At 50.6% G+C, this 57,671-nt stretch carries 52 protein-coding genes and 2 pseudogenes (1 of these 54 running past the window's edge); 25 read left to right on the top strand and 29 right to left on the bottom strand.

Features of this window, described 5'->3' with window-relative positions:
* The 11 genes from AB1611_21145 to AB1611_21095 all read left to right on the top strand — a co-directional run.
* Positions 1-598: the final stretch of a response regulator gene (locus tag AB1611_21145; GenBank protein ID MEW6382089.1), read on the top strand. Its footprint begins 1,697 nt before the window's first position; the window shows 598 of its 2,295 coding nt (coding positions 1,698-2,295); its start codon lies beyond the left edge, outside the window; the stop codon is at positions 596-598.
* 21 nt (positions 599-619) lie between these two features.
* Complete coding sequence (locus AB1611_21140; GenBank protein ID MEW6382088.1) at positions 620-4,330, top strand: response regulator; 3,711 nt, start codon at positions 620-622, stop codon at positions 4,328-4,330.
* Positions 4,331-4,365: 35 nt separating this feature from the next.
* Positions 4,366-5,280 (top strand): protein-glutamate O-methyltransferase CheR, encoded by a 915-nt coding sequence (locus tag AB1611_21135; GenBank protein ID MEW6382087.1) that lies wholly within the window; start codon positions 4,366-4,368, stop codon positions 5,278-5,280.
* Positions 5,246-6,625 (top strand): histidine kinase dimerization/phosphoacceptor domain -containing protein, encoded by a 1,380-nt coding sequence (locus AB1611_21130; GenBank protein ID MEW6382086.1) that lies wholly within the window; start codon positions 5,246-5,248, stop codon positions 6,623-6,625. Before AB1611_21135 ends, AB1611_21130 begins: the two co-directional genes overlap by 35 nt.
* Before the next feature lie 74 nt (positions 6,626-6,699).
* On the top strand, positions 6,700-7,050 hold the full coding sequence (locus AB1611_21125; protein MEW6382085.1) for a carboxymuconolactone decarboxylase family protein: 351 nt from the start codon (positions 6,700-6,702) through the stop codon (positions 7,048-7,050).
* Positions 7,051-7,065: 15 nt separating this feature from the next.
* Positions 7,066-7,578 (top strand): (Fe-S)-binding protein, encoded by a 513-nt coding sequence (locus AB1611_21120; GenBank protein ID MEW6382084.1) that lies wholly within the window; start codon positions 7,066-7,068, stop codon positions 7,576-7,578.
* Between the two features lie 133 nt (positions 7,579-7,711).
* Positions 7,712-8,224: a hypothetical protein gene (locus AB1611_21115; GenBank protein ID MEW6382083.1), complete on the top strand. Its 513-nt coding sequence runs from the start codon at positions 7,712-7,714 to the stop codon at positions 8,222-8,224.
* A 400-nt stretch (positions 8,225-8,624) separates the two neighbouring features.
* On the top strand, positions 8,625-11,426 hold the full coding sequence (locus AB1611_21110; GenBank protein MEW6382082.1) for a hypothetical protein: 2,802 nt from the start codon (positions 8,625-8,627) through the stop codon (positions 11,424-11,426).
* 52 nt (positions 11,427-11,478) lie between these two features.
* Positions 11,479-14,328 (top strand): hypothetical protein, encoded by a 2,850-nt coding sequence (locus AB1611_21105; GenBank protein ID MEW6382081.1) that lies wholly within the window; start codon positions 11,479-11,481, stop codon positions 14,326-14,328.
* Between the two features lie 99 nt (positions 14,329-14,427).
* The gene (locus tag AB1611_21100) at positions 14,428-14,874 is read left to right on the top strand and encodes a YbhB/YbcL family Raf kinase inhibitor-like protein (GenBank protein MEW6382080.1); all 447 of its coding nucleotides are present in this window, start codon (positions 14,428-14,430) and stop codon (positions 14,872-14,874) included.
* Positions 14,875-14,939: 65 nt separating this feature from the next.
* The gene (locus AB1611_21095) at positions 14,940-16,583 is read left to right on the top strand and encodes an ATP-binding protein (protein ID MEW6382079.1); all 1,644 of its coding nucleotides are present in this window, start codon (positions 14,940-14,942) and stop codon (positions 16,581-16,583) included.
* 50 nt (positions 16,584-16,633) lie between these two features.
* On the opposite strand, the gene AB1611_21090 is transcribed toward AB1611_21095, so the two are convergent.
* The 5 genes and pseudogenes from AB1611_21090 to AB1611_21070 form a co-directional block, all read right to left on the bottom strand.
* Entirely contained in the window at positions 16,634-16,846 is a 213-nt protein-coding gene (locus tag AB1611_21090) for a hypothetical protein (protein MEW6382078.1), read from the bottom strand.
* A 52-nt stretch (positions 16,847-16,898) separates the two neighbouring features.
* Entirely contained in the window at positions 16,899-17,018 is a 120-nt protein-coding gene (locus AB1611_21085; GenBank protein ID MEW6382077.1) for a HepT-like ribonuclease domain-containing protein, read from the bottom strand.
* Positions 17,019-17,218: 200 nt separating this feature from the next.
* Positions 17,219-17,281 (bottom strand): annotated as a pseudogene (locus AB1611_21080) (hypothetical protein).
* Positions 17,282-17,288: 7 nt separating this feature from the next.
* Complete coding sequence (locus AB1611_21075; GenBank protein MEW6382076.1) at positions 17,289-18,209, bottom strand: radical SAM protein; 921 nt, start codon at positions 18,207-18,209, stop codon at positions 17,289-17,291.
* A 132-nt stretch (positions 18,210-18,341) separates the two neighbouring features.
* Positions 18,342-18,548 carry a hypothetical protein gene (locus AB1611_21070; protein MEW6382075.1) on the bottom strand — a complete coding sequence of 69 codons (207 nt, stop codon included), beginning with the start codon at positions 18,546-18,548 and terminating at the stop codon, positions 18,342-18,344.
* 332 nt (positions 18,549-18,880) lie between these two features.
* Here AB1611_21070 and mtgA point away from each other — a divergent pair, with 332 nt between their 5' ends.
* A complete protein-coding gene (gene mtgA / locus AB1611_21065) occupies positions 18,881-19,630 on the top strand; it encodes a monofunctional biosynthetic peptidoglycan transglycosylase (protein ID MEW6382074.1) in 750 nt (249 codons plus the stop codon).
* A gap of 226 nt (positions 19,631-19,856) precedes the next feature.
* Here the strand turns inward: mtgA and AB1611_21060 are convergent, their stop codons facing one another.
* A complete protein-coding gene (locus AB1611_21060) occupies positions 19,857-20,261 on the bottom strand; it encodes a DUF4332 domain-containing protein (GenBank protein MEW6382073.1) in 405 nt (134 codons plus the stop codon).
* A 176-nt stretch (positions 20,262-20,437) separates the two neighbouring features.
* Positions 20,438-21,487, bottom strand: a complete 1,050-nt coding sequence (locus AB1611_21055; protein ID MEW6382072.1) for a hypothetical protein — start codon at positions 21,485-21,487, stop codon at positions 20,438-20,440.
* A gap of 478 nt (positions 21,488-21,965) precedes the next feature.
* Between AB1611_21055 and greA the strand changes: the two genes are divergently transcribed.
* Positions 21,966-22,442 carry a transcription elongation factor GreA gene (greA, locus tag AB1611_21050; GenBank protein ID MEW6382071.1) on the top strand — a complete coding sequence of 159 codons (477 nt, stop codon included), beginning with the start codon at positions 21,966-21,968 and terminating at the stop codon, positions 22,440-22,442.
* Here the strand turns inward: greA and AB1611_21045 are convergent.
* Positions 22,426-22,617: a hypothetical protein gene (locus tag AB1611_21045; protein ID MEW6382070.1), complete on the bottom strand. Its 192-nt coding sequence runs from the start codon at positions 22,615-22,617 to the stop codon at positions 22,426-22,428. The genes greA and AB1611_21045 overlap by 17 nt on opposite strands.
* A gap of 234 nt (positions 22,618-22,851) precedes the next feature.
* Here AB1611_21045 and AB1611_21040 point away from each other — a divergent pair, with 234 nt between their 5' ends.
* Together AB1611_21040 and AB1611_21035 are read left to right on the top strand one after the other, a co-directional pair.
* Complete coding sequence (locus tag AB1611_21040) at positions 22,852-23,964, top strand: AI-2E family transporter (protein ID MEW6382069.1); 1,113 nt, start codon at positions 22,852-22,854, stop codon at positions 23,962-23,964.
* Positions 23,965-24,162: 198 nt separating this feature from the next.
* Positions 24,163-25,683: an OmpA family protein gene (locus AB1611_21035; protein ID MEW6382068.1), complete on the top strand. Its 1,521-nt coding sequence runs from the start codon at positions 24,163-24,165 to the stop codon at positions 25,681-25,683.
* 282 nt (positions 25,684-25,965) lie between these two features.
* Here AB1611_21035 and AB1611_21030 read toward each other — a convergent pair whose 3' ends face one another.
* The 4 genes from AB1611_21030 to rpsT all read right to left on the bottom strand — a co-directional run bounded on the left by AB1611_21030 (position 25,966) and on the right by rpsT (position 29,860).
* The gene (locus tag AB1611_21030) at positions 25,966-26,490 is read right to left on the bottom strand and encodes a hypothetical protein (protein MEW6382067.1); all 525 of its coding nucleotides are present in this window, start codon (positions 26,488-26,490) and stop codon (positions 25,966-25,968) included.
* A 341-nt stretch (positions 26,491-26,831) separates the two neighbouring features.
* A complete protein-coding gene (locus tag AB1611_21025; GenBank protein MEW6382066.1) occupies positions 26,832-27,629 on the bottom strand; it encodes a PTS sugar transporter subunit IIA in 798 nt (265 codons plus the stop codon).
* Positions 27,630-28,133: 504 nt separating this feature from the next.
* Entirely contained in the window at positions 28,134-28,805 is a 672-nt protein-coding gene (locus tag AB1611_21020) for a hypothetical protein (GenBank protein MEW6382065.1), read from the bottom strand.
* Between the two features lie 779 nt (positions 28,806-29,584).
* Positions 29,585-29,860, bottom strand: coding sequence for a 30S ribosomal protein S20 (gene rpsT, locus AB1611_21015; GenBank protein ID MEW6382064.1), 276 nt, complete (start codon positions 29,858-29,860; stop codon positions 29,585-29,587).
* Positions 29,861-30,113: 253 nt separating this feature from the next.
* On the opposite strand from rpsT, the gene murJ reads away from it, so the two are divergent.
* Together murJ and AB1611_21005 are read left to right on the top strand one after the other, a co-directional pair.
* A complete protein-coding gene (gene murJ / locus AB1611_21010; protein ID MEW6382063.1) occupies positions 30,114-31,706 on the top strand; it encodes a murein biosynthesis integral membrane protein MurJ in 1,593 nt (530 codons plus the stop codon).
* Positions 31,707-32,182: 476 nt separating this feature from the next.
* Positions 32,183-32,503, top strand: coding sequence for a DUF3467 domain-containing protein (locus tag AB1611_21005; protein ID MEW6382062.1), 321 nt, complete (start codon positions 32,183-32,185; stop codon positions 32,501-32,503).
* Between the two features lie 49 nt (positions 32,504-32,552).
* On the opposite strand, the gene AB1611_21000 is transcribed toward AB1611_21005, so the two are convergent.
* Positions 32,553-32,957 carry a hypothetical protein gene (locus AB1611_21000; GenBank protein MEW6382061.1) on the bottom strand — a complete coding sequence of 135 codons (405 nt, stop codon included), beginning with the start codon at positions 32,955-32,957 and terminating at the stop codon, positions 32,553-32,555.
* Between the two features lie 495 nt (positions 32,958-33,452).
* Between AB1611_21000 and AB1611_20995 the strand changes: the two genes are divergently transcribed.
* Positions 33,453-34,112 carry an OmpA family protein gene (locus AB1611_20995; GenBank protein ID MEW6382060.1) on the top strand — a complete coding sequence of 220 codons (660 nt, stop codon included), beginning with the start codon at positions 33,453-33,455 and terminating at the stop codon, positions 34,110-34,112.
* A 177-nt stretch (positions 34,113-34,289) separates the two neighbouring features.
* On the opposite strand, the gene AB1611_20990 is transcribed toward AB1611_20995, so the two are convergent.
* Complete coding sequence (locus AB1611_20990) at positions 34,290-37,883, bottom strand: MopE-related protein (GenBank protein ID MEW6382059.1); 3,594 nt, start codon at positions 37,881-37,883, stop codon at positions 34,290-34,292.
* Positions 37,884-38,693: 810 nt separating this feature from the next.
* Between AB1611_20990 and AB1611_20985 the strand changes: the two genes are divergently transcribed.
* Complete coding sequence (locus tag AB1611_20985; protein ID MEW6382058.1) at positions 38,694-40,313, top strand: PQQ-binding-like beta-propeller repeat protein; 1,620 nt, start codon at positions 38,694-38,696, stop codon at positions 40,311-40,313.
* A 40-nt stretch (positions 40,314-40,353) separates the two neighbouring features.
* On the opposite strand, the gene AB1611_20980 is transcribed toward AB1611_20985, so the two are convergent.
* Genes AB1611_20980 through AB1611_20970 form a run of 3 tightly spaced genes read right to left on the bottom strand, consistent with a single transcriptional unit; the run spans position 40,354 to position 42,128 of the window.
* Positions 40,354-40,782, bottom strand: a complete 429-nt coding sequence (locus tag AB1611_20980) for a HEPN domain-containing protein (protein MEW6382057.1) — start codon at positions 40,780-40,782, stop codon at positions 40,354-40,356.
* Positions 40,769-41,122, bottom strand: a complete 354-nt coding sequence (locus AB1611_20975; protein ID MEW6382056.1) for a nucleotidyltransferase domain-containing protein — start codon at positions 41,120-41,122, stop codon at positions 40,769-40,771. Before AB1611_20975 ends, AB1611_20980 begins: the two co-directional genes overlap by 14 nt.
* Positions 41,103-42,128 (bottom strand): tetratricopeptide repeat protein, encoded by a 1,026-nt coding sequence (locus AB1611_20970; protein MEW6382055.1) that lies wholly within the window; start codon positions 42,126-42,128, stop codon positions 41,103-41,105. The genes AB1611_20975 and AB1611_20970 overlap by 20 nt, the downstream gene beginning before the upstream one ends.
* A gap of 187 nt (positions 42,129-42,315) precedes the next feature.
* Here AB1611_20970 and AB1611_20965 point away from each other — a divergent pair, with 187 nt between their 5' ends.
* The 6 genes from AB1611_20965 to AB1611_20940 all read left to right on the top strand — a co-directional run bounded on the left by AB1611_20965 (position 42,316) and on the right by AB1611_20940 (position 48,139).
* Positions 42,316-43,725: an FAD-dependent oxidoreductase gene (locus AB1611_20965; GenBank protein MEW6382054.1), complete on the top strand. Its 1,410-nt coding sequence runs from the start codon at positions 42,316-42,318 to the stop codon at positions 43,723-43,725.
* Positions 43,726-43,737: 12 nt separating this feature from the next.
* Entirely contained in the window at positions 43,738-44,478 is a 741-nt protein-coding gene (fabG, locus tag AB1611_20960; GenBank protein MEW6382053.1) for a 3-oxoacyl-ACP reductase FabG, read from the top strand.
* Positions 44,479-44,480: 2 nt separating this feature from the next.
* Positions 44,481-44,924 (top strand): 3-hydroxyacyl-ACP dehydratase FabZ, encoded by a 444-nt coding sequence (fabZ, locus tag AB1611_20955; protein ID MEW6382052.1) that lies wholly within the window; start codon positions 44,481-44,483, stop codon positions 44,922-44,924.
* Complete coding sequence (locus tag AB1611_20950) at positions 44,921-45,730, top strand: SDR family oxidoreductase (protein ID MEW6382051.1); 810 nt, start codon at positions 44,921-44,923, stop codon at positions 45,728-45,730. The genes fabZ and AB1611_20950 overlap by 4 nt, the downstream gene beginning before the upstream one ends.
* Before the next feature lie 38 nt (positions 45,731-45,768).
* Entirely contained in the window at positions 45,769-46,347 is a 579-nt protein-coding gene (locus tag AB1611_20945) for a 4'-phosphopantetheinyl transferase superfamily protein (protein MEW6382050.1), read from the top strand.
* Between the two features lie 238 nt (positions 46,348-46,585).
* Positions 46,586-48,139: a 2-isopropylmalate synthase gene (locus AB1611_20940; protein ID MEW6382049.1), complete on the top strand. Its 1,554-nt coding sequence runs from the start codon at positions 46,586-46,588 to the stop codon at positions 48,137-48,139.
* 95 nt (positions 48,140-48,234) lie between these two features.
* Here the strand turns inward: AB1611_20940 and AB1611_20935 are convergent, their stop codons facing one another.
* The 12 genes and pseudogenes from AB1611_20935 to AB1611_20880 form a co-directional block, all read right to left on the bottom strand.
* Positions 48,235-48,579, bottom strand: coding sequence for a DUF86 domain-containing protein (locus tag AB1611_20935; protein MEW6382048.1), 345 nt, complete (start codon positions 48,577-48,579; stop codon positions 48,235-48,237).
* Positions 48,566-48,874 (bottom strand): nucleotidyltransferase family protein, encoded by a 309-nt coding sequence (locus tag AB1611_20930; GenBank protein MEW6382047.1) that lies wholly within the window; start codon positions 48,872-48,874, stop codon positions 48,566-48,568. Before AB1611_20930 ends, AB1611_20935 begins: the two co-directional genes overlap by 14 nt.
* A 141-nt stretch (positions 48,875-49,015) precedes the next feature.
* The gene (locus AB1611_20925) at positions 49,016-50,491 is read right to left on the bottom strand and encodes an NADH-quinone oxidoreductase subunit N (GenBank protein MEW6382046.1); all 1,476 of its coding nucleotides are present in this window, start codon (positions 50,489-50,491) and stop codon (positions 49,016-49,018) included.
* A 65-nt stretch (positions 50,492-50,556) separates the two neighbouring features.
* Entirely contained in the window at positions 50,557-52,035 is a 1,479-nt protein-coding gene (locus AB1611_20920) for an NADH-quinone oxidoreductase subunit M (protein ID MEW6382045.1), read from the bottom strand.
* Between the two features lie 10 nt (positions 52,036-52,045).
* Entirely contained in the window at positions 52,046-52,357 is a 312-nt protein-coding gene (gene nuoK, locus AB1611_20915) for an NADH-quinone oxidoreductase subunit NuoK (GenBank protein MEW6382044.1), read from the bottom strand.
* Positions 52,351-52,872, bottom strand: coding sequence for an NADH-quinone oxidoreductase subunit J (locus AB1611_20910; protein ID MEW6382043.1), 522 nt, complete (start codon positions 52,870-52,872; stop codon positions 52,351-52,353). The genes nuoK and AB1611_20910 overlap by 7 nt, the downstream gene beginning before the upstream one ends.
* A 101-nt stretch (positions 52,873-52,973) precedes the next feature.
* Entirely contained in the window at positions 52,974-53,387 is a 414-nt protein-coding gene (locus tag AB1611_20905) for an NADH-quinone oxidoreductase subunit I (protein MEW6382042.1), read from the bottom strand.
* A gap of 164 nt (positions 53,388-53,551) precedes the next feature.
* Complete coding sequence (gene nuoH, locus AB1611_20900) at positions 53,552-54,526, bottom strand: NADH-quinone oxidoreductase subunit NuoH (protein ID MEW6382041.1); 975 nt, start codon at positions 54,524-54,526, stop codon at positions 53,552-53,554.
* A gap of 1 nt (position 54,527) precedes the next feature.
* On the bottom strand, positions 54,528-55,622 hold the full coding sequence (locus AB1611_20895) for an NADH-quinone oxidoreductase subunit D (protein MEW6382040.1): 1,095 nt from the start codon (positions 55,620-55,622) through the stop codon (positions 54,528-54,530).
* 30 nt (positions 55,623-55,652) lie between these two features.
* Positions 55,653-56,171: an NADH-quinone oxidoreductase subunit C gene (locus AB1611_20890; GenBank protein MEW6382039.1), complete on the bottom strand. Its 519-nt coding sequence runs from the start codon at positions 56,169-56,171 to the stop codon at positions 55,653-55,655.
* Positions 56,168-56,641: pseudogene (locus AB1611_20885) on the bottom strand (NADH-quinone oxidoreductase subunit B family protein). Before AB1611_20885 ends, AB1611_20890 begins: the two are co-directional and overlap by 4 nt.
* 98 nt (positions 56,642-56,739) lie before the next feature.
* Entirely contained in the window at positions 56,740-57,108 is a 369-nt protein-coding gene (locus AB1611_20880; protein MEW6382038.1) for an NADH-quinone oxidoreductase subunit A, read from the bottom strand.
* Positions 57,109-57,671 lie beyond the last annotated feature (563 nt).

Genomic DNA, 57,671 nt, shown 5'->3' with positions numbered 1-57,671 from the left:
AAGCGGTCTTGGGCTGGCTACTGTCTATTCGATTATCAGAAGACATGACGGACATATCGATGTGGTATCTCAATTGGGTGTCGGCACAACCTTTTCTCTCCATCTCCCGGCCGTGGAAGGGAAGAAGACGGCAGCCAGAAGAAATACCGTGGTGAGAGCGGTCCGTCCGGGGGAGGGAAGAGTCCTTGTCCTGGAGGATGAGGACCTGGTCCGAAATACCGTCGGGAAAATGCTTGCTTACCTCGGTTATGAAGCGGAGTTTGCCCTGGATGGTGCTCAGGCTGTCAGATTATTTCAGCAGGCCAGAGAATCAGGCCGGCCCTTTGTCGCCGTACTCGCAGATTTGATCATTCCAGGGGGCATGGGAGGACATGATGCCGTGAAGAAGCTGCATGAGCTTGACCCTGAAGTGAAAGCCATCGCCACCAGCGGTTATGCCAATGACCCTGTCCTTTCCGAATTCAGACAATACGGTTTCTGCGCAGCCATTGCCAAGCCGTATCTGATTGGAGAACTCAGCGATATTCTGGGTAAGGTAATTGGGGAAAGAAACCGTGAACATTGCGGCAAGAAATCGGAATTAAGCGATTTAAATTGAACCATAGGCAGGACGATACACGTGACATTCAGGAAAAAATTATTCGGCGGTTTTTCGGTAATTCTTATCATAATGGCTTTAGGGATATCGATCTCCATCTCCAAGATGGCAGATCTTACCAGCAAATTGAACACCATCGTGGATACTATGAGCCGAAGGGTGCAAGTGGTTAATACCCTCAGCCATACCCTCCTTGATATCCACCAGATGGAGAAAAGTTTCGTTCTTTCCAGGACACAGGAAGAGAGGCGGAAATATGCAGACATGATTGACCGGAGTGTCCAAAAATTAAACAGCTCCACGGCGGAGCTGTACAACATGGTGGGTAATATTTCCCAGGAGAAGCTGAACAGGTTCAATTCCTTATGGGAGCAATACCTGGTTATTATCAAGAAAACCAGGCATCTGGTAAGTTCAGACAATGATCCCGCGGAGGTCGAGGCTTCCACGCACATGGGGCATCAACTGGTCGATGATGCTGAGAAAGTTTTAGCCGAGCTGATGGACAGAAGCTATCAGAAATTCAGGGCGCAGAAGATGGAAACTGACCTGGATTATCAGATGACCCGCAACCTCCTGATCGGCTTTTTGATTATGGCTATTGCTGCCGGGATGCTGGTCGCGGCCTTTACTACACGGGGTATTATCACCCGCACCCGGGATATTTCGGAAAAAGCCGGGAAGATCGCTTCCGGTCATCTTTTTTCCGATGGGGAGATGAAAGGTGGAGGTGATGAACTGGAACCTGTTTATCTCTCCCTGAAGGAGATATCCAGAAGCTTTGGGAATATTACCCGGCAGGCCCAGGATATCGCCAGGGATGATCTTTCCACAACCATTGAGCTTCGCAGCGAGGTCGATGAGCTTGGCCTGGCTCTGCAGGAGATGACCGAGTCACTGCGCAGGGCCAGGGAGGAAAACAGAAAACAGGCCTGGCTGCGGGCCGGGCAGAATGAGCTGAACGAGAAAATGCGCGGTGAGCAGAGTTTGAGCAGCCTCGCCTGCAACATCATTACCTTTCTGGCTAATTATCTGGGTGCTCAGATCGGGGCCTTATACACCCTTGACGAAGACAGGGGAGACCTCCTGATGCTGTCCGGCAGTTACGCGTTTCACTGGTCCCGGGAGCTCAGGAAAACTATCAGGATCGGTGAGGGTCTGGCCGGGCAGGCAGCCCTTGAGAAAGTAATAATTCCGGTGACCAATGTTCCCCGGGATTATCCCCGCATAAGTTCAGCCATCGGTGATTCACTTCCCCGTCATATTCTGGTCATCCCCTTCCTTTCCGGAGGAATGCTGAAGGGGGTGGCGGAGCTTGGTTCCTTCCATGAGTTTTCCGGCACCAGCAGGGAATTCCTCGAACTCGTCAGGGAGAGTGTTGCCATTGCCATTCATTCTGCCCAATCGCGGGAGAAAATCCAGGCGCTTCTCGAAGAAAGCCAGCGCCAGGCGGAAGAGCTCCAGGTTCAGCAGAAAGAGCTCCAGACAGCTAACGAGGAGTTGGAGGAGCAGACCCAGGCACTCAAAGAGAGTGAGGAAAACCTGAAAAATCAGCAGGAAGAGCTCCAGGCCGCCAATGAGGAACTGGAGGAGAAGGCTGAATCTCTGGAGCGGCAAAGGTCCGAAATCGAACGAAAGAATGCCGAACTGGAAGCGGCCAGAAGAGACCTCGAAGAGAAAGCCCAGGAACTGATCATGGCCAATAAGTACAAATCCGAATTCCTGGCCAATATGTCCCATGAATTGCGGACACCGCTGAACAGCCTGCTTATCCTGGCTCAGAGCCTTGCCAATAACAGGGATGGCAATCTGACGGACCATCAGGTTGAATCGCTCAGGATTATTTATACCAGCGGAACAGCGCTGCTCGAGCTGATCAATGATATCCTCGACCTTTCCAAGATCGAAGCAGGCCGGATGGATATCAATTTTGAGGAGCTCGTGATCCATGACCTTGCCGAAGAGTTGAGATCCGCTTTTCAGCATGTGGCAGAGGGCAAAGGTCTGGCCTTGAAGATCAGTGTTGACCAGAGTGCGCCGCAGCTCATCCTGACCGACCGGAAGCGGGCCGCACAGATCGTCAGGAACCTGATTTCCAATGCGATCAAGTTCACCGACCAGGGAGAGGTGACTCTTTCAATCAGACGGCCGGACAGCGGGGAAAGCCTTGTCGGGTGCGGGTTTACTCCTGAAAACACGGTGGCTTTTTCTGTCACTGATACCGGCATTGGAATCCCCCCTGAAAAGCAGAGGATAATTTTCGAGTCCTTCCAACAGGCGGAAGGAGGAACAGCGAGGAAATACGGCGGCACGGGACTTGGCCTTTCCATTTCCCGGAACCTGGCCCATCTCCTCGGCGGAGATATCCATCTGAGCAGTACACCTGGTCAGGGCTCGACCTTTACTCTTTACCTTCCTGTCAGTATCAAAGAAACCGGAAAAGCCGCGGCAGAGCCGGCAGCGTCCCAGCCGGAAAGAGTTTTGATAAGTCAGCATTCCGGAATCAGGGCGGCAGAGATTCCAGCCATCCAGGACGATAGAAATAACCTTCAGCCGGATGACCGGGCTATTTTGATAATTGAAGATGACCAGAGCTTTAGCCGGATACTGATGGATCAATGCCATGAAAAGGGATTCAAGTGCCTTTTCTCAACCAGTGGTGAAGGAGGGCTTGAGCTGGCCCAAAAGTACCAGCCGAAGGCTATTATTCTGGATATCCTCCTGCCGGGTATGGATGGCTGGCAGGTGATGGAGGCTCTCAAAAGGCAGATCGCAACCCGCCATATTCCCGTTCACGTCATGTCAGTTGAAGAGAAGACCATTTATGCCTTCCAGAAAGGTGCCATCGGCTTCCTGACCAAACCAGTAAGTGCCGGGCAGTTGATCGGGGCACTCACCAGTATCGAGGAAACGGTTGCCAAACAGATTAAGGACCTGCTGGTCGTGGAAGACGATCCGGTCTCGAGAAAGAGCATTGTCAGGCTCATTGGCAATGGCGATGTTCAGGTCACCGAAGTCGGCAGCGGAGCTGAGGCCATTCAGGCTGTCAAATGCCGGAGCTACGATTGCATGGTCCTGGATCTGGGTCTGCCGGACATGTCGGGATTTCAGGTGCTGCAAGCCCTGGAAAAGGAAAAGGACATTGTCATTCCACCGGTCATTATCTATACCGGCAGGGACCTGACCAGGGAAGAGGATATGGAGCTGCGCAGGTATGCTGAATCGATCATTGTCAAAGGGGTGAAATCGGAAGAGCGGCTGCTTGACGAGACCGCTCTTTTCCTGCACCGGGTCATCAGCAATCTGCCAAAAAACAAGCAGGAGATGATCACCACCCTCTATGATCAGGATGTTATGCTGAAGGACAAGAGGATCCTGCTGGTCGACGATGATATGAAAAATGCCTTTGCCCTGGCCGGGGCTCTTCGGGAGAGAGGAATGAAGGTGCTCAAGGCAGAGGATGGACAAAAGGCCCTGCATATTCTGAGGAAAAACCCTGATATCGACCTTGTTCTCATGGATGTCATGATGCCGGTCATGGATGGTTATGAAACTATCCGGAAAATCAGAGCGCAGCAAAAATTCTGGAACCTGCCGGTCATCGCCCTGACGGCCAAGGCCATGAGGGAAGACAGAGAAAAGTGCCTGGCAGCCGGAGCCAACGACTACCTCTCAAAACCGATCGACCTGGACCGCCTGATTTCCATGATGCGCGTCTGGCTGTACCGATGAAAAAACAAGTGGAGAGCTCGGGAGAAGAGAAAGGGATGGAAAAGAGCAGTCACGAAGACATAGAAATTCATCTTCTGCTGGAGGCTGTATTTCAGCGCTATGGATATGATTTCCGGCATTATGCGCGGGCTTCCATAAAGAGGAGGGTCAGGCAGCTTCTGGTGAAATCGGGCTGCACAAGCATACTGGAAATGATTCCGGGCGTGTTATACGATGAATCGTTTTTCCCCTTGCTTATCCAGGCCTTTTCCATTACCGTAACGGAGATGTTCCGTGATCCGGCTGTTTATCTGGCTATCAGAAAAGAGGTTGTCCCTTTTTTGAAGACCTATCCGTTTATCAAGGTCTGGCATGCCGGCTGTGCTACCGGAGAAGAGGTATACTCCCTGGCTATTTTATTGCACGAGGAAGGACTTTACCCGCGTGCGACCATCTATGCCACTGACCTCAACGATGCAGCTCTCAAAATTGCAAAGGAAGGTATTTATCCTGTCGAGCAGATCAGGCAGAGTACATCCAATTATCAACAGGCCGGCGGGACCGGATCGTTTGCCGAGTATTACTATGCCCAATATAATTCAGTCATTATGGATAAGTCTCTGAAGAAAAACATTGTTTTTGCCGGTCACAATCTGGCTACGGACAGCGTTTTCGGCGAGATGCATCTGATTTTCTGTAGAAATGTGCTTATCTACTTCGACAGGGAGCTCCAGAATCGTGTACTCACTTTGCTCAGAGACAGTCTTATTCATGGAGGGTTTCTCTGCCTTGGTATTAAGGAAGACCTTCGGTTTTCCGGTGTCGCCGGGAATTTTTCCGCAGTCGGAAGTAACGAGAGGATATACCGGAAAAACCCTGACAGCACGGTGACCCCGCCGGGAGACCTTCCTGGAGGGAGAACGATGGAAAATAATCATGACGGAAAAGCCAAAGATTCTCATTGTAGATGACAAACCGGAGAACCTCTTTGCACTCGATGAAAGCCTGCAAGAGCTCGAAGCAGAGATCATCACGGCCACCAATGGTAACGATGCCCTGAAACTGGTACTCAACCATGATTTTGCCCTGGCTCTTCTCGATGTCCAGATGCCGGTCATGAACGGTTATGAGCTGGCGGAACTGATGCGGAGTGATGAAAGGGCACAGCAGATACCGATTATCTTTTTTTCAGCCATTCACTCTGATGATTACCATCTCTTCAAGGGATATAATTCCGGAGCCGTGGATTTTCTGGTCAAACCATATCATCCCTCGATACTCTTGAACAAATGCAGGGTATTTATCAAACTCTATACGCAAAAACGGGAAATAGAAATGGCAAAGCAGTACATTGACAATATCCTTGCTTCGATCCACGAAGTCCTGATCGTGACCAGTCCTAATGGTTTTATCGAGAAAGTCAACCATGCTACGGATACCCTGCTGGGCTACCGGGAGAATGAGCTGATCGGGAGGCCCCTGGAAGTCATTTTTCAGGAAACGGCAGAGAGCGGCTCATCCCATACGGAGCAGACCCTGATTGCCAGCGATGGACGAAAGGTCCCCGCCCTTCTTTCCTGCTCCACCTTGCGGGATGAGCAGGGAAAAGTGCAGGGTATGGTTTATGTGGCCACTGATATCGGTGACCGCAAGCGGGCCGAGGAGCAGATCAAAGCCTCTCTGGCCGAGAAGGAACTGCTCCTGCGCGAGCTTTACCACAGAACCAAGAACAACATGCAGGTCATTGCCTCCCTGCTTGCCCTCCAGGCTTCATATACCAAAGATGAGCAGGTGCTGAAGATATTCCGGGAGACCGAGAACCGGATCAAGTCAATGGCTCTGGTCCATAAACACCTCTATCAATCCAGGAATCTGGCCGGGGTTGATCTCAAAAACTATTTTGCGGATGTCATCAGCAGTCTGGTGAAGAGTTACCAGGGAACGTGCAGTAAAATATCGCTGATACTCATGGCTGATGAGGGACTTTTTGCCTCTCTCGATGCTGCTGTCCCCTGTGGTCTGGCCGTAAGTGAAATAATCACCAATGCCTTGCAGCATGCATTTCCGGACAATCGGGAAGGGGCCATCAGAGTCAGTCTGCACAGAGGAAATAAAGACGAAATTGATATCAGGGTTGCCGATAATGGAATTGGGATGCCGGAGGGTTTCGACTTCAGGAACACCAAATCGCTGGGGCTGCAAATCGTTGTCAATCTTGTGGAAAACCAGCTTCAGGGGAAAGTGGACATGATCCTGAATGAGGGGGTCGAATTTCAAATCCGGTTCAATGATCCCTATCACCCCAAGAGGGTATGAGATCAGACTTTGCACCTAATTTAACTCGAGGTCGTTGAAGCAGTCACCCATATTACCCATGAGGAGAAAATATAATGGGATCGAAAATGGAACCGTCTTTTAACAAGATTCAAGAACAACTCCCTGAGATAATGAAAGCTTTTAATCAATTACGACAGGCAGCCAGCCAGGAAGGGGCTCTGAGCGCCAGGGTCAAGCATATCATATTTATTGCCGTAGCCGTTGCCCTCCGGTGTGAACCCTGCATCCGGGTTCATATCAGGAAGGCAGTCGAGATGGGAATATCACGCAAAGAGATCCTGGAAGCGGTTGGGATTGCCATTGTTATGGCTGGCGGCCCTGCGGTTGCCTATTCTTCGACGGTCATTGAAGTACTGGATGAAATGAATGCCTCAGTGGATACAATTACCACGATGGACACTTAACCGGGAGGTAATCCAATGTCTGAACAATTAATTCAGAATTTCACCATGAAGTTATCCACACCTGACTGCTCTCCGCAGGCTGACTGGTACCGCGCGATTGTGCATCTGCATGAGGACATCGCTGAGGTGCTCCCATACCTTCATGCTGTACTGAAAGGTTCCGAGTACGATCATGGTGCAAAGATACTGTTATGGCCGTGCTGTGATAATAGTAAAAGATACGCATTTAGGCCACAGGAGGTTGTCGTTGCACCTGTCGAGAACAGGGAAGAAGCTCAAATGCTGGTCGATGCTATCGTTAACACCATTAACGATGTTTGGGCGCGAAGGAACGAGATAGAGCCGGATTTCGAGGGGAAAAAGCCGCCTCCAAAGGTACTGGATATCTATAAGCTCTTACCCGGCACAAATTGCAGGGAATGCGGTATGACCTGCATGTCGTTTGCTGCTGCCGTGCGCAGCGGCTCGATAAAGGTATCAGTGTGTCCATATTTGCCGGAACAGGATTATCAAAAGTTAGTATCATGAAGCACCAGGGGCAAAGAAGGTAAGAGGAAGACGGCTGGTCCCCAGGTATTGCCGAAAGTCATCCTCACTGAAGCCGATAAAGAAAGTATTACCGGAGACATACCCATATACACACTGAATATCGCAAAAGAATATGATGAAAACCCGCAAAGGCCCGTCCCCCCTTTTCTTTAACGGACTGTTTCTCGTAATCGCCGGAGTCGGTATGGCGGGGCTGTCCCTCACAGGTCTGCCCGGCTCATGGTGGCTCTCACTGATCTGGATGGTTTGGGTATTGGCCAATTATCTTTTCCTGGTCCGAATCAGGGTCTGCCGCTATTGCTCTTTCTATGGCCACAGGTGTCCAATGGGGTGGGGAAAGGCAGTGCCCCGGCTCGTCACCCGTGGATGCCCGGATAAATTTGCCAGCCGGAAATGGCCCCTGGTCTATTTCTTCTCATTTGCTCTCCTTCCGCAGCTTCTGATAGCTGTCTCCCTGATCCGTACCTGGAATCTTCTTCTGGCATGCCTGGCAGTCCTGTTCGGTCTCCTGGGCTTTCTCCTTTTTGGGTTGGCCAGAACCTTCTGCTGTCCTTCATGCAGCATGGAGCCCTCATGCTTCCTGAGCAGGCTCACCCCCTGCCGGGGTTCCCGGACTATTGATTAATTCACCCCTTCTTACCTGCCAAAAAACCTAGAAAATAATCTAATATTACTGAAAATTAGCTTTAAAATAAAGTAAATAATACTGATTTATTATGCCTGACAAGTAATAACTTGCGATAAGATTAGCCGATTTTTAAGAGGTTAGAGGGAGAGGGACTCCACCTATCTTAAGGTAAATATTTTGCTAAAAACTGATGTATGGAATTAGTGAAAAACTATGCAAAGTTGCCTTATATTGCGAACGGTCGAGCTTTTGGATTTTTTTGTCATTTCGAGAGAAGCGGGGAATCTTGAAAGCAGAATTTCTCGTGGCCCTGCTCTCCAGAAGGAAATTTTTTCAGACAGGCAGAGAAAAATTCCATTAATCCATTCGCAACAGAGAATTACGGGAGAACCTCACCATGTATTTCAGCACCTTGAAAAGGAGAAGTCTCATTTTCATTACCATGCTTCTTACCATGTTTCTTGCCCTGATGCAGGGCAACTTAATTCCTCCGGCCAGGGCACTGGGAGGGAGGAGAAAGGTTCAGGCAGGAGGAATGACAGGACCTTCCGGTGAAAAACTCCAGGGGCTTCCCCGGTTGCCCGCAGGTATTCGAAAGAAGAGGAACTCCGGTCAGGCAAAGGATAAGGAGCCGGACCATAATCCATCCCTGACCCGTGATGACCAGGGGAATGCCTATCTGGTCTGGGAGCATGGCAACGAGATTTTCTGGGCGATCAATCAGGGGGGGAACTGGACCAGAACCGGCAAGATGCCGGGCGAAGGGGGGAATCGCCCGGTGGTTATCTTCGTTCCGCCCCGCCTTTTCTGTGCCTGGGAGTCCTTCACCACTCCCAAGAAAATTATGGGCTCAACAGGCACACTTACGGAAGATGGAGAAATAAGCTGGAGCGAGCCGCAGGCCCTCACCGGAGACAGCAATGATGACTATGGAATCTCCCTGACGATGGACAGCGGCAACAACCCTTTGATGCTCTGGCTGCAGCGGGCGTCCTTAGAGGATGATGCTGACCTTTATTATCAGATTATTACCTCGAACGGTCTTCCTCTCGTCAATGGAAATCAGGAAATATCCTCAGAATACCAGGAGATGATATCCTCATCTCCCGGTCCCTCCGGTTCCGGGGCCGGAGATCGGGCACCGACGACAGCGCCGGTCGCCGCAGAGCAAGAGCAGGGCACAGCGGCAGCTCCAGCCGATAATGGCCGGGCAGCGCCTTCACCTTCAGCCGATGATGGAGCTTTAGACCCGCCATCGAATTGGGTAGGCCAGGCCCCGCCCGCAATCTCCCTGACCGGGCCTCTTGGCCCTTTTTTCAATTCACCCTGTATATCGATTGTTCTCACCCAGTTCAATATCAACCTTCCCGTTGTCACACCCATATGCGGAGAAACGGTTGGGGTGAGAATATCTAATATTCTCTGCGGCACGTCAGGCATTACACCCTGTGATTCATCTCCTGTTCTGACTCCGGCGGTCAGCGACGAACTGGTGACTGAGCTGACGCTCGGTCCTCATCTTTCTCTGGGCTTTACTCTCTTCGATCTCGGCCAGGCAGCGATAAGCACTAATGCAAGCACTAATGCAAGCCCTGCTCAAGGCCGCTGTTCGGCTGTTCAGCAAACAGTATGCTCCTATGGTGGAAGTGATTCCTTTCTCTGGCTTTCTTCCCCCTTCCCTCTGGTTGTTTGCGGCGACCAGATTGGCATAACCAGAGTAGGTGCAGCAGGTGCGGTCGGTATAAGCTATTCCTCTGTCAGATCCCCTAATAATCCTGAAACCCCTCGTGCATTCGTGACCCAGATTGCCGCAGGCATGGGTCCCCAGGCTAATTTCAGTGCTTTTCAGGATAAATTCCAGGGTTTTGTGATCGTTGGAGGCGGGTATTCATTTACCCACACCCTTTCAGCCCAGGGCTGTTCCTTTACCAGTGGTCCCGCCATCGCCGTGAGAGGAGCACTCAGATTCGGCGGCGATTGGGCAGCTCTGCTGTATAGATTCAGCAGAACCTACACTCCGGGGCAATGGCGTGATCCCAATGCCTCATCCTGCCAGAAGAGGAGACCCTGGTGGGCGGATCTCAATTCCTTCTATTTCAAGAGAATAAGCCCCTGGCTCTATCGCGTTGTCTACGGAGGATACAAGTCCGATCCCTCCCGGGAAACAGCGGGCTTAAGCGACCCGAATTTCCTGAATAACCAGGAAAATCTCAGTCCATCCCCCAAGCCTCTGATGGTGGAGTCGGGGAAAGACAGGTTGCGCAAAACCATAACCCGCATCATGTCCGATGGGAATGCTCTGGTGGATGAGGTGCTGGATATGGTCAAGGAACCTCTGATCGGAACAGGTGGTGTGTATGAGGGGAAAACCGTGCTGGGCGATATCTCATCTGATATTTACAACGACGGACTTGCGGCTGTAGCCAGAAGCCGGTCCGGAGAAATCATGGCGGTCTGGGCCAAAGCCCTGGAAGTCTCAAGCCTTGGCAGCAAAATTTATGCCGCCACCTATACCGGCGGGAGCTGGAGCAGTCCGGTTGAAGTGACCCCGGAGATTGACTTTCATCAACATCCGGCCCTGGTCTTTGACTCCCGCGGCACCCCTCTGGCTGTCTGGTCCAGCTCTTCCAATGACGGTCTCGATTATGAGCGGTCTTCGGTCGAAGCGATCTTTCAGGCCTTTGGCAAATCCGGCCTTCTCTATTCTCAGCGGATAGATGGCCAGTGGACACTGCCGAAGCCTCTGGCCAAACTTCCCGGCACCAGCGAGCAGGTCGCTCTTGCTGCCGGTTCCGATGGGGAAATAACGGCTGTGTGGATCAACCGGTCAGACAAAGGCTCTTGTGTCTGCGGCTCGCTGTGGAACGGCAGCCAATGGTCTGAGCCCAGGGTTATTTCGCGGGCGGCTCTGGCCGAATCACCCGCCGTTATCTATACGGCCCGCAAGCCTTCCGCTGTCTGGGCACAGGATATGGACGGCAGGGCGGTGACAGCCAATGACTGGAGAATCTGCACTGCCAGTTGGGATGGCACATCCTGGCATTCCCGGCAATTGTCGATTGGCGAAGAATCACCTGCTGAGGAAGAAAAAGAACAGACGATCCTTCCCGGGCGGCAAAAAGATATTTTTCCGTCCGGAAGGAGATTAAAAGACCGTGCGGGAAGAAGGAGGAGTACGGCCGCCGCCTTGCGCAATTAAGAATCTCGGTACTGAGAAAGGTCTGGGAAGTAATAATAAGGAGAAAGACATCATGTGTTTTTACAACTTGAAGAGAAAAAGCCTCATTTTCATTGTCATGCTCCTTGCCCTGGTGCAGGGCAACTCAATTCCGGCAGGGGTGCTGGGAGGGAGAAGACGGCTTCAGGGAGGAGAAGGGAAAAACAGGGGGCTGGAAGGACTTTCCGCTGAAAGGCTGCAAGGGCTTCCGCGATTACCGGGAGGTATTCGAAGGAAAAAGGAATCCGGTCAGGAAAAGGAGATTGAGCCGGATCATAATCCGTCGCTGGCCCATGATGATCAGGGGAATGCTTATCTGGTCTGGGAGCGTGGCAATGAGCTTTTCTGGGCGGTTAACCAGGGGGGAACCTGGACCAGGACCGGAAAAATGCCTGGTGAAGGGGGAAACCGCCCTATAGTTGTCATTATTCCGCAGGCCGGAAAGAGTACTGCAACATCCACCGGCCAGGACCCATCCTCCGACCAGAATGCATCAGGAGATCAGAGCGAACCGGCAAGTCTTTTCTGTGCCTGGGAGTCCTTCACCGCTCCCAAGAAAATCATGGGCTCGAAGGGCACGCTTACGGGAGATGGAGGAATAAGCTGGAGCGAGCCGCAGGCACTCACCGGAGACAGCCATGATGACTATGGCATCGCTCTGACCCTGGACAGCGGCAACCATCCTCTGATGCTCTGGCTGCAGCGGGCATCTTTGGAGGATGATGCGGATCTCTATTATCAGGTAATTACCGCAAGCGGTCTGCCTCTCGATGGAGAGCAGGTTATAGCTTCAGTTCCCTCCGGTACCGAGACCGGAGATCAGGCCCCATTGCCGGCACCAGTCACCGCGGACCAGGGTCAGAGCACACCGGCAGCTCCAGCCGCCGATGGCCGGGCAGCGCCTTCGCCTTCAGCCGATGGGGTCCAGGATCCGCCTTCGAATTGGGTGGGCCAGGTCCCGCCCCCGATTTCCCTGACCGGGCCTATCCCTCCATTTCTCAATTCAGTCTGCGTATCAATCATTCTGACCAGGCTCGATATCAGTATCCCAAGCTGCATACCCTTTATCGGGGACACGGCTGAGTTGGAGATAGCTTACTTTCTCTGCGGTAATTCAGGCATTACCCCCCGCGATCCTTCTCCTTTCCTGACTCCGGCAGTTGTCAACGAACTGGTGGCCGTACTGGATCTCGGTCCTCATCTTTCTCTGGGCTTTGATGTATTCAATCTCGGCGAGGTGGCGATACCTACTTCTGCCAGCCCTGCCGGGGGTTGCCGTTTTCCTGTCGAGGAAACGCTTGCGACTGTTGGAGGAAGTACATCCTTTTTATATCTTTCCAATCCTATCCCGCTGAATTTGTGCGGCCAGCAGGTTGGCACAACCAGAGTGGGAGTGGCTGGCGCTGCCGGTATATCATTCTCCTATGCCAGATTTCCGAATAATCCTGAGACTCCGCGCGAGTTCGATACTCAGATTGTCATCGGCATGGGTCCCCAGGATAATTTCAGCTCTTTATCGGAAAAATTTCAGGGGTTTGTTCTTCTGGCAGGGGCGTATGTATTCACTCATACTATTTCAAATCAAGGGTATTCGGTTTCCCGGGAACCTGTCATTGTGTTGAACGGGGCGCTCAGATTCGGCGGGGATTGGGCAGCTCTGCTCTACAGATTCAACATGGATTGGTCTGTCAGGGAACTGGCGGGCAGATGGCGAAATCCCGATGCCTCCGCCGGAAAAAAAGGATGCTGGAGAACCCCGTGGTGGGCCGACCCCAATTCTCCCTATTTTCAGAGAATAAGCCCCTGGTTCAATCCCGCTGTCTATTGGGGAGAAGAGCCCGCTCCTTCCGAGCAGACAGCAGGATTGCTCGATCCTAATTTCTCCAAAAACCAGGGTAATCTCAGTCTCTCCCCCAAGCCCCTGATGGTGCAGTCGAGGAAAGACAGGCTGCGTAAAACCATGACCCGCGTCATGGCGGACAGCAATATCCTGGTGGATGAGGTCCTGGAGCTGGTTAAGGAACCTCTGATCGGAACCGGTGGCGTGTACGAGGGAAAGGCCGTGCTGGGGGATATCTCAGGCGATATCTACAATGATGGACTTCCATCCGTAGCCAGAAGCAAGTCCGGAGAAATCCTGGCGGTCTGGGCTAAAGCCCTGCCTGCCTCAAGTCTTGGCACCAGGATCTATGCCGCCACCTATACCGGCGAGGGCTGGAGCAGTCCGGTCGAAGTGACCCCGGAGATTGACTTTCATCAACATCCGGCCCTGGTCTTTGACTCCCGCGGCACCCCTCTGGCTGTCTGGTCAAGCTCCTCCAATGACGATCTGGATTACGAGCGGTCTTCGGTCGAAGCGATCTTTCAGGCCTTTGGCATATCGAACCTTCTGTATTCTCAGCGGATAGATGGCAGGTGGACCCTGCCGAAACCGCTGGCCAAACTCCCCGGCACTAATGAGCAGGTCGCTCTTGCCGCCGGTCCCAATGGGGAAATAGCGGCTGTCTGGGTCAACCAGTCAGGTAAAGACTCTTGTGTCTATGGCTCGCTGTGGAACGGCAGCCAATGGTCTGAGCCCAGGGTCATTTCCCGGCCATCTCTGGCTGAATCACCCGCTGTTGCTTATACAACAGCCCACAAGCCTTTCGCTGTCTGGGCACAGGATAAGGACGGCAAGGCAGAGACAGCCGATGACTGGGGTATTTACACTGCCAGTTGGGATGGCACATCCTGGCATGCCCGGCAGATGTCGATTGCTCAGGAACCATCCGGAGAGACGAAAGACGATGCCCAGGAAGAAAACCCCGCTGGTCTGAAGAAAATCCGCAGCCTGCCTGCTGTCCCTTCCGGAAGAAGGAGAAAAACCGGAAGGAGGAGAGGGTAGCATGCAGTAAAAATTGTATATACTGACGATAAGTCTACAGGTATTTTTCCCATTATTCAAACAAGCCGTAATGTGGTTGTCGATGGCAAGGAGAAAAAAATGAAATTGCTGAGCAAGAGCTTTCAACATCAACAGAGGATACCTGCCACCTATACCTGTGATGGCCAGAACGTTTCTCCTCACCTTTCCTGGTCCGATGCGCCGGCGGAAACCGCAAGCTTTGCGCTTGCCATGACCGATCCTGATGCGCCGGGAGGGAATTTTATTCACTGGCTGGTATACGATATCCCCAGGAACGCTTCTGAAATCCCTGATGGCGGGCCGCTGCCTGCGGGAGCGAAGGAAGTCGCCAACGATTTCGGGAGAAGAAGCTATGGCGGGCCCTGTCCGCCTTCAGGGACCCACCGCTATTTCTTTACTCTCTACGCCCTGAAGTCCAAGGAGCTCAGGGATATCACCAGGATGAATTTTCAGAAGGAAGTCCAGAAGAACACCCTGGCTACAGCGGAACTGATCGGTTTGTATTCCCGTGACGGAAAGCGGTAGACATCGCTCAACAGCCTGGAATACTTGAAGGACCTTGTAAGGATGCTAATAAGGGATTACCCTGTATGGTCTGGAACATGAAAAACATCACCGATGAGCGGCGGACAGACTCTTCTGCGCTGTATTACCAGGATGCCCCGCCGCAAAGGCAGAAAGCCCGCATCTTCCCTGCTCCTCTTGCATCCCTGCTGGAAGGGATGCAGGATACTATTCTGGTGATAAACCCGGAAACAGGGTTGATCGAGTATGCGAATCGGGCCGCACTCGAGATGTTCGACTGTCAGCTCGAAGACCTGATCGATCATACTCCTGATATTTTCGGCTCTTCGGAAACCGGGTTGAAATTCCCCGATGAGATCATTCGCGCCTCTCTCAAAGAGAATGGATGGGAGGGCGAAGTCAGAGGCGTGAGAAAGAGCGGAGGATCGTTTTTCTCATGGCTTCGAACCTTCATTCTCAGGGATGGGACGGGACTGCCCTGGATGCTGGTCATGGTCCAGGCCGGCCTTGCAGCCGACAGGAATCCTGACGGGCACCACCTGCCGGTGCCAGGCCAGTCTGTCGCCCCAGCTCAGCCCTCCGCCCCCGGCCAGCTCTCTGCCATCGAGCAGCGGGCACGGGAAACCGCGCATGAATTTAATAACCTTGCTTCGATCCTCTATGGATATATCGATTTTATGCTCCTGGAGCGAAGGCTTTCCCCGGAGCTTGAAAAAGACCTGAAAACCATCCAGAGCATCAGTCAGAAGGCCACCTGTCTGGCCCGGCAGTTTTTAAACCTTGCCAGGCCGCAGCAGGCAAAAAAGATCATCACCGAATTAGCCCCCCTGATCCAGGAAAGCCTCCAGATAGTTTCCCCGCAGCTCACGAGGCAGGGTATCCGGACGGAAGTCATGCATCATCAGCCCGCAACTCTTCTGCTCGATCCGGCCCAGATCAGTCAGGTGCTGATAAACCTTTATATCAATGCCCAGCATGCCATGGCCGGGACATCACGGAAGGTATTGCGCATCGAAACCGGTCAGGATGAGGGTCTTGCCCTGGTGAAAGTATCGGATACCGGCTGCGGAATCCCGGACGAGAACCAGACCAGAATTTTTCAGCCTTTTTTTACCACCAAAGGCCACAACACCGGCCAGGGGATATCCGGCAGCGGCCTTGGCCTTGCGGTAGCCAGAAGGATCATCGAAGATCACGGCGGGTCAATCAAAGTGCACAGCAGGGCAGGGGAGGGGACGACCATTACCATTTCCCTGCCGCTTGCAGCCCCCGATCCCGGCCGTGCCGTGCCGTTTTCCCCGGTGCAGGCCCCCAAAACCGTTAACTTCCGGGGAAAGATGATTCTGATCGTTGATGATGAATTCAGCCTCAGGCAGCTTATCAAAAAAGCCCTCGAGCTTCGCGGAGCCAGAGTGGATGCTGTGGAATCGGGAAGGGAGGGGCTTGCGATGATCCGGAAAAAGAATTACGATCTGATACTGCTCGATCTCAGATTGAAGGACATGCAGGGAGAAAGCCTCCTTGAAACAATTAATTCCACTCCCCAACCAGCCAGGCCAGGGAAAATAGTGATGAGCGGCATCGCAGGAGAGTTGAATCAGCAATCGCTGAACAGCCTGGGCGTTTCTACCATACTCTGCAAGCCCTTTGAATTGGATGAGCTGTACACCAAAGTCTCTGCCGCTTTGAGTAAAGACAGTGGTCAGTGATCAGTGATCAGTTTCCGATGTATTTGATGAGCTGGCACTTTTTGAGGTAATCAGTCGTTGGATACTTTGACGTACAGGGCATTTTGCCGGGCGTTTTCCGTATCCAGAAGGAAATTGACAAACTGGTATGCCAGTTCCCTGTTTTTCCGCCTGCTCAGGAATGACCAGAAAATCGATCCATAAGGTTGCGCCCTCCCGGGGCAGAGGAAAACCAATCTGAGGATTATCGGCCATGATCTGGAGCGCATCTCCGTTGTAGGCATGCCCAAGTCACAGATGGTGCCATCCTGGACTTCGTTCTTATAAGCAATGGAATTACATCTCCTTCAAGATATTGCTTATCAGCGGCTTAATCTTCGGGATAACATCCTTTATCGTGTTCCAGACAAGCTCATATTTGATGCCAAAATAAAAATGAATAAGTCTGTCTCTCATCCCTTGCCATTTCTCTCCAGGGGATAGCTCTTTTTAACGCTTTCCGGAACATTTTCAAGGAGTGCGGCGGCTGTGATCGCCGGCATCAGACGAATAATTCTGCAAGATCGTGTTGACCGCCCTTTTATTCGGCGGGAAAGTGGTAACATCCTGATCCCCGATATAGATCCTGCCCGAAGTGGGGAATCAAGCCCGGCCACCATACGCAGGATGGTTGTTTTCCCGCTCCCGCTGGGCCCCAGAATTGTAGTGGCAATTGTCAAAAGATGTTTACGATCGAGAATCGAATCTGTGGATTCCTTCAGCCCTGGCCTCGTTCAGGGCTTGCCGGTATTCCATTCGGGTAAGGCGGCGGTTGAGGGGAGGATAGTCACCGGCTTCACCGCAGGGGTAATATTGGTCCATGATATTCACGTAGGTATCGGGCGATATCTCCTGAGCCAGGAAGCGCATGATATCACGGGTGCCGGAAAGTCCTTCCGGCAGGACAAGATGTCGAACCAGAAGCCCTCTTTGAGCAAGACCACGGGCATCCACGACCAGATTACCCACCTGGCGATGCATCTCTCTGATAGCGGCCCTGGCCGCTTCCGGATACCCTGGAGCTTTCGATAACCGTTGGGCCACCTCTTCATCCCAATATTTGAAATCAGGCATATAGATATCGAATACCCCGTCGAGGAGTTTGAGGGTTTCAACAGAATCGTATCCTCCGGTGTTGTAAACCAGAGGAACCGAAAGCCCCATCTCAATTGCCCTGGGAAGGGCCTCGAGAATCTGGGTGACAAAATGGGTTGGCGTGACAAAGTTAATATTATGACATCCCATGCCCTGCAGGTGGACCATTATCTGAGCGAATGCCTCAATCGATATCTCCTTGCCCTCCCTGAGATGGCTGATGTCCCAGTTCTGGCAGAAAATGCAGGAGAGATTGCAGGAAGTAAGAAAGATTGTCCCTGAGCCATGCTGCCCGACCAGCGGAGCCTCCTCTCCAAAATGCGGGCTGAAGCTTGAGACCACCGGAAGCCTTCCCACACGACACACCCCCCGCTCACCGTTCATCCGGTTCACCGTGCAGTTTCTGGGACATAAACGGCATTTCGCCAATATGCGCTCTGCCTTTTCGATGCGGCGGTGCAGCTCGCCGCTTGTGTATGTTTTTATGTATGATGCAGTGTTAACAGTGTTCATAAGTGCTATTATACTATAGATTGAACTTATTGAAAATACGAACTTAGTACACTGCACATCAGATCCGCGGCCAGTTAGGCTCGACAAAGAGATCGCGTGCGGTATTTGGTGGGGCAAAAAAGCAGCCCCACCCTACATGTACTTATCTATTGTGTGAGAGATGTCAATCCACGGCCAGTTATCATCCACTGCGGCGTTAGCCGCTTTGGATTGCGGTGGCACGACACCGCTTTCCTTCTCGTGGAGTGAGGATGAGCAGATGACTGTTTTCCTTGCGGATGGCTCAATATATCCGCTTTTGAGAATAGCCGGGCTTAACTCAGTACCATTGGCCCCCATAGGGGAGAGGTTGGGGGGATAGTTATTGCCACCATCCTCATTGATAAAAGAAACAGGGGAAACATCCGTGATTCGTCTGATTTTCTTGATTCGATAGATCGGTCATGGTATTCTGATTAGTGATTCTTTGAAGAGTGATCCATTAGTGATCCATTATGGAATGATTCCTTGTAGTACCCTCACTGGCGGTAATTCTTCTGTGGAGTATTCTGGCTGTAGTTCTTCGGCATCGGGAATGGGTACTTCTTCATCGGGAATGCGTACTTTCGCGCGGCAGCCTGTTTTTGCCGGGTAATCGGGGTTGGGAAGGTTAGAAAGGTCGGAGGGGTGAGGTGAAAAAGGCGATTGGTGTCAAAAAGGGCAGACGGTTCTTTTGGCGGCTGGCTTTTGCGGTCACTCTTACTATTATCGCAGCGGTCTTCTATCTCCTGTTCTTTCCCAATGTTTCAAGGCTGGTCAAAGAGAATCCCCAAAAGACAGCTTTTATGGTTTATCGGGAACGGGAATGGGAAGACAAGGGCAAAAGTTATAAGATCCGTCAGCGATGGGTGCCTCTTTCCCGGATATCGCCGCACCTTGTCAGGGCAGTCGTTATCGCCGAAGACGATAAGTTCTGGAGGCATGAGGGATTTGATTATGAGGCCATTCAGGAGGCCATAGAAAAGGATCTCAAGGCCGGAAAGTTCAAGCTTGGCGGAAGCACCATCAGCCAGCAACTGGCCAAGAACTTATACCTTTCCCCTGCCAAGAATCCCTTCAGAAAGATCAGGGAGGCGATTATCACCTGGCGGATGGAAAAAACCCTGAGCAAGAGGCGGATATTGGAACTTTACCTGAACGTTATCGAGTGGGGGGAGGGAGTATTCGGTGCTGAAGCCGCCGCACGACACTACTATGGAAAGCCGGCCTCCCTGCTTACTTCCCGCGAAGCGGCCAGACTGGCCGCGGTCCTGCCGAATCCGAGAAGGTTCAACCCGAAAGGGAACCACCGGTATGTTGTCAGGCGGTCAAACCGTATTTACCGCATTCTGGCCAGAAGGGAAAAGCAAAAGCAGGCTCTTGGCATCACAGGTCACAGGTAGGGGATTGCGGGTTTGACCTCCAGCCGGAAATCTCAAACCCGCAATGTGGAGTTTCATTCCCCAACCTTCCATCTCCAACCTTCATAATTCACAATCTGGAACCCGTGATCCGTAACAGCGTTGCTTTCTGCCGAGTCTGCCAGCCACCTTCAGCCCCTCGGTGTTCCGTACGTGAAAGAAGATATGGTCAAGAGGGCGATACCCCAAACCCTGTCAAATAACCCTGTCAGGTAATTTTGGCTTCAAGTTTTTTCGCCTGCTCTATCCATCGCTGAACCACGTGGGGTGAAGGATTTATCTTGGACAGCCGCTTTTTCAGATTCATGTCATGGAGCCTCTGGGAAAGATCGGTTGCGTCCTGATCTCGAAGCTCCACAGTTGTTTTTATTCCTGTAGCTTCGAGCAATTGGCTTGTCTGCCTTCCGATTCCCCGGATCCGGAATAGATCTGCCGTACTGGTCCACTTGAGCAAAGTATCGGCATCGATCCCTATTTTACCGGCCAGTTCATCCCGTTCTTCCCGGCGCCCGGCCATATTCAGCAAATCATCGGTGGTGTCTATTCCCACCTGATGCAACTTTTCAGAGTAGGATGGACCAATCCCCTCGATTTCGTCAATCCTGTTTGCCATGATCCTTTCTCCTTATCATGATATTCATCCAACAAAGAACTTAATTTTATCCATCCTCTTTTCGGTTATTTTATAAATTATAATTTCAATTCATGATGATAATATAATAAGGAATGGGGAATAAAAGATGATGCCTGCCTCTTCCAGGCGGGAAAAAGAAGCAGGTAATCTCCCAGTTAAAAGGAAATGCCGGATTTGACAAACCACCCCTGGCGAAGGAGTCTTACTTCGTCGAGATTCGCCTTTCCTTTTTCGCCGGAGTAATAATAGGTAGTATCGGTGCCACGATCGGCAGCCAGCCGCAGGTACTGCCAGCCCAGTTCTAAACCGATAAGCGGCCAGGGGTGGTAAACGACCGAGAGCTCGGCACTCAATCCATATCCATAAGCCTTATGGTGAAAGCTGGGATTTTGGGCGAAATCTTCATTGAGGTTCCATATTCCCGTGCCAAGATAATAGGCAAGCAGGGGGGTAATCTTTCCTCCGATTTCGAGAGAATGGCACAGCGGAAGAGGGGCTTTGGTGAGCTTCCAGGTTGATTTTACGCCGAGCTTGATTGCATTCCAGGAGAAGTCGTAATGCGAGTTCAGCAACCCGGAGGGCTTTTCCTGATCGGCTGTCTGCGGCTCCTGCGAGCTTTCCTCCCTGGTGTCAGCTTGTGAAGTAACGATGGGTTTCCCGGAGAACATGCGCAGGCTGTCCTGGTAATGCTGCACTCCCACTATCCCCTGCCATTGCCAGAACGGGTGAGACTTTTTCTGCTTTTGACCGGATGGAAGCGGTGATTGGCCGGCAAGGATTATCCTGCCCTCCAGACTCCAGAGCTCAACCCTTCCATCCACGGGATTTCTCGATTCTGAAGACCGGATATTATTCTCATAATCAGTGTCCTGCGACCGTCCGTTGGTAATCGGAGCCACGGCAAAGAGAAGATTCAACCCGAAGAGAGGATCGTGATGGAGGATATCGACTTCAAGAGAAAGGAGGTCAGCGTCAAGATTATGGTATTTGAGTCTGGATGTGCAATGGCCTGATGCCCCGCTAAAGGATGTCTGCCAGGACGCATCAGCCCTGGTTGGCCACCAGCCTGTCCGGATGCGAACGTCGTCTTTCCATCTCCAGGAACTGACCTGGCTTATTCCCTGGCTGGGACTGGCAAGAGTCAAAAATCCTGCCAGAAGTATCAGGATAAGATTCGTGGGCGGCGGTTTGCGGATGATTTTCATTTAAAAATCCTTTATCCATCCTTACAATAAAGAGAAATACAGAGCTGTCCCGTTACTGTAAGGAGGGAATTCATATGCTCCTTTACATATCTTTAATACATCGCTAATACATCGCTGGTTTATTTGGATAGGCAAGTTTTATCTGTAATTCAGACCCTGGTAGTATGATAATGGTTAAACATTATCAGAGTTCACCTTTCCCCCCTGCGGTTTTCCAATCACTGATCGCTGGCATCTGAGCACATCTTTATCGGCAGGTTGAGAGAAAATAAGCTCACTCTGGTTGCTTCGATACCTTTGGGCACGTATTAAGGTATGGAAGGAGGACCTCCCCCGCAGGGCCAACTTTTTTTACAAGCCCTCTTGATTTTTTGGGATGGTAATACTATGATAAAAATTTTTGGGGTGATTATTGACCATTCCCATTTGGTAACCTTGGGAGAAGGTTGATTTTAACGCAACTATTGGAGGACAACTGATGAGTGATAAAGAGTATATGCTCCAGAAGGACTACGACCGATTGATGCAGGAACTGGAAAGGCTCAAGAAAAAGGAACGGCCCGAAGTCATATTAAGAATTGCCGAGGCCAGAGCGTTTGGAGACCTCTCGGAAAATGCGGAATACGATGCCGCCCGTGAGCATCAATCATTCATCGAGGGAAGAATCCTTCAACTGGAGGACCGCCTGGCCAGGGCCATTGTTATCAATCCGGATAACCTGCCCAAGGACAAGATCGTCTTTGGCAGCCGGGTCTTATTGTATGACCTGGATGAAGATCGGGATGTGGAATATACCCTGATGGGGAAAGATGCTGATTTCAGCAGAAAAGAAATATCGGTTTATTCCCCCATCGGCAGAGGATTGCTGGGCAAACGGGAAGGCGATATAGTCGAAATCAAAGTTCCCTCCCGTACCCTGCGCTACGAAGTGCAGCGGATTAACCCGGAAGATTGAGTAATCCGGTGGATCGATCGGTATATAATGGTTGGTCCATTGCCCGATTGAGGGATATCTGTCGTGGATATTTTCCCTGAATGCCGATATGGTATACTTCATGGACTGCCGATGCCATCCGGTATTCGTATCCGGTAAAAACCGTATGGTAACCGGCATGATTGATCAGGGACAAACGGTCGGATCAGGGACGGCAGAATGAGCTGCGGAAAGAAGACCAGCCTTGTGGCCTATTGGTATTGAGCATTGTTCCAGCCTGCACGTTGGCGGCCTTTCGCATTTCTTCGGCTCAAAAGGATCAGGCGAGCGGCTATAGGGTGAAAGTCATTGTCGGCCCATTACACATATACAGGACAGACACAACCTGCTGCAAGTCAGCACACAGCAGCACAGCAGCCTTATCGAGGTCATGAAAAACGAAAAAAAACCGCCGGATCGAAAGCCCATCCAATGGTTTCTTCTTTTCATGCTTGCAGGAAGTCTGCTCCTGACATGCTCCATAGCCAGAGTCTACCTCCATCCCCTGATATTGGCCATACTTCTGGCCTCAATATTTTATCCGGTCCATGAGCGGATAACCAAAATTTTCCGGGGGAGAAGGAATCTGTCTGCCCTTGCCTCCTGCCTGCTGGTCATCCTGCTGATCGTGCTTCCCCTGTTGCTTTTGCTCTTTGGCATGGTCAGTCAGGGAGTGCGTTCGGTAAACGCTGTCCGTGGGTGGCTTGAGCAGGGAAACCTGCAAAACATTCTTCAATCCGGGTACATGATGCACCTTCGCCGTCTGGGGAGCCGATACCTGACCTTTTTAAACCTGGAAGTCGGCCGCCTCCAGGAGTGGGGGATCAGAGGCAGCCAGTATATCGGGCAGTTTCTGCTGACCAGAGGTGGAGAACTGGTCTCTGACTTTGGTTCCCTCGTTATCCAGTTCGGGATCATGATTTTTATCCTTTTCTACCTGCTGCGGGATGGGAAAAAGTGGCTGGATCGCTTCCTTCATCTCATCCCTCTGACCAGGAATCAGGAAGTCATTTTAATCGACCGGCTCAAGGCCATAGCCCGCTCAGCCCTGGTCGGGACAGTGCTGACCGCTCTGGCTCAAGGGATTGTGGGCGGTGTCGGCCTGTGGATAGTCGGCATCCCTCCTCTGTTCTGGGGAAGCCTGATAGCTGCAGCCTCTCTTATTCCTCTGGTGGGAACCGGCCTGGTCTGGGTGCCAGCGGTTTCTTATCTTTTCATTATCCAAAGACCCGGACGGGCGATCTTTCTGGCTGTCTACAGCATCGCCATCCTGGGTACTATCGACAACTTCCTGCGCCCCTATCTGATGCATAAGCAAAAGGGCATTGCCCTCTCCCCATTGCTGGTTTTTCTGGCCATCTTTGGTGGAATCCGCACCTTTGGCCTGCCAGGTGTTCTCTATGGACCATTGATTTTTGGCCTGCTGTCCTCCCTTTTGCATCTCTACGAAGTTGAGTTCTCCTCCCTGCTCGATCATGAGGATAAATCTCCTTCCAGCCGGTGATAAAAGAAGTCATCAGCTCGAATTTGCCAGTTTTCAATTTTACTGACCACTTTTTAACGGCAAATCTACACATAAAATTAATACGTTTATTGCAAGAATAATACATTTCCTCCTGACCTACCGATAGATGATTAGAATCACAAGGGAGAAGAATAGACGCATATAACTGGTTGAAGATATAAAATGGGGGAATTAAAAATGGAAAGACAGAGTTTTCGAGTTATGCAATACCTGAGCATTGGAATTCTCCTCATCATGTCCTTTGCCTGTACAAGGCTGCCGGCCAGGACAGAGCTTGGGGAGCCGAAAAGTGAGCTTTTTTATCCAGCCAAGAGCATGCTGGATCAGGCTGCTTCAGAGCGGGCTGATGAGTTTGCTCCCGAAATATACCGGAAAGCGACAAAAGAATACTTTACAGCGGAAGACAAATTTGAAAAGGGAAAATCCAAGACCGATATCCAGAAGCATTTACAGGAGTCGGAAAAACTGGCCAGAAAAGCCATTGATACCGCACAATCCATGCAGAGCAACTTTCCGGACATGATCGCCAGCCGGGACAAGGCCATTGCCGCCCAGGCGCATAAAATGGATCTGACTGCTTATAAAAAGGCGGATAAATCCTTTTTAGATGCAGCCTCTCAGGTGGAAAAGGGGAAGATGGGCAATGCCCGCGAGAAAGCCCAGGAGGCCACCGGCAACTATCGTCTGGCCGAGCTTCAGGCCATTCAGCACAAGGTGGTCGGAGGATTGGATAAACAGATCAGGGAAATTGAAAAAGAGGGTGCTCATAAGTGGGCTCCGGAGACTTACAAGTCAGCCGTCAAATATCGTGATGAGGCCATGCAGTCCCTGGCCCAGGACCGCTATAATGAGCAACTGGCCATGCAGAAGGTGAATGAAGGCGAGTACCAGGCCCGCAAAGCCAGATTCCTGGCCCAGAAGGTTAAGGACTTCAGGGGAGACAGAGCCAATTATGAGAAGCTCTTCCTGCAAAGGGAGGCTGATCTCAACAAGATTGCCTCCAGCCTGGGAGTGAAGCCTGAATTTGACAAAGGCTTTTCGGTAGCGGTTGCCGAAATCGATCAGGCCATCAATGAGTTAAAGCAGCAGGAAGAGGCGTATAATCAGACACTCAGCTCCAAGGAGCAGGCGCTGGCAAGGGCCCAGCAGCAAATCAAGGAGGCCGAGCAGGCCAGGCTTCAGGCTGAGGCCAGGATCAGAGAGGCGGAAGAGTCCAAAAAGAGAATTTCTACCGAGCTCGAGCTCACCGGAGCCGCACTCGAGGCAAGAAGGGCAGCGGAAGAAAAGGTGAAAGCGCTCCAAAAGATATTTCCACCCCAGCAGCAGGCTGAAGTCAAGCTGGACCCGTCAAACAATATCACCATTGTACTTCGCAGTATCAATTTCGACAGCGGACGGTCCAGCTTGAAGCCGGAGCATTACCAGACCCTGGCCAGCGTCAAACAGGCTGCAGATATGTTTCCCGATCGGAAGATGATCATTTCCGGTCACACTGACTTTACCGGCAGCAGCGACTTTAATAGAAAGCTATCCCAGGAAAGAGCCAGGTCGGTGATGGAATACCTGAGATCGCTGGGTGTGGACGCCAACCGGATGGAGGCCATTGGCGCTGGTGAAACAAAGCCGATTGCCTCCAATGTTACGGCTGAGGGAAGAAGAATGAACCGTCGGATTGAAGTAACCATTCTGGCCCCGTAATTACTATGGATGGTTAGTTGTTGTTATAATTAAGGATGATCGATTGGCCGGCCGGCCCAGGTAAACACAGGGGGGAAAAGGAAAGGGGCCTGATCCCCCCTGTGTGGCGTTGTTGCCAGGTTCAACATTTTACGGATAAGTTATACTATAAACGGCTTGGAACTGAACTTTTTCAGAGGAGCCAGGAGTCAGGAGTCAGAATTCAGAAGAAGGTATTGGCTCCTGGCTCCTGGCTCCTGAGCAAAAAGTTCAATATTCACCCGTTCGCAGTATAACCTTCCATCAGGTTACGATAATAGAAGGTGTGGTTGCTGGAGCTGTTGGTGTAACTGCTGGTGTGGTGACTGTGGCCGGGGGGGTTCCGAAAGTCGTGGTGATGCTCGTTGTTCCCCAGTTTCCCAGCAGGCCGCTGAGACCAGCGAGAGCGCCCAAGCCCAGTAAGCCCGGCATGCCTCCCAGCAGGCCGCCATAAAGGCCCATACCATAGAGGCCGAGGCCCAGGGGATCTCCAAGGCCGTAGAGGCCCATACCGTAAAGGCCGCCATAGAGGCCCAGTCCATAGAGGCCCAGTCCGTAGAGGCCCAGTCCGTAGAGCCCGCCATAGAGGCCCATGCCGTAAAGGCCGCCATAGAGGCCCAGTCCATAGAGGCCCAGTCCGTAGAGCCCGCCATAATATCCCAGGCCGCCATAAAGGCCATACAGGCCGCCAAGGCCATAGTAGGCTTCCGAGGTCTTCGGAGTTGCAGTGGAAAAGATAAGGCAAGCTAAGAGGGCAATAAAAATACCGAGAATTTTTTTGGACGTCATGATCTTACTCCTCATATAACCAGGCATTAGTAAATAATGAGAAAAAGATATGGCAAAAACAGAACGATGCGTGTTTTTCTGCTTTGCCCACCACCTCCTTCCGGACAGAAATACCCCTTGCCGGTAAACATGAGGTTTACCGGCAAGGGGAGTGTTAGCCATGTCTGAAGGTCGTGATTTTTGCAAAAATCACGACTGCACACCAGGAGGAAGAACCAGCCTGCTTCACGAGGGAGCCATCTCCAGGAGTAATCCTGGAAGGAAAACAGCGGCGGAGCTTAACAACAGTCAATAGTCAATTTATCGATAACGAGAGCTCGAAACCATACTACTGGCCAGGATCAATCGACAATGTACCTCCCGCACTTCGGACACACGAAAATATCATTACTGTTATGTACCGTAGCCGCGAGTGAAGTGGACAATTTAATCATGCAGCCCTGGCATACTCCATCTTTAATTTTAAAAACTCCGGCCCCGAATTTCTCGGTCAGCCGATCGAATCGGGCTACAATCGACTGGTCCAATTCTTCCCGGATAAGCTTGATCTCTCTTTCAATTTGAGACCTTTCCACTCCGGGGCCGATACCTTTCAGCAGATTCATCAGTGTCTGGAGCTTCCAGAGCAGTTTGGCCCCCTGGATATTAGCGTGATCAGGGGAAATCTGCAATTCGACCTGCGAAAAAATCTGGGCTACCTGCTCATAGGACTGGACTTCGAGGAGTTTTTCTTTCATTCCGGGATTTCCCAGCAGGAATCTGGCCAGACCGCCAAACAGGTGATTAAAGAGGCCGGGGACATTCGGTTTCCAGATAATCAAGAGAATAACATGGACCGGTTTATCATCGATTGCATTAAAATCAATGCCGTCTCTGGCTATTCCGAGGCAGATAATCGGTCCGTCCTGTGTTTTTATCCTGGCATGCGGGAAAGCAAAACCATTCCCTACCCCTGTTGACGACAGGGACTCTCTGTCCAGTATCCTTTCCAAAACATCTTTGTTCCCTTCAAAGTCATGGAACTGATAAACACAGTCAACCATTTCTTTTAAGGCGGATGTCTTCTCCCTACCCCGGAGATTGAAAATTACCATCTTAGGATCGATCAGCTCAGATAATTTAGTATGATTTAAGAACAATTGCCCGGCATTCAAATCGTTTACCTCACCTTATGTTAAGTTACTCATAGAATCGTTTCTATTAAACTCAAGGTTTATATTGAACCCTTTCATGGATTAACGGATAAAAAGATACAGGCAAGTTTTGAAAGATATTGAGTTTTCGGTCGAAGATTAGCTGTATGGTATGTTCTTTGAATATTGACATACAACACTGCCATATAAGCCATAAAGATGGGTTCAAAAGCTTTCCAGGATGTTTAAGCTGTTTTCTATTCTATTAATGAATTACAGTTTAAATCTCTACTCCTTCACAATATATCACGAAACAGGGTGAATGAGCAAATTTTTTAGGAAAAAATGTGAGAAAACAGTCACCTTGGGTTTGAGAGCTATGGGAATGGGTTCCTCTGGAAAAGCCGGGGGGAAAGGAGGAGGGGAACTATTAAAATAATCAGGGGGATACCCTGGTATGGATATCCCCCCTGCGCTCTGCAAATGGAGAACATTAAGGCAGATAGCCGCTTAGAAAATTACGCTTCCCGGAGCACCGGTCGAAGTTGTCGCAGGAGTGAACAGACTCGGGAAAAGCTGATTATAGAGGCCAGCCACGCCAAGCAGTGGAGCAATCTGCATAAAGGGTATCTGGTAATTTACGCCGGTACCCGTCTCGACTGTGTAGTACAGGTTGTTGATTCCAAAAGGACTGCCATAGCCGTACATGCTTCCATAGAGACCACCATAGAGACCACCATAGAGGCCACCATACAGGCCATATCCACCATACAGGCTGCTGCCATATAATCCATAAAGGCCACCGTACAGGCTGCCGCCGTACAGTCCGTAGATGCCATAACCGCCATAGAGGCTGCCGAGGCCATAATAGCCGCCATAGAGGCCACTGCCGTACAGTCCGTAGCTGCCATAGCCACCGTAGAGGCTGCCGAGGCCATAATAGCCGCTATACAGACCGCTGCCATAGAGTCCATAAGCTCCATAGAGACTGCTGCCATACAGGCCATATCCGCCGTACAGACCGCTGCCATATAAGCTGCCGTAAAGGAGCTGCTGATCTTCTCTCACAATCTCGGTGTTACTTTCTTCCTGGGCCTTAACTCCGGGCACTGCAACTAACGACCCGATAACAAACAGAGTAATGACAGCCGTGGCAGCTTTCAATAACCAATTCTTTCTCATGATCTCTCTCCTTACATGTAATAACAATTAGATTTTTGTGAATTTCGATAAGATAACTGAATTCTCACAGAGCTTAAAGACCAAACGTTACTGCAATCACCTCCTTCTGATTACCCTCGTCAAGCTCAGATTGTATATTCTCTTTTTAGCTGCTCGGGTGGCTGAACCTGGAGGCCGAAAGGCTGTACGCGATCCCCTGGTTGAGTCTAACCGGCCGCGGATTTGCCATGTCGTGTACCAAACCTTCGTGAGGCTGACAGCAGAGAGCCCCTCTGACAGTTGTATTATCTCCTTTCCAGTCTCAATACCTGTCCTCTCTACCTGAGTAGGTACTTTTCTCCCTGTAGCTGAAAAGCGTATAAATCAGGCAAGAACATCGCGCCGCTGAATTAAGAAGCTTATCTTCCCCATGATTCCGGATTCCCTCATCTTGCGGGGTCTGGCGGCGGGCATAAAAAGACACCTCTATCCCTATGAAAAAATAGGAATAAGCCTATTATATATTTACCTGGATAAGATTATATGGAATAATTTTTAGGAGGGAAATCGCCCTCTTCAATAAGACCACCCATCCTGAGCATCATCGGCGGATGGTCTCATTGGTATTCAGGCCTTCTTGGTCCCCCAACTCCCATAATTAAATCTCGTTGCGCGTCTTCCCGAAAATTTTCAGGCAGCTTTCAGCTTCGAGAGAATAAAACTCACCTCTGATCTTTTTTATCCGGGCTCTGCTGATTGCCCAGTCTTTTGGGTTTCATCGGCGAGTTTTACTCGCAGATTTAACTTTTAGACGGAGCCAGGGCATTAATCTTACGCATAAGTTGGGATTTTTTTCTGGCTGCATTATTTTTGTGAATAATATTTTTTGCAACCGCCCGGTCAATGGCAGAGATTGCTTCTTGTAACGTAGCTTGTGCCTGGCTGACATTGTTATCAGCAACTGAGGTTAAAACCTTTTTAATGGTAGTACGTAAATTAGACCGTCGGCTGCGGTTTCTTAAAGCTCTGATTTTATCCTGTCGTGTTCTTTTTTTTACTGATAGATGCTCTGCCATTTTTTACTCCTTGTATGAATAAGATTAATTAAGGGTTTATTTCCCAAGGGAAATTAGGTACAATAGGTTTTCATTCTTCTGACTGATGCAGCATTTTCCCCCTGCAATCACAATCAGAGAAACCAGAGGAGAATCCAGAATACAAAGTTATTATTATACCAGCAATTTTGTCGCATCACAACCACTTTTTCGCTCAAACTTGCTAACTTACTGACCGATAGCTGGCGCAAATCAGTAACAAATACGAAAGGTAATGTCTAACTACGTGGCAACGTCAGGAGAGCAATCCCAGGTTACCCATAAAAATCTGATTGTCTCAGCAGGAATCATCAGCGGAGCTACCTTCTGCAGCCGTATCCTTGGATTCCTGAGAGATATGGTTATGGCCAATATGTTTGGAGCGGAAATGGTCACCGATGCCTTCCTGGTTGCCTTTCGCTTCCCGGACCTCCTTCGCCGCCTTATGGGGGAGGGGGCTTTAAGCTCTTCCTTTATTCCTGTTTTTACCGAATACCTTCATAGGAAAGGGCAGCCGGAGAGCTGGAATCTGGCCAACAAGGTGATCAGCCTGGTATTAATCGCCCTGACAATCATAGTAGCCCTCTCCCTCCTGTTCGCTCCCTGGATCGTCATGATTTGTGCTCCGGCATACCGGAAATCTCCCCGGCAGTTTTACCTGACCACGCTCCTGACCAGGGTGCTTTTTCCCTATATTTTTTTTATTGGCCTCGGCTCCCTCGCTATGGGTATTCTGAATTCTTTTAACCACTTTCTGATACCAGCCCTCTCCCCTGCGATTCTCAACATAGCTATCATCAGCAGTGCCTATTTCATCGCTCCCGGACTGAGGCAGCCGATTGTCGGTCTGGCCATCGGAGTGTTACTGGGGGGGATGCTCCAGCTTTTCTTTGAATTGCCCATTCTTATCCATAAGGGGATGAGATTCCGGTTTACCGTGGATCTTCAGCATGAGGGACTGCGCCGGATCGGCATCCTGATGTTGCCCTCCACTGTCGGATTGGCGGTAGCAGAGATCAACAGCATGGTCGATACCCTGTGCGCGACTTTCCTGCCGGAAGGAAGTGTATCCTATCTTTACTACAGCAACCGCCTGATTCAATTCCCTCTCGGATTGTTTGGTATAGCTATCGGTACGGCTATTCTGCCGACTTTGTCGGGGCAGGCAGCCCGTGGAGAGATACATGCCGTGAAGGGAACATTTTCCTTTGGCCTGCGCCTGGTAATGTTCATCACGCTTCCGGCAACTTTTGGCCTGATTATTTGCCGCCGGATGATCATCAGTGTTCTGTTTCAACGGGGAGCTTTCACGAGTGGGGCAGCTCAGGCCACAGCTACGGCTCTTCTCATGTATGCGGTTGGCCTTTTTGCCTATGCAGCGGTAAAGGTTATTGTCCCGGTGTTTTACTCCTTCCAGGATACAAAAGCGCCGGTCAAGGCTGCCGTTATCAGTTTGATCTTTAATATTTTTTTAAATATCATCCTGATGTGGCCGCTCAAGCACGGAGGATTGGCTCTGTCCACCTCCCTGTCTTCAATCCTGCATTTGCTGCTGCTCTTTTACTACCTCAGGAAAAAAATGGGACCGCTGGGCGGGCGGAAATTGCTTTTTTCGTGCCTCAAGATAACTGCAGCCAGCATCCTGACCGGAGCAGGTATCTGGGTCATGGTCTGGCAGAGCAACTTCACCGCCCTGTCCCGCACCTCCTGCACCCTTGCCCTGATGATTATCATTTTTGCCGGTATCCTCCTTTATGCCGGTATTTCGTATCTTATGGGAAGCCCTGAGATAGCTTTTCTGGTTGATGCTTTTTGGAAGAAAAGCTAGCCTGGGGATAAAAGTCAGCTCAGGCAACTTGCCGATGGTTCCCCATCTTCTCATATTCGTTCCTCTGCCTTCCCGGGTATTTTATAATGAAATCTTACCATAACCGCGTGAAGTAAGCAAATCCTGGAAGTCCAGCCAGATGTTCTTCATGAAATATCTCCTGGATTGAAAAAGATGGCCAGCCAGGTACAAATAAGATTTTATCATTTGTTCGGATTGTGCTATAAGGTATATGCAAAGATGGGGAGAGTTACTGACTCTCCATTAAACCTACTCTCTACCGGACACTTTTGAGGTAACAACCGTGAATGAACGCGAATGAACGCGAACTGAACAAAGAGGACTCGATAATGAAGGCAAATCAAAAGAATTTATTAGCGTCTATTCGTGTGCATTCGCGGTTGATTACAGGAATTGAAAAAAAAGTGTCCGGTAGCGAATAAACCTAATACCTTTAACAAGGAGAAATGTGAGAAATGAATCAGGAAGAGAGTGTCAAATCCAAGAATCAGCCGCGAATTTCCCTGAGCATCAGCGAGGAAATTGAAAGAGGCCTTTATGTAAACCAGGCCATTATCGTCCATTCTCAGAAGGAATTTATCATTGACCTGGGATTTTTAGCTCCTCCGGGAAATAAAATCAAAGTTCAGACCCGGGTTATCACGAACCCCATTGATGCCAAAATCATCTACCTGTCTTTAAAAGAAAATATTGAAAAGTATGAGCAGAGATTCGGCACGATTCCGGTTCAGGTTCAGAAATTACCCTCTGGGGAAGGGCCGCTTCCTATTCATTAACCATGGACATAGATCAGGAAACAGAAAAAAAGGAAATGCACAGAGGGACTTACGGCGTCTGCCTGGGCTTTCTGGACTCGAATATCCTGACGATTACGTAGGCAATAAGTGCAAAGGCAAAAAATACGAGCAACATCCAGGCAATCCCCTGGAGTGTTTCGATCACGGTCCGGTAAACCTCCAGAATCCACCGGTCGGTAGTCAGCTCGACGATTCTCGGGTTCTTGGCATATTGAGGCGGAGTGATATACTTTTCAAGCTCCCAGATCCGTACTCCGCTGGAGATACCAACAACGTAAATGGCAAATTTTAAATATTTCAGCCAGGCTCCTCTGATTTCCTCAGCAATGATCCGCCTCAGGATGTTGTCCACAGGCCCGGTAAACATCCTGGCAACGATAAACGAAACAAGGAGGGCGATAAAAAATGTAACTGCCAATAAGGTAACAAACATTGCGTTTTTCTTCTCATCTATAATCCATAACCAGGATATCAGGATTAGAGAGCATTTTCAACGAAATTCACCAAGCAGCAGCCATTTTCATGAGGGCTGTCCGCCTGATAACTTGTTTTGGAAGGAGAACCATATTCCCGATAATTGAGAGGGATCGGGTCGATAAGGTTAATATCTGAGCAATCAAGGTTATCTAATACCGCCGTGTATCATTCGTACTGTGATGTTCACAATGGCAGGATACGTTTTTTGATATGGATAAGCTCTGGATAATGCCTCACCGATGCAGGACCTCTCACGATGCTCCGCTCCGGATCAACCCTATGATATGGAAACCATGCATAAAGCACGTTCCGTAAGCTGCACTATGGTGAGGAACTGCTGACTGGATGAAAAGACCGCAACTGAATTAGCAAGCGGGGAGTTACCACGGCGCAAGAACACCGGGAGTTGCTCTCCAGGCCCTTAAAACTTATACTTAAAGGAGGTTGACTCATGAAAAGGATCACAGCTTTTCTGGTAACGGTAGTATTTTTAGCCGGTTCTTGTTACTTAAGCGGTTGTGCGGCCAGCAATATGGCAAAAGGCACAGGAATCGGCGCAGCAACAGGTGCCGCACTGGGCGGGATCATCGGGCATCAGTCAGGACATGGAGCTCAAGGCGCCATCATAGGAGGGGTAGCCGGTGGTGCTCTGGGTGCCCTCATCGGTAAGCGTCTGGATAACCAGAAGCAGGAACTGGCAAAGGTTCCCGGAATGCAGAATGTTCAGGTCGATGAACAGGCACAGAAAATCGACGCGACTATCCAGATACTGTTTAACACAAATAGTGATCAGATTCAGGCAGGTGAAGCCATCAAGCTTGATCAACTGGCAGCAGTTTTTGCCAAATATCCGGAAAACATCGTAGTGATCGAAGGGCATACCGACAGTGATGGTTCAGAGGATTATAACCAGAAACTTTCGGAGAAAAGAGCCCGGTCAGTAGAAAACTACCTCAGAGGCAAGCAGCTTAATATATCAAGCCTCAGTTCCGTAGGGTATGGCGAATCAAGGCCGGTCTCATCGAATGACACCCCGGCAGGAAAAGCGGCTAACCGCCGTGTAGAGCTGAAAATTTCCGTTGATCCAAACAGAGTTCCACAGCAAGGCTGAAAAAGCGGCTAACTAATACTACAACGAGACGTTCACTTAATGAAAGAGGAAAAAGTCTCGTTGTAATACTAAGGTAACTCGAAAACAATCACCCGGCCAATGCAAGGGCATTGGCCGGGTGATTGCCTGTAACACTATCTTCAGACCCTGACAGGTTCTAACCGCATCCTGTTTAACCTAATCCAGACAGGAAGGTTGACCCAGATACTTCTTAAACAGGCAGAGGGCGTCCGCCGGGGAATACGTGCCATCCTGATTGACATCGACACATTCCTGGCATTGGACTAATCCCAGATAACACTGGAATGCAATCAGCGCATCCTTGGGAGTGATTGCCCCATCTGCGTTCAGGTCTCCGGTGCAGATATTGGTTCTGATACAGAAACAGCCATGACTGGAGGAAAGCCCGGTCAGCTCATCGGCCAGTTTTTCCAGGCCGAGGAGGTAGCACATATTTTCCGTCCCTCCGGTTACCTTAAATTTCAGCCAGACAATATACCCGCTTGCTTTCTTGGGAATACCGCTGGCGGTAGATATCCCGGCGATTCTGAGCCGGCCAGGGTTGACCTTGCTGACATCAAACATATTGAATGAAGTAACGAGATCTCCCCGCTCATAGGCAAGATACTCCAGGACAGTCGGATCATAAGTAAATTCAAACCCAAGGCTGCTGATTTGACGGGAAGCGGACTGGATCCTCACCGGAATCCGGACTTCTCCCTCCTTTTTGCCTTCGACACCGGGCACGTCCAGTTCTCCTGAATCACTTTCCTGGCACAGTTGGGGTCCGGGACAGCCGACCCATTGACCATTCAGGCACGTGGCCCTGGTTTTTCCATCAGAGCAGAGTTTTGTAAGGTCCTCGTCGATCTTGCCATCGCAGTCATTGTCCTTGCCATCGCACACTTCGGCCTGGGGCTGGGGGGCAGTGCATCCGACCCATTGACCCCTCTGACAAACCTCCGTGCCGCTCCCGCAGGCAGTGGAGCAGGCTCTTACCAGGTCTTCGTCGATCTTGCCATCGCAGTCATTGTCCTTGCCATCGCACACTTCGGCCTGGGGCTGGGGGGCAGTGCAGCCGACCCATTTGCCCTTCTGACAGACTTCCGTGCCGCTCCCGCAGGCAGTGGAGCAGGCTCTGACCAGGTCCTCATCTATTTTGCCGTCACCATCGTTGTCCCTGCCATCGCAGATTTCCCGGTTGACACCAGGAATTATCTCTGCGTAGCCGCTTTTGGTGAGAACCGTATTGCCGAACTGAACAGAAAGGTCCCGTTTCCCTAACAATGCGTTTTGACTGACGATAAATTCAACCAGATACTTATTTTCCCTGGTACGATCCGCGGTAATGCTTCCCACCTTTATCCCCTGGCCAAGGTTGATTCTCAGGCTTTCCGCACCGGGAGATGCATTACCGATGGTAATCCATTCCTGGTAACGTTTTCCCTGTTCCATAATGATACTCTTATCCAGTTTGATACTGAGATAGGGCTGATAACTGGTTTGCGTCAGGCCCCCGGCGACTTCCGCATAGGCATCGAATTTGGATGGCTTAAAGCTTTTCAGGATCGCCTTATAGTCTGTTCCGTATTCATATTCCGTATTCGGAGCTGGAACCGAGGATTCCGTAACCGCAAAACTGGTCTTGATCGTAAACCGGCTGATTACCCGCCGGAAGTAAGCAGTTGCGAAGGTTGATGAAGTAATGACCAGCTTTGAGGTATCGAGAATGCCGGTGTAGATACCATCCTGAGAAATTTTATCCCCATTTTTACCGCTATCAGACATCTCGATGGTGCCTACCTGGACGCCATTCGGGTCATAGATGCGGGATACGGCATTTGCTTTGGTTAAAAGGTATTTATTGGAAACCGAAGCATAAACCGGCACTTTGGGGTAATCCTTCCCAACATGGATCAAAGGTTTGTCAAGCCAGACCTGAGCATTGATGTCCGGATTATCGATATAGGCTAAAAGATATACTCTCCCCTGACTCACTGACGGTCCCGCGTATGCGGCCGTTGTTCCTGTCTGCCGGGTTCCCATGATATTCACGGTCCACTGACCTGACTGAGGACTTTTCGCCTTCTTCCCTAAGAACCGCCCCTTGCTCTGGGTATTGTCGAGGCTGCTGGTATAGGTGCTGGTTCCAGGCGGGTTGGCCATACTGAAGGAATACCGCTGTACATTAACGCTTTCCGGAAACAGGTAAAACTTTACATCTTTTGAATTTTCAGGAACCCTGAAGCTGACCGTGCTGTAGGAAATGTTATCATTCAGTGCCTTCCACTCGAGGGTTCCAAAATAATTGTACATGGCGGACCATCCGCGCTTTCTGGCTATCGATTTGACTATGCCCATTTTCAGATTCATCAGGCTCCCGTCATTCTCGGACATGATGACGTTGTCGCCGCTGGTTTCCGTGGAAATATTCTGCATGGTCGTCTCGTCCGCATCACCATAGGAGAAGGTGTGGATGACGACTCCGGCATCTCTGGCCCGCTCTACCTGGGTCCACAGGTCATCCCCGGTAGTCTGCTTTCCGTCGGACATCAGGAAGATTTCCGCCCCGGCGATATGGTCCGCTCCATGGGTGGCCTCAAAGGTGTCAAGAGCAGTTTCCAGGGCCAGGTGAATGTCGGTTAGACCTGTCGGATCGAGGAAATGGTCCAGAGTGCTGGCACTGTTGTAATGATCGTAACCGAAGAGCGTGTCAACCTCGTGATTGTAAGCGAAGGTGCCGATGTAATCGTCCGGCTCCGAGCTGTGATACAAAAACATGCCAGCCTCCTGAACATACTGACTGGCCGGAATGCCATACTCTTCATGGCTCATGCTGCCGGACCGGTCAAGGAGCAGGATTCTTCCCGGAACCGTGCCGTCATGCTCGACATATCTCAATTCGACTTCAGGCATGGTTGAAAAATCTATAACCGGTCTGACTCCATCGGTGTGGTGTCCGATCATGTCGGTATGATTCAGGCATGCAACTGCCCAGCCGTCGAGTGCATACAACTGATTGATCCAATTGTTGATCGGGCCGTCATTGTCAGGGTCTCCGTCGTCGAGCAGCGCCGGAGTCAGGGTTTGGGTCACCAGCGTCCCGGTATCAGGGTGCGTATATTCAATGGTGACCTCATGATCGGTATGGTCGCAGAACTGGTGAGGTGTATTGGCGTTCATAACCGTGACGGGGTCACCGACCGTTTCCCGGACATCAAAATTGGGGCCACCAGGAAAATGACCGGAATAATACCCGTAATCTTTGGCGTATTCATCGGAAAGACCATAGAAGTAATGCCCGAATTCATGGGAGGCCACATCGTGAATACTGGTCCTCCAGCCCCGGCGGATGTTCAGGTGATACAGCAGGCTGTTCGTCCATCCGCCTAGAGTTGCCGTAGAAGTCCCGGCACCCATATCCCAGCGGATATCCGCGCTTGCCCAGGCCCTGGCCTCATTGCTGATGAGGACTCGCCGGATGTATTGTTTCCCTTCGCTCATCTCAAAAACATGCTGAGCGAAGAGCCCAAGGTCATGCTCCAGTTTGTCCCTGGCCTGCCACTGATTCCCCTCATCATCAAGGATGGGGTGGCCATCGTTGTCAGTAACCATGTCACTGTCAAGATCACCGCTGTAGGAGAGGCTGACGGTGATGCCGCCGTCAGAACCCACACTGGCGGCATGGATGGACCGGGTAAGAAAAAAGGGAAGCAATACCGGTAGCAATAAGGTTAACGATACTCCTGTAAAGCTGATTTTTTTTAACATTTCTCATCTCCTCCTGTGAGATTTTGGGGGTTGATACAAGGGACATAAAGCAATTATCTTTTATCTTCAGGTGGAAGATACCGGGAGCAGGTGCGATCGAGCTTCAAGGATGGAACTAACGGGCGGTGGGTGAATAATGCCATCTCTTCCGGAACCCTATAGAATATTTTATATGCAGGATCTATGCCATTATATGGCCTACTCCCGATGGATAGTGAAGCAGCCAGGGGACTACCCCGCTAAGATATAAGTGCTATAAGTTATGTAAGTACCATAGAAATGACGTAAATATGCCGCTATCTTTCGGATGGTGATACAATTCGGCCAGGCAATGGAATTATTGTTGACATCGGATGTCAACTGGAGATGACTGAGTGTAAACTATGTATACAAAAAAATAGAGAGTTGAAGTTATCACATCTCTGTTCTATACTTTTATTCAGGCGTACTGTGAACGGGTGAATATTGAACTTTTTGCTCAGGAGTCAGAAGTCAGGAGCCAGGAGCCAGAAGAAGGTTCCCCCACTTATCGCTTGCGCTCTCCCAGGAGAATGATATCGCGAAGGTCCTCGCTGCTTTTTGCCTGCAACCATGCTCACTTATAACCTTATCTTACCTCTGCCGTGCAATAAAAAATGACCTTTTCAGGTATTGTTTTACCTGATTGAATGAAAGCTTGCCGGTATTCCCCCTGCTGCCTGACATCCGGAGCAGGCGTACAACTCGGCAAAAAAATTCGTTCAGCCGATTAATTACATAGTCAAGGTTTCAGGCAGGTATTGCATTTCAACAGGAAAAGGAAGGAGCCTTATGAAGAAGAAAACGGTTTTAATCCTGACTATGTCAGTCATTATTGGATGGCATCACGGTCCTGGCTTTGCGGGAGAATCCATCAACCTGCTGTCTGGACCAGAGGGCAATCTCAGCCAGGGTTCAAGTTCCTGGGAGCTTCCGGTTCAATATGCTCAGACATCCTGGCCTGCCATACACCGGGATTCGAGGAACTCGAACTACATCCCCTTTACCACAACCGCCCGGCTGAAACCAAAGTGGCTTGCTTTGGAGGGCGAGTATTCGGCAGTCATCACCCCTCCAGTGATTGGACCGGAAGGACATATCTATTTTACCACCGGGAAAGAAGAAAACTATGGGAATCTGCATGCTTTTGACTGGGAAGGAAATGAGCTGTGGCGAAACTATATGCTCGATGCCAGTGCCTTTTGCAGCTCTCCGCTGATAGATCGCAATGGTGATCTCTATATCGCTGATTTCGATGAATTTTTCAGTTTTCATGCTGATGGAAGCCTGAAATGGAAGTGCTCTGAGGTCAGCGGGCCTTTTGCCTCCGGGGTTTTCTCTCTGGATGGCCATGTTGTTGGTATAAACGCTTATGGGATGGTTTATGTACTTGACCCCGATGACGGTCACCTGGCAGCACCTCCCCTGGAGCTTCCCGGACAGCCGCCGGGGGAATTTTACAGGATCATCGCTCCCCGGGGATTATGGGAGGGGATGGTGAATGAGGATGGCCCGATATCGGTGAGTGATGCCTTTAATGGCCTTATGGGTTACCGGTTCAAAATCACGAATACTCCGGTAGTGAATCCGTCCAATGGTCGAATCTATATTCTTGGTACCGTGAAGTCTCCTGAGCGACCCAATACAGTACAGGGCAGGTTTTACGGTATAGATTTTATCCCCGGCCAGAGTAACCTCCCCGGCAAGTTGCGGCTGGCTTTTGAAACAAGGGTAACTGCGGGCAGCGGAGCAAGCCCGGTTATCTCGGCCGATGGATCGCATATCTATGTGCTTGATGGAGCAGGAACGTTACATGCTTTTGACAAAGAGGGAGAACGAATCTGGAGGCTCCACGTCGGCAATATGCCTGCCTCGCCAACCGTCGGTCCGGATGGAAAAATCTACTGCGTAAGTGGCAGCACGCTTTCGGCAATCAAAGATTTCGGGAATCTGGGAGCAATCGCCTGGAAGCTCGATCTTGCCCCGGCTGCTGAAGAGAACCTGCCTGTTTCACCTCCTGACTGGATCGAAGAATTTTCCCACCGGAAAGTCAAGCCTGTGATAAAATGCAACAGTGTCGTCTCCGCAAGCAGGAACTATCTGTATCTGACCCTGGGCGCGGGCTATGAGTTCAAGCGTGAGCGAGGCATCATGCTGTTTCTTCCCTTGAAATCCTTACTGGTAGTCGTAGCGCCACCCGGAACAGAGGGAAACCTCCGGCCTGCTGTAAGCTCGATCATAACTCTGCCTGATACCAATGAAGGCATTATCAGCCTTGATAAAAGCGGGGCAGTCTTTTGCTCGCATGCTTCTATCGCCACCTCGAGTGCCTATTTTTCCTCCCTGGAGATGGGCTTTGAATTTCCCAAACCAACCGGCGGGGTTACGGTCCTGATGCCAGAGGGACCCTAGGTCCCTCTGTTTGGGCTGCTTTGAGGCATTGAGTATTGGCTCAACCGCCTGCGGTGTTGCTGCTCCCCCGTGCCCCCACCAACTCCTTTTCAGCCCATACGATGACCTCCTCTGCCAGCCGAACAGCTTTCCGGTATTCTTCCTCGGTAACTGGCTCAGTGACTCCCGGATATCGGGCTTCCCAGGCGTAACCCGTCAGCAGAATAGAATCTTCCACTGCATCAGGTATCCTTATTCCCCGTTTCTTGAGACCGGCGAAGAGCTCATCCAAATCATGAGTGTAGCGGAAAACAATGCCGTGATGGATGTAGAGGGCCTTGGTTGCTTTTTCCGCCGCCTGCTGCGCATGAAAGCACAGATCTTCCAAAAAGGCACCCTCCGGAAGAGGGCCCCTGGCGAGGGCCATATCCCCTTTTGCGCGAGCCAGCCAATCGGATGCCGACCCTGGTATAGGCCTATCCTGTGGCACGATACAGCTCCTTTCCCTCTCTCAATGCCGGATATATTACCAAAGACGCATTATTCCCATAATTGCGGATGTCGCTTTCCGTTACCACCACGATATCCTTGGCAACACCGACGCCCGAAAGACTGCGATAGATCGTGTGGGCTGTCTGGCGGCGGTGCACACCGTCAGGCATCACTACCAGGAAATCCAGGTCACTGTCCGGCCCCATCTGTCCCCGGCTGGCGGACCCGAAAAGCACTACCTTTACCGGATGGACTGCTGCAACTATCCTCCTGACGATTTCGTTCAGGATATCAGGATCAGGACTTGCGCTTGGGGCGTTAATCTTTTCTCTCCTCATTCTCCCCTCCTTGCGCTTCATACTCCTTCTGGAGCTTTTTCAGGATGCCGATCAGGGGGTAGGCTTTCGGGTGTTTTTGAAGCGCTTCCTCAAGGACTGCCATCAGGCCGGAGATATTGCCGGTGTGCCGGTAGGCTGATATGATGGCTGACCGCACATATTCATTCAGGGGATCATGGATGAAAGGAGCGTGCAGGGCATCCTGCGCTTCGGCATACTTTTGCAGTTTCGAGTAGCAAAAGCCGAGGTGCCCAAGCACATAGTTGTTGTCCGGCGAAAGTTTCAGTGCCTGCTGATAGGCCACCGCGGCTTCCTCGTATTTTCGCTCCGCCTTGTAGGTATCGCCGAGAAGGGTGTGCAGGTGAGGATTCCCGGCCCGGCTGGGAACCTTTAAAATGGCTTTCAGTTCCTGGATGAGCTCTTCATTTTTTTTGCCGGAGGTTTTGATCCGGATATATTCCTTGTAGGCAAAGGAGTCGTCAGGATCAGCCTTGAGAACCTTTTCGTACACCTGGGCAGCTTCGGTAAACTTTTTCAGCTTCCTGAGTATCTTCCCCTTCTCTTCCAGCAGGTAAGCATCCAGAGGATAGGCTTCCAGGGCGGTATTGACCACATTCAGGGCTTTTTCCTCCTGGCCGGCCTGGTTCAGTGCCCGCACGAACTGTGAGTACAGGTAGCTGCTCTCTTTCAGGCCAAGGGCCTGCTCGAAGTAGGGCAGGGACTCCTGGTAAAGCCCCTGACTGGCCTTAAGCTCTCCGGTCAGGGCCAGGGCCTGAAAATCCCGTGGATTGGACCGCAGCCTCTGATCCAGGATGAGGCCGGCTTCCTGGTAATTCCTTTGCCGCACATATACTTCGGCCAGGCAATTCAGCAGCAGCCCATTGTCCGGGTGCTCCTGAAGCGCATCCTGTATCTCCTTCTCAGCCTCCGCATACTTTCGCTTTCGCTGAAGCTCACGGATAATATTGACTTTCGACTTGATGAGTAAATACTCGTTTCTGCTCACGGCAACCTCGCCATATCATTGCCAAAAACACCAGCCCTTGCTTCTAACTGTATAAGAATATGATAAATATGTCAATATCAACGGGAAATTATTTGATTTGCTATACCAGATATACTATAATTACGTTTCTGCGTCGTGTCACATTATCGGCACGGACTACCCAGGATTTCATGATGAGGATAGAGCCATAAATTCTCTCGATCGTAAGAAGGCAGAATACGACGTTATTGTCATCGGCGGCGGCCTGGCCGGGCTTACCGGCGCTCATCGCCTGGCCAGATGCGGCTATTCCGTGCTGCTCCTGGAGCAGCATGGCAAGCTTGGCGGCCTGGCCACCTGGTTTACCAGAAAGGGGGGACACATCTTCGATGTTTCCCTGCATGGATTTCCGGTCGGCATGATTAAAACCTGCCGCAAGTACTGGTCGCCGGAAATCGCCCGGTCCATTGTCCAGCTCAAGGAAATCCGCTTTGATAACCCTCAGTTTTCCCTCACCACGACCTTCGATACCGGGGATTTTACCCGCATCCTCAAGGAGCGGTTCGGCATCAGCGAAGAAGCGGTTTGCGGGTTTTTCCAGGCTGTTCAGGACATGGATTTTTATGACGATCAGACCATGACCGCCAGGGAATTGTTCGAGAAGTTTTTCCCTGGACGGGATGATGTGATGCGCATGCTGATGGAGCCGATAACCTATGCCAATGGCTCTGACCTCGATGATCCGGCTATTACCTATGGTATTGTGTTTTCGAATTTCATGAGTAAAGGAGTATTTACCTTCCAGGGCGGCACAGACCGGCTGATCAGGCAGATGCAGGCAGAGCTTGAAAGCAGCGGCGTGGATATCGGGTTGAAATGCCTGGTCGAGAAGATCCTGGTCACAGACCGGAAAGTGGCTGCGGTGAAGATAAACAATGGACAGACCATTCGCTGCAAGGCCGTATTATCCAATGCCAATCTGCTGTCCACTATCCATGATCTGGTAGGAGATGAGTACTTTAGCCAGGGATTTGTCGAACAGGTACGGAAAGTGAGGGTCAATAACAGCAGTTGCCAGGTATATCTCGGCATCAGGCAGGGAGAGAGCATCGATTATGCAGGGGATCTGCTCTTTACCTCGGAATCCCCCACATTTGATCCCAAAGAGCTTCGAAGCAGGCATACCACCAGCCGGACCTTTTCCTTCTATTACCCGTCCATCCGGCCCGGTTCCGACCGGTTTACGATCGTGGCTTCAACCAATGCCCATTACGACGACTGGGCGGCTCTGTCTTGCGCGGAATATCAGGCTGCCAAGAAAGAACTGATCGAAGTTACTATCCGCTGTCTGGAAAAGTACCTGCCCGGAGTCCGGGATAAGATCGACCATGCGGAGGCAGCCACTCCCATGACCTTTCGGCGGTATGCACTTCACGTCAAGGGCTCCTCTTTCGGGACCAAATTCGAAGGATTGAAAGTAAGTATGGACCTTTCCCGCCAAATCAGCGGCTTGTTCCACACCGGGTCAGTGGGCATAATCATGTCCGGCTGGCTGGGCGCTGCCAATTACGGAGTGATTGCAGCCCATGATGTGGATAAATATATGAGCAGTTTGTAAAATGGAGCGAACATGTTCGATTTTTCAGGACAGATTGTGGTAATTTCCGGTGCTACGAGGGGGATCGGCAAGAGCATAGCTGAATCTTTTTTGCATTCCGGAGCACGCATTGTGGGTATCTATCATGCCAATCAGGCCGCAGCCGGACAATTTCTGGATGAGAACCGGCAATTCTCTCCCAGTATCGACTTACAGTCGATGGATGTGGCGGATTATGGCCAGGTGGAGAAATTTTATCACTATCTGGAGGCCAGATACCAGAGCTTCCAGGTGCTGGTCAACAATGCCGGAATCCGCAAGGATGCGGTGTTAGGCATGATGAAAGAATCCGACTGGAAAGCGGTGATTGAGGTTAATCTTTCGGGCGCTTATCATATGTGCAAATTTGCGGTGCGCAATTTCATGAACCAGCAGTATGGAAGGATAATCAACATTACCTCTCCCAGCGGAAAGTTCGGGTTTGCCGGTCAGGCCAACTACGCAGCCTCCAAGGCCGGTCTGGTAGCCCTGACCAGGGTGCTGTCCAAAGAAGTAGCTACCCGGGGTATTACTGTAAATTGTGTTTCTCCAGGATTCATTGATACGGAATTCATTCAGGACCTTTCGGAGGAAAGGCGGCGGGCTTACCGGGAAGAGATACCTCTGAAGCGTTTCGGTACTCCCCGGGAAGTGGCCCAGGCTGTATTATTTCTGGCCTCAAAGGAGGCATCCTACATTACCGGAGCAACTCTTGAAGTGACTGGAGGATTGTAACCATGATTTCCGAAGAGATTTACCAGGCTATTCCCCACCGCCATCCTTTTTTGTTTGTGGATACCATTTGCGAGCTTTCTCAGGACCGGATCAAGACCACAAAAAGGGTGCGGCCTGAAGATCCCTTTTTTCAAGGCCACTATCCTGGCAATCCTATAATGCCGGGTGTCTTGATCTGTGAATCCATCTTTCAAACCGGCGCCATTCTGATCGCCAAAAAAACCGGCGCTGCCGCAGGCCAGGGTGTGCCGGTGCTGACCAGAATCCAGGATGCCAAATTCCGGAGCATGATCAAGCCCGACGATTTGATGGAAACTGAAGTCGAAATGGTCGAAACTCTCGGCAGTGTGTATTTTCTCAAAGGAAAGGTGGCTGTTTCGGGAAAGACGGTCGTGACCGCCAGGTTTTCCTGTACATTGGTTCACGACAAGGGAGAGAGTGAATGAGTTTTCTCGACCTGGAAGGAAAGAAAATTCTGGTATTCGGAGTGGCCAACCGCAAAAGTGTGGCCTTCCATGTGGGCCAGGTGCTGAAAGAGGTCGGAGCTGAAGTCCTCTACGCGGTTAAAACCCGTGAAATCCAGGAAATTGCCCGGAAATTCCTCCCGGCAGGCAGCCCGATCTATGTCTGTAATGTGGAAAAAGAGGGAGATATCGAACGGCTGGCTAATGAGATCAAGCGGGACCATTCCACCCTGGCCGGTCTGGTTCACTCCATCGCCTTTGCCAATTACAGCGCAGGTGCAAAACCCTTTCATGAGACAATAAAAGAAGACTTTTTACAGGCAGTGGATATTTCCTGCTATTCTTTGATTCACATCGCCAGGACCTTCAGTTCTCTTCTGGAGCGGGAGGCTTCGGTAGTGACATTGTCCATTTCAACCACCCGTATGGCTGCGGAAAGTTACGGCTACATGGGACCGATCAAAGCGGCCCTGGATTCCACGATCTGCTTTCTGGCCAAATCATTCAGCAGCTTCTCCCGGATCAGATTCAATGCCGTGGGCGCCGGGCTCCTGAAAACCTCCGCTTCAGCCGGGATTCCTGAATATATCGACTACTATCTCTTTGCCGAACAGTTGACTCTGCGAAAAAAAGCCCTGGCTACCCGCGAGGTGGCCAATGTGGTGGCCTTTCTCCTGAGCAGCCGGTCAAGTGGGATCAATGCCCAGACCCTGGTTGTCGATGCAGGCATGTCGATAAACTATTTTGACAAGAGTATCGTTCGAAAAGCCATTCGGAATCTTTCGTGATTTCCATAATCATTAAGATAACATCAGGTTAAATCCTTGTGGGTATTCCAGCTCTGTATCCCGTCATTCTATCGGTTTCCTATCCTGATCCGGATATGCTATCCGGTCGGGAGAAAGTCGATCTCCTCCGGAAAACCGCCCGGCAGGCCCTGGCCCTCAGTGCCCAAAAAAGCGGAGTGACCTTGGGGCCTCTTTCCAAGGATGAGCGGGGTGCTCCTCTGCCTGTCAATGGTATCTACTGGTCTTTATCTCACAAAAGCCGCTGTGTAGCCGCGGTGGTCAGTGGGGAAAGAATCGGCATTGATGTGGAGGAGTTTCTGCCCCGCAGGCACAAGGACCTTTTCGCCAGCCTGGCGACTGCCGATGAATGGCGGCTTTCTCCAGATGCCGACTGGAACCTGTTTTTTCGCTACTGGACAGCCAAAGAGGCAGCGACGAAAGCTACGGGAGCGGGACTCAGGGATTTGCGGGTCTGTAAGGTAGCTGCTATCCCGGACGAGAGACATCTTACGTTGCATTATGAACATCGAATCTGGAATATTGAGCACTATTGGTACCAAAATCACATCATTTCTCTTGTTGCCGATGACCGGCCTGTTGTATGGACGATAGCGTAAATTTTATTTATTTAAATATTTTAATATTATTATACCCTTCCCCTAAAAAACATAAGAAGGTATGACATTTTTTGTTAGTTTTAGTTTGACAAAACTAACACATTGTATTATTTTCTTATGAGCCCTTAGCATGCAATGTAAGCTACATGATGTACTCGATTATTGTCCTCAGAGATGTAGAAAGTTGTTCTTTTTTACAAAAAAGCCGGGTAAATTAAAAACCAAGGGGATCTAAACTATGGACGCGAAAGACCAGAAGGAAAAGATATTTATCTTAGATACGACGTTGAGAGATGGGGAGCAGGCAACTGGAAACTACTTGGTTCCTTCAGAAAAACTGGACGCAGCCAGGCAACTTTCCCGACTGAAAGTGGACATTCTCGAAGTGGGTTCACCCGCATCATCTCCCCTGGATTTCGAGTCGGTTCGACTGATCTCTCAGGAAATCGAAGGTCCGATTATCTGCGGCCTCAGCCGTGCCGTGCCTGAAGACATCGACCGTTGCGGTCAGGCACTGGCTGCCGCCAGGAAAAAGCGGATACATACTGGCATCGGGGTTTCCGACATTCATATCGAACGGAAGCTGAACAAGAGCAAAGACGAAGTCCTGAAGATAGCTGTCGAGGCAGTAAAACATGCCAGACAGCACACGGAAGATGTGGCATTTTATGCTGAAGATGCCACCCGCGCTGACCAGGAGTTTTTGTTTACCATTCTGCAGGCAGTAATCGAGGCCGGGGCTGCGACCGTCAACATTCCCGATACTATCGGCTATGCCATCCCCCAGGCATATGGCGACCTGATAGCCAGCATCAGGGAAAGAGTTCCAAATATCAACCAGGCCGTTATCAGTGTCCATTGCCATAACGATCTTGGACTGGCCGTGGCAAACAGCCTGGCTGGACTCATCAGCGGTGCCCGTCAGGTGGAATGTTCAATCAATGGCATTGGTCCGCGGGCCGGGAATGCTTCTCTGGAAGAAGTAGTGCTGGGAATCATGACCAGAAAGGATTACTTCCGTTTTCAGCTTCAGATACAAACCAAAGAGCTGTACAGAACCAGCCGCACGATGGCGCATATTTTCGGCATCATGGTGCCCCGCAACAAACCGATTGTGGGGAGTAATGCACTGGCCAGCAATTTCGGAGTTCACATCAATGGAGCGCTCAGGGAGCGTCTTTCCTACGAAACCATTAATCCTGAAGATATCGGCTTTCCCCAGAGCCGGGTCATTCTGACCGCCAGAACGGGAAGGCACGGACTGAAACACCGGCTCAAGGAATTAGGGTATCCGCCATTCTCCCAGGAGAGGCTGGAAAAGGTTTATGGGAGATTCATGGAGGTTGCCGACAGAAAGCAGATGATTTACGACGAGGATCTGGTCTCGATCATGGAGAACGAGATCCCCAATATGCCTGAAAAATACACCCTGGCCTTCTTACAGGTTATAAATGGAACCCATGCAATTCCTACCGCGACCGTGAAAATTAAAAAACAGGAAGATGGGGCGGAAGAGACTATTGTTATGGAATCCGCCCTGGGTGATGGTCCTGTAGATGCTGCATACAAGGCGATCGATAAAGCCATTAATTTCCCGGTTAAACTTGAAGACTATTCCGTCCATGCCGTTACCTCCGGAGCAGCGGCTATGGCCGAGGTGCTGGTCAGTATATCCAAAGATGGGAAAAAGGTCCTGGGACACGGATCATCCACGGATATCATCGAAGCCAGCGTCCGCGCTTACCTGAACGGCATCAACAAGCTCGTGGACAAGGCAGTGGAGGGAAAGTAAGGAGGGAAACGCCGGGAGGTAGAGAAATATCCTTTTAATTGATTCTTGGGGTTAGGTGACAGGTCCCACTATCTGAGGTGGAGGATCGTGGGACATCATCTATTCCCGATGGCTATGATTTTTTCCAGTTGGGCAACCAAGGGCGGTAAGTCCTCGATGACGGTTTCCTTGACTATGTCAAGGTTTACATCAAAATAGCCATGAATGAGTCGGTCTCGCATTCCAACCATCTTTTTCCAAGGAATGTCCGGATGCGCATCTCGAAATGCCGGAGAAACACCTTTTGCTGCTTCTCCAATGATTTCCAGCAGTCGGACAAGAGACAGGTTTAACATTCTATCTCCATCCAAATCTTCGCGGGTGCGCCCCCGGAATAAGTCAACTGCCTCTTGAGCAGCATCGAGCATATGATGGAGGCGGATAATATCATTTCTGATCATACTGCACCTGTGCGCTCGCTAGCACTTCATCCCGGAAATACCGGCTTAAGTCCTCTGCCGTTCGAATATCCACCTTTCGCCCGCTAAAAAGGGGTGATAATTCTTCCTCCATATCGAATAACCGGAAAAAGCCAGGCACATGTCCAGGTTCAAATTCAACCAGCACATCCACATCGCTGTCCGGTCTAAAGTCCTCCCGCAGGACAGAACCGAACAGGGATAGCCTGCGGATGTGATTGCGCTGGCAAAAGTCGGCAATTTTTTTCCTGGATACGGCAATCTTAGGAATGCTCATCTTAGCTCCTCAGTTATCGTTAAACTTATTATAAATATTTTTAGGGTAATGAGCAATGGGATAAAGTCGAACAAAAGGAGGAAAGCCCAACCCCTTTAGAGAGGTTGCTGAACATTGAGAATTACTGAACCTGGTTGTTTTTCAGAGCCACAATTCGGTCTTCAGGGCGATGGCTGCTGCTCTGGCTATTTCGATGAACGGCTCCGGGTAGGTGGCAATGATTATGGTCAGAGCCAGGGCAATGCCTACCACCAGTTTCATAAGGCAGGGAATCTTCAGACCATCGGCCGCTGCGGTCACTCCTTTATTCACCCCGCCATCACCCTCCCGGTCTGCGTAAACATAGCGCAGTACGTTTATATAGTAAGACACGGAGATAATTGAATTAATAATGCCGACAACGGCCAGCCAGGTCATTCCCCGGTTAATGGCCGAGGCGAAGAGATCGAATTTGCCCCAAAAGCCCGGCGTTGGAGGAATACCGATCATGGAGATAAAAAAGACGGCTATGGAAAGCGACATCAGGGGAGATTTTTTTGATAATCCCGCAAGCCGTTGAATATGATGGTCTTCTCCCTGCATGACCGCGGCGATGACGGCAAAGGTCCCGATATTGACGATACCATAGATCATCAGGTAAAAAATGGCCGCGCTGAAGGCCGGGCGGTCAGCTACAGCAAAGGCCATCAGGATATATCCGACATGAGCTATGCTGGAAAAGCCGAGCATCCGTTTGATATTGGTCTGGGAGAGGGCCACAAGGTTACCCACGCACATGCTCATGATGGAAAGAACACCAAACAGTATCCGCCACTGGCTGATCAGGGGACTGAAGGCCGTGGTCACGAGGCGGATCAGGGCGGCAAAGCCTGCCACCTTGGGGGCCGTGGCCAGAAAGGATGTCACCGGGGTCGGTGCTCCCTCGTATGTATCCGGCACCCAGAAATGAAAAGGAACAGCAGCAACTTTAAAGGCAAATCCGGCAAAGATAAAAATCATGGACATCAAAAGGACCGGATGCTCATGGAGATTAAGATTGCTGAGTTGCCAGGCTATCCCTTCAAAATTGCATGCCCCGCTAAATCCATAGACAAAAGTCATTCCATAGAGCATAACCACGGAAGCCAGCATGCCGAGCATCAGATACTTGTAGGCAGCCTCGTTTGAGCGGGCATCATTTTTATCGATTCCGGACAGGATGTAGAGGGGAATGCTCGTCAATTGCAGGCTGAGGAAAAAACTGATAAAGTTACTGGCTGAAACCATAAACATCATGCCGGTTACGGAGAAGAGAATCAGGCAGTAGTACTCCCCCTTGTGGCTGATATTCTTCTTGAAATAGTCGATGGAGAGCAGGATAACCAGCCCTGTGCTGAGCAGAAGGATGATTTTGATGAAATGGCTGAAGGGGTCGATAGTGAAAAGCTCGCTGGAGAAACTCTGGCGAAGAACGAACATGTTGACTAATTGAACGATAGCCAGGATAGACCCGGTCTCTGCCAGCAGACCGAGAGCTTTCTTGTTTTTCTCCTGCATGAACAGATCAGCGATGAGAATGACCGTGCCGGAAAGGAAAATGATAATTTCGGGTAAAAACAGCTTCAAATCCATGTTCATGACTCTTTGCTTTCCTTATCTGATGGATAAATGCTCCCGGTTAGATGTTCTGTTAAAATATTCTGTCATGGCATCTGCATCCTGGCTATGAATTGGGCAACAAAGGAATGGGAAGTCGAGAGCAGTAATTTTGGATAGAAGCCCAGCAAGATGATGATGATTGATAAGGAGACCAGAGAAAAAATGAGCTTTTTATTGTAGCCTGCCACCTGCTGAGTGCCTTCCTGATCCAGGCCGATGCTTTGGTTTCCCCGGAACGAGATCTTCGGCAGCACGGAAAAGATGTATCCAGCCATGATAATCGTCCCGATCATGGCGATCACCCCGAAGATGACTTTTGCCTGGAAAGCGCCGGCCAGGATGTAGATTTCGGCAATGAAGCTGCTCATGCCCGGAAACCCGAAGGAAGCCAGCAGAAGGAGCCAGAACAGCATGGCCCCGGTCGGGATATAATGGACAATCAGACGCAGCTTCTTGATTTGAATGGTGCCCAGAGTATCCTCAATCATGCTGATGGCCATGAAAATAGACCCGGTAATGATTCCATGGTTGAACATATGGAAGATGGATCCCTTAAGGCCCATAGGATTCAGGACCCCTACCCCAAGCATAATCAATCCCATATGTCCCAGGCTCGAATAGGCGAACATCCGCTTGAGATCCTGCTGCATGGCCGCACAGAGGTTGGCATAGACAATAGTAACCGTAGCCAGGATGCAGATAAGCCAACTGAAATCTGTGCTTCCCTGGGGAACCAGGCTGTATCCCACGCGAATAAAACCATAGACCCCCATTTTGGCCATCAGCCCCGAAAGGAGGACCGTGACCGAATTGGGCGCTTCGACATAAGCATCCGGCTGCCAGCTATGGAAGGGGAAAAGGGGTACCTTAATGGCCATACCGATCAGGAGGAAAAAGAAGATGAGCTGTTGAAACCTGACTGAAAGCTTTGCTGTGAGCAGGGCAGGGATACTGAAAGTATGCAGGTTGGCTCTGGTATATATGGCCAGAATGGCAATCAGTATGATCAGGCTGCCCAGGAGAGTATACAGCAGGAATTTGATGCTCGCCTTCTGCCGGTTGGGGCCGCCCCAGATGCTGATGAGAAAATAGCCGGGAATAAGAACGATTTCCCAGAAGATATAAAAGAGGATCAGGTCCAGAGATAAAAACACTCCCAGGAGCCCATATTCCATGATCAGCAGGCAGCAGTAAAATGCCCCTGCATGTTCTCCCTCATGAGGCATGGACAGGACGACCAGAAAGCTCAGCAGGCTGACCAGAATCACCAGACCGAGATTGAGCCCGTCCACACCGAGGAAGTAAGACACCCCAAGCTCCTTGATCCAGACCAGATTTTCCACAAACTGGTAACCCCCGTCAGGCTGAAAATGAAAAAGAAGATACACCGAGATGGCCAGTGGGATGCCGGTGCTCAGAAGCGCAGCCTTTTTTGCGGTCCACTCCTTTCCCGGAAGTAAAAAGATCAAGACGATGCCAAGAACAGGCGCCCAGAGTATCAATGAAAGCAGAGGCAGTGACAATTTTTTTCTCCTACCATTTCAGAAAGTCTATCTGGTCAATATTAATCGTGTTTCTTAACCGATAGAGGTTCAAAATAACAGCCAATCCCACCCCGATCTCCCCCGCCCCCACGGCGATAGCGAACAGGGAAAACATCTGCCCGGCCAGATCCGATCCTCTGATATAGGCAGAAAAGGCAACCAGGTTAATGTTTACGGCATTCAGCATGAGCTCGATGGATACGAGAATCATGATCGAATTTCTTCTGGCCAATACCCCGTAAACACCGATACAGAAGAGCACGGCTGAAAACATCAGGTAGTAGGAAAGAGGTATCATGATTTCTCCTTCTCCTCATTATCGGTGTCCTGTTTCTCCCTGCCTCCGATAACTACAGCTCCGATCAGAGCCACCAGCAAAATGACGGATACGATCTCAAAAGGGAGAACATATTTGACAAACATCTCCCTGCCGATGACCTCCGGGGTCATAATCCGTGAGGGCTCGGCCTGAAGCGGCCACCGGGCATAGGCAATACTGAAAGATAACAGGCCAAAGAGAACGATCGAGGTAATAAAGGCCGGGGCCCGGCGCGGATGATCGAGCGCCCGGATGACACCTTTGGCAGGCTTGGTAAGCATCAGGGCAAACAGCAGCATGATGGACACGCCGCCTGCATAGACCAGAACCTGCACTCCGGCCATAAATTCGGCATACAGGAGAATATAGATACCGGCAATTCCCAAAAGAGCAAGGACATGGGAATAAATACTGCGGGCGATATTATCCGCCGAAACCATGATAATTCCCGCCACTGTGGTGATAATGGCTAAAACGATGAAGATTACGAGTTGCATGATTTCTCCGATATCTCTCCCTTGAGGGGAGAGCCTCCCTTCCTCTCCTCCCCCTTGATGGGGGAGACCTGGGTGGGGGTGATTGTTATTTTCACCCGTCCTTAGATATCCACAACAATTTTATCAATGGTGTAGATCAAATCATTTTTATCATAGGTAGCCAGCTCGTACTCATGAGTCATGGTCAGGGCTCCGAAGGGGCAGGCTTCGACACAGTAGCCGCAGTACATACACCGGCTGATGTCAATGGTATATTCCCTGGGGAATTTCTTTTTCTCCCCTTTTTCCGGATCTCCGGTACCCGGCACGATATGAATGATATTGTCCGGACATGCCTTGGCGCACAGCCCGCAGGCCACACACTTAAGCTCACCGGTTTCCCTGCTGCGGACCAGTCCCACTCTCCCCCGAAACCGATCCTTCATCACCGGCTTTTCCTTGGGATACTGCCGGGTGATCGGCTTGTCGAAAAGATGACTCAGGGTAAGCCGCATTCCGGTTATGATTCCTTTCATGACCTTATTACTCCTTTATAGTGCTTCTCAATTGCGTGTACTGCAAAAAGACAAAGACAAATACAAAGGACACCACAGAGAAGCCCAGAGGCACAGAGAAAAGCAGAGAGTAAAAACCACTCTCTCCCGGCTCCTGACTTCTGACTCCTGACTCCTATCTTTCCCTAATACACCTTGAGCATGATTAACAAGCCGGTAATCACGACATTGATCAATGCTGCCGGCATCAGAACCTTCCAGCCCAGGGACATCAATTGATCTGCCCTGACTCTTGGCAGGGTAGCCCGTGTCCAGAACAGGATAAAAATCAGGCTGAACGTTTTAATGAAAAACCAGACCAGACCCGGAAGTACCGGGGGGCCATACCATCCTCCCAGAAAAATGGTTGTACAGATGGAAGTCAGGGTGAAAAGTCCGATGTATTCGGCCATGAGCAGGAGAGCGAACCGCATCCCGGAATACTCGACATGGAAGCCGGCTACCAACTCGGACTCCGCTTCAGGCAGATCAAAGGGCACCCGGCAAATTTCCGCATTCAGGGCGAGGAAGAAAATGATAAAGGCTATCGGCTGCCTGAAAATATACCAGCGGAAGATATTCCAGTTGCAGCTTTGGGCCTGGGCAATGCTGTTCAGGTTGAGGGTCTGGGCCATCATAACGACTGCCAGGACGGACAGTCCCATGGGAAGCTCATAGCTGACGAACTGGCCGATGGAGCGCATGCAGCCCAGAAGTGAGTATTTATTATGAGACGACCATCCAGCCATCATGTATCCTACGGTCGAGATCGATAGAACAGCCATCACGTAGAAAATACCCATATTCATATCGGCAGCTTTGATGGTAGCGGTAAAGGGTATGGCTGCCATGACCATGAAGGCCGGAATAAATACAATGAACGGAGCGGCAGCGTAAAGAATGCTGTCAACACCCTCAGGCATACTCATCTCTTTGACCACCATCTTCATGGCATCGGCAATGGGCTGGAGCAGACCGTGGTATCCGGTCCTCATCGGTCCGAGCCGGAACTGGAAATGGGCCAGGGCCTTGCGCTCAAGCCACATGGTGGACAGCAGAATAATCAGCATTCCGATGAGCATGCCCAAAGCTACCAGGAATTGAGTTCCCAAGCCGGTCATATTATCGATCCACCTCCCCCATGCAGATATCCACCGTGCTGAAAGTGGCCACCACATCCGCCACCAGCACACCGGGCAGAATATACTGAAGCATTTGCAGATTCACGAAAGCCGGGCTTCGGAACTTGACCCGGTACGGGTTTTTCTCGCCCCTGCCGATGATATACACGCCCTGCTCTCCGACCGAAGTCTCGGTTCGAAAGTAGCCCTCACCGTCAATTTTGATTATCTTGGGGACTTTGGCGCAAATGTCTCCATCCGGCATGCGCTCGATGACCTGGCGGACGATCTTGTTCGATTCCCGCAGCTCCTGCATCCGGATATGGTAGCGGTCAAAATTGTCCCCGCAGGTTCCCACCGGGATGGAAAAGGTAAAATCCTCATAGGATGAATAAGGATCAGCTTTACGAATATCGTAAGCTACGCCGGTGCTTCGCAGGATTGGCCCGGTGATCCCCAGGTTTATGGCCAGTTCTCTGGACAGGATGGCAATTCCCTTCATCCTGGCCAGAAAAATCTCGTTTCCTGAAAGAAGGGTTTCGTACTCGTCAACAATTTTGGGAACCTGGTCGGTGAAGGCAAGAATGCGATCGAGAATTCCTTCCGGGAGGTCTTCTTTCAGACCGCCGATCCGCAGGTAATTGAAGGTGAGCCGGGCCCCTGAAATTTCTTCGAAAAAGTCCAGGATGGTCTCGCGATCCTTGAAAGAATAGAAGAAGGGAGTCAGCGCGCCGATGTCCATGCCCAGGGCGCCAAAAAAGATCATGTGATTTTGCATCCTTGACAACTCGGCCAGCAGTACGCGGATATACTGGGCCCTCTTGGGAACCTCAAGGCCGAGCAGTCTCTCGACTGCCAGGCAATAGGTCAGCTCATTCTGGAAGGCATTTGCATAATGCAGCCGGTCGGTCAGGGAAATGATTTGCGGATAGGTCCGGTTCTCGGCCAGTTTTTCAAGCCCGCGATGCAGATAGCCGAGGTGAGGCTGGCACATTACCACCCGTTCTCCATCCAATTCCAGCATCATACGGAAAACGCCGTGCGTGCTGGGATGCTGGGGGCCCATGTTTAAAAACTGCGTTGTTGTAATTTCCATGTGCTCTTCAACCTCAAGAGAAGAAGTTTTTTATGACTGGTCAGGGCATGAGAAATCCTTCCTTAACGGATAACCTTGAAAATCCTCTAAAAGCAGTAAATGCCGGGGATCGGGATGCCCCTCGAAGACGATGCCGAACATCTCCGCGGTTTCCCGTTCATGCCAGTCCGCACCTTTATAGACCGGATAGAGAGAAGGGACTTTCGGCGCAGTGCGGGACAGTTTAACCTTAATGGTGATCTTATGGCTGCGGGTGGTAGAGCAAAGGTGGTAGACGACTTCAAGATGCTCCTCCCGGTCAACACCGCACAGACAGCGGGGATGATCAAAAGCCAGGTCGGATTCCCTGAGAAACCGGCAAACCTCCAGAAGATTTGCCGCAGATACCCATATGGCCAGTTCTCCATTGACCACCTGAGTCTCTTCGATTTTCGAGTTGAACCTCTTGACCAGGATAAACTTCAGGTCATCAGGACCGAGCGGCTTTGGGGAACCGGCAGCCGGTTTCTTTTCAGATGATACGGTATCGGGTGTGCCATTTCCTTTCAATTTTTTATTCCCCAGGCGGAGCGAAAAGCGCCTCTGGCCTCGTTCATGATTTTTTCCTGTAACTTTACTACTCCGTTCATCAGGGCTTCGGGCCGCGGCGGACATCCCGGAACATAGACATCGATCGGCAGGACCTTATCGATGCCGGGCAGGACGTTGTAGGAATTCCGGAAAGGTCCTCCGCTGTTGGCGCAACTTCCCAGAGAAATCACCCACTTGGGCTCCGGCATCATGCCATAGAGCCGCTTGACGACCGGCAGCATTTTGTAGGTAATAGTCCCGGCGACAATCATCAGATCCGCCTGCTTCGGAGTAGCCCTCGGCAGCACTCCGCTTCTTTCATTGAAATCGTAAGTGGCTGAACCCGCAGCCAGCATCTCAATGGCGCATCAGGCAGTGCCGAAGACAAGCATGAATAAAGATGATTTTCTGGCCCATCCCCGCACCAGTTCCAGGGTTCCGGTTACGATATTGAAATCTTTGTCTGCCGGAAGCCGGGGCTGGTCAAAGGTGATGACAGGCTGATCGTGCCGCTGATCCATAGTTTCTCCATTCGCTGCAAAATTCTTTATACCCATCGTAAGACGTTCTTTTTCCAGGCGTAAACTAATCCAAGAGCTATGATGGCAATGAAGCTGAACATTTCAAAAAAAGCCACCCATCCCATATCTCGAAAGACAACTGCCCAGGGATACATAAACACAGTTTCTACATCAAAAAGGACAAAAAGGAGAGCAAAAATATAATATCGAATGTTCAGTTGCCCCCACGGTTCTCCAATGGGGACAAGACCGCATTCATAGGGAAAGGATTTCTCTTTCGATGGCCGATGGGGTGCAAGAAGCCTGCTGACCGTAAGGACAACGACTACATACAACAGACCGACCAAGGCAAAAATGGCGACATAGGAATAGGCTTGCAGAAATTGCTGTACCACGTACACACTCCAACCCTCAACTTACCCTAACCCTGTGTACTTGAAATCTGCGATTTGTTTACCCGGATTTCAGTATATTCCCATAATAGCCAAACTGGAAAAATTTGTCAATAAAAAATTTAAAACGCTGTTTTATTTTTACGTCTGAAGACATTTCTGAGATGGAGATAGCCTCTTCTGGTTCGAATAATGAGGATTATTTCCAGAAATTGATACAACTCTCCATTTTTCATTGACAAATATCCATGCAAGGTAACTACTCAGGCACAGAGCACAAAGAGAGAGAAAGAGTGGCATGGGCATCCTGCCCATGCCACGAGAGGCCCTGCCCTGGACCCTCACCCTTATAAAAAGCTTAATCTCTGCGTGGTCTTCGTGCCCTGGTGCCCTTTCTGTTCTCATAAGGAGAAGCTTGGCTTGTGTAAGTGCCATTCGTACTAAACATTCATGGCCAGGGTTAGGATTTGGCCGCCCCCGAAGATGAAAATTTGCTATAGCTACGATATGTTTGGTAAATTTATACCATAAGCCAAGATTGAGATAAGGTCGAGATACTTTATGGA

It is taken from the genome of bacterium, assembly GCA_040755755.1.
GTDB lineage: Bacteria > SZUA-182 > SZUA-182 > DTGQ01 > DTGQ01 > DTGQ01.
The sequence above is the reverse complement of the archived record's forward strand: the minus strand, read 5'-3'. Positions and strand labels throughout refer to the sequence as shown.

Bases quoted from the DNA above. Each gene is read 5' to 3' on its own strand.
- AB1611_21135 (MEW6382087.1), top strand. From the start codon at position 4,366: ATGGAAAAGAGCAGTCACGAAGACATAGAAATTCATCTTCTGCTGGAG.
- AB1611_21130 (MEW6382086.1), top strand. From the start codon at position 5,246: ATGACGGAAAAGCCAAAGATTCTCATTGTAGATGACAAACCGGAGAAC.
- AB1611_21125 (MEW6382085.1), top strand. From the start codon at position 6,700: ATGGGATCGAAAATGGAACCGTCTTTTAACAAGATTCAAGAACAACTC.
- AB1611_21120 (MEW6382084.1), top strand. From the start codon at position 7,066: ATGTCTGAACAATTAATTCAGAATTTCACCATGAAGTTATCCACACCT.
- AB1611_21115 (MEW6382083.1), top strand. From the start codon at position 7,712: ATGATGAAAACCCGCAAAGGCCCGTCCCCCCTTTTCTTTAACGGACTG.
- AB1611_21110 (MEW6382082.1), top strand. From the start codon at position 8,625: ATGTATTTCAGCACCTTGAAAAGGAGAAGTCTCATTTTCATTACCATG.
- AB1611_21105 (MEW6382081.1), top strand. From the start codon at position 11,479: ATGTGTTTTTACAACTTGAAGAGAAAAAGCCTCATTTTCATTGTCATG.
- AB1611_21100 (MEW6382080.1), top strand. From the start codon at position 14,428: ATGAAATTGCTGAGCAAGAGCTTTCAACATCAACAGAGGATACCTGCC.
- AB1611_21095 (MEW6382079.1), top strand. From the start codon at position 14,940: ATGGTCTGGAACATGAAAAACATCACCGATGAGCGGCGGACAGACTCT.
- AB1611_21090 (MEW6382078.1), bottom strand. From the start codon at position 16,846: ATGCCTACAACGGAGATGCGCTCCAGATCATGGCCGATAATCCTCAGA.
- AB1611_21085 (MEW6382077.1), bottom strand. From the start codon at position 17,018: ATGAGAGACAGACTTATTCATTTTTATTTTGGCATCAAATATGAGCTT.
- AB1611_21075 (MEW6382076.1), bottom strand. From the start codon at position 18,209: ATGAACACTGTTAACACTGCATCATACATAAAAACATACACAAGCGGC.
- AB1611_21070 (MEW6382075.1), bottom strand. From the start codon at position 18,548: ATGGGGGCCAATGGTACTGAGTTAAGCCCGGCTATTCTCAAAAGCGGA.
- AB1611_21060 (MEW6382073.1), bottom strand. From the start codon at position 20,261: ATGGCAAACAGGATTGACGAAATCGAGGGGATTGGTCCATCCTACTCT.
- AB1611_21055 (MEW6382072.1), bottom strand. From the start codon at position 21,487: ATGAAAATCATCCGCAAACCGCCGCCCACGAATCTTATCCTGATACTT.
- greA (MEW6382071.1), top strand. From the start codon at position 21,966: ATGAGTGATAAAGAGTATATGCTCCAGAAGGACTACGACCGATTGATG.
- AB1611_21040 (MEW6382069.1), top strand. From the start codon at position 22,852: ATGAAAAACGAAAAAAAACCGCCGGATCGAAAGCCCATCCAATGGTTT.
- AB1611_21035 (MEW6382068.1), top strand. From the start codon at position 24,163: ATGGAAAGACAGAGTTTTCGAGTTATGCAATACCTGAGCATTGGAATT.
- AB1611_21030 (MEW6382067.1), bottom strand. From the start codon at position 26,490: ATGACGTCCAAAAAAATTCTCGGTATTTTTATTGCCCTCTTAGCTTGC.
- AB1611_21020 (MEW6382065.1), bottom strand. From the start codon at position 28,805: ATGAGAAAGAATTGGTTATTGAAAGCTGCCACGGCTGTCATTACTCTG.
- rpsT (MEW6382064.1), bottom strand. From the start codon at position 29,860: ATGGCAGAGCATCTATCAGTAAAAAAAAGAACACGACAGGATAAAATC.
- murJ (MEW6382063.1), top strand. From the start codon at position 30,114: ATGTCTAACTACGTGGCAACGTCAGGAGAGCAATCCCAGGTTACCCAT.
- AB1611_21005 (MEW6382062.1), top strand. From the start codon at position 32,183: ATGAATCAGGAAGAGAGTGTCAAATCCAAGAATCAGCCGCGAATTTCC.
- AB1611_21000 (MEW6382061.1), bottom strand. From the start codon at position 32,957: ATGTTTGTTACCTTATTGGCAGTTACATTTTTTATCGCCCTCCTTGTT.
- AB1611_20995 (MEW6382060.1), top strand. From the start codon at position 33,453: ATGAAAAGGATCACAGCTTTTCTGGTAACGGTAGTATTTTTAGCCGGT.
- AB1611_20990 (MEW6382059.1), bottom strand. From the start codon at position 37,883: ATGTTAAAAAAAATCAGCTTTACAGGAGTATCGTTAACCTTATTGCTA.
- AB1611_20985 (MEW6382058.1), top strand. From the start codon at position 38,694: ATGAAGAAGAAAACGGTTTTAATCCTGACTATGTCAGTCATTATTGGA.
- AB1611_20975 (MEW6382056.1), bottom strand. From the start codon at position 41,122: ATGAGGAGAGAAAAGATTAACGCCCCAAGCGCAAGTCCTGATCCTGAT.
- fabG (MEW6382053.1), top strand. From the start codon at position 43,738: ATGTTCGATTTTTCAGGACAGATTGTGGTAATTTCCGGTGCTACGAGG.
- fabZ (MEW6382052.1), top strand. From the start codon at position 44,481: ATGATTTCCGAAGAGATTTACCAGGCTATTCCCCACCGCCATCCTTTT.
- AB1611_20950 (MEW6382051.1), top strand. From the start codon at position 44,921: ATGAGTTTTCTCGACCTGGAAGGAAAGAAAATTCTGGTATTCGGAGTG.
- AB1611_20940 (MEW6382049.1), top strand. From the start codon at position 46,586: ATGGACGCGAAAGACCAGAAGGAAAAGATATTTATCTTAGATACGACG.
- AB1611_20935 (MEW6382048.1), bottom strand. From the start codon at position 48,579: ATGATCAGAAATGATATTATCCGCCTCCATCATATGCTCGATGCTGCT.
- AB1611_20930 (MEW6382047.1), bottom strand. From the start codon at position 48,874: ATGAGCATTCCTAAGATTGCCGTATCCAGGAAAAAAATTGCCGACTTT.
- AB1611_20925 (MEW6382046.1), bottom strand. From the start codon at position 50,491: ATGAACATGGATTTGAAGCTGTTTTTACCCGAAATTATCATTTTCCTT.
- AB1611_20910 (MEW6382043.1), bottom strand. From the start codon at position 52,872: ATGCAACTCGTAATCTTCATCGTTTTAGCCATTATCACCACAGTGGCG.
- AB1611_20905 (MEW6382042.1), bottom strand. From the start codon at position 53,387: ATGAAAGGAATCATAACCGGAATGCGGCTTACCCTGAGTCATCTTTTC.
- nuoH (MEW6382041.1), bottom strand. From the start codon at position 54,526: ATGACCGGCTTGGGAACTCAATTCCTGGTAGCTTTGGGCATGCTCATC.
- AB1611_20895 (MEW6382040.1), bottom strand. From the start codon at position 55,622: ATGGAAATTACAACAACGCAGTTTTTAAACATGGGCCCCCAGCATCCC.